The organism is Burkholderia sp. BCC0419 (genome assembly GCF_902830285.1).
GTDB lineage: Bacteria > Pseudomonadota > Gammaproteobacteria > Burkholderiales > Burkholderiaceae > Burkholderia.
Map to the genome: position 1 here is coordinate 172,643 of NZ_CADESR010000006.1, position 57,671 is coordinate 230,313.

Here is a 57,671-nt window from a genome sequence, read left to right on the forward strand (position 1 = left end):
CCACCTGTGGACGTCGCCGCCGCACATCGCGCTGATCGTCGCGATGTCGTTCCTCGTGAATTCGCGCCACATCCTGATGGGCGCGGCGTTCGAGCCGTATATCCGGCGCCTGCCGCGCCGCCGCGCGTTCGTCGCGCTGTTCTTCATGTGCGACGAGAGCTGGGCGATGTCGCTCGCCGACGCGCGCGAGCGCTCGGCCACGCACATCAGCGTGCCCTATTACGCGGGCATCTGCGTGGGGCTCTACCTGACGTGGATCTCGATGACGACGCTCGGCGCGGCGGTCGGCCCGACGATCGGCAACGTCGAACAGTACGGCTTCGACATGGCGTTCACGGCCGTGTTTCTGGTGCTGCTGCGCGGCATGTGGAAAGGGGTGCGCGCGAGCCGCCCGTGGTTCGTGAGCCTCGTCGTCGCGGCGGCCACGCATCTCGCGCTTCCCGGCGCGTGGTATGTCGCGGCCGGCGCCTGCGCGGGGCTGATCGCCGCGCTGCTGTGGGAGCCGCGCGATGCCTGAGCTGCCGGATTTCAGCACGGTCGCGACGATCGTGCTGATGGCGTCGACCACCTACCTGTCGCGCATCCTCGGCTACGTGCTGCTGCGCAATCGCACGCTGAGCCCGCGGATGGCGTCGGTGATGGAGAACGTGCCGGGCTGCGTGCTGATCTCGGTGATCGCGCCGGCCTTCGTGTCGACGCGCCCCGCCGATCTGTTCGCGCTCGCGATCACGCTGCTCGCGGCGACGCGCCTGTCGATCCTGCCGACCGTCATCGTCGGCGTCGTGTCGGCCGGCCTGCTGCGCTACCTGCTCGGTTGAGCGGTTCCGGCCGCCACACCGGCAGGCACATGCCGCGACACGGCAAACGGGCGCACGATGCGCCCGTTTTCACGTCCGCGCGGACCGGCGCTACCGGCGCGACACGACGATCCTCACGCCGGAGTGCTAGCCTTGTGGCTTGCGCCACGCCGCACTTCCCCTCTCATTGCCCTTCACGAGGATCGTCCCGATGCAAGCAACCCGCCCGCTGTTCGACCGTGTCCTGCTCACCAACGACGACGGATTCGACGCTCCCGGCCTTGACATACTCGAACAGGTCGCCACGCAACTCGCGCGCGAAGTGTGGATCGTCGCGCCGGCCGAGGACCAGAGCGGCACGTCGCATTCGCTGAGCCTGCACGAACCGCTGCGCGTGCATCGCAAGGGCGAGCGCCGCTTCGCGGTGCGCGGCACGCCGGGCGACTGCGTCGCGATCGCGGTCAGCCACCTGATGAAGGGCGCGCGGCCCGACGTCGTGCTGTCCGGCGTGAATCGCGGCGCGAACCTCGGCACCGAAACGGTATTTTCCGGCACGGTCGGCGCGGCGATGACGAGCATGCTGGTCGGCGTGCCGGCCATCGCGCTGAGCCAGGCGTTCGTCGATCGCAACGCGGTGCCGTGGAACACGGCGCTCGCGCATGCGCCGGACGTCATCCGCCGGCTCGTCGCCGCCGGCTGGGACAGCGACGCGTGCCTCAACGTGAATTTCCCGCCGCGGCCGGCCGAGGACGTGCGCGGCCTGAAGGTGACGAACCAGGGCGCCGGCACGCTGCAGGGTGTCGAGATCGTGTCGGGACGCGATCCGCGCGAGATCGACTATCACTGGCTGAAGCTCGCGCGCGCACCGCGCGACGACGATGCGGATTCGGAAACGGTCGCATTGGGCGAAGGGTATATCGCGGTCACGCCGCTGAAGTTCGAGCGCACGCACGATCAGGCGCTCGCGCGGCTGCGGTCGAATCTCGGCTGATCGCAAGCACCTTCGAACGGCCGCGGCGGTTGCGCAACATGCGATGCCTGCGCGCCGCCGCATCACCGCATCACGTCAGGTTCAACCCGCCGTCGAGCATCACGATCTCGCCCGTCACGTAATCGGATGCGACGAGCATCGCGACCGTTTGCGCGATATCGTCCGGCGTCGCCGCGCGGCACATCGGCGCGCGCTCGCGCCAGAGCTGCTGCGCTTCCGTCCAGTCGGCGGTCAGCGGCGTATCGACGAGCCCCGGCGCGACCGCATTGACGCGAATCGCCGGCGCAAGCGTACGTGCGAGCAGCCGCGTCGTGTGATTGAGCGCGGCCTTCGCGGCCGCATACGGAATCGACGCGCCCTTCGGCCGCACGCCCGCATGCGAGCTGACGTTCACGACGCACCCGGCTCGCCCGTGCGACGCCGACTCGCGCAGCGCGGCCTCCGCTTCGGCGACCAGCCGGAATGGCGCGATCACGTTGATTTCATGCATCTCGCGCCAGACGTCGGGCGTGGCCGCCGCGAGGTCGTCATGCGGAATCACGCGGCTGGCGCCCGCATTGTTGACGAGCACGTCGAGCCGCCCGTGCACGGCGAGGGCGTCGCGGATCAGCCGCACGCGTTCGGCATCGTCAGCGAGATCGGCTTGCACGTAAGCCGCGCCAAGCTCGCGCGCCATCGCACGCCCGGTGTCGGCCGAGCTGCGCGAATGCAGGATCACCGCGTAACCGTCGGCCGCCAGGCGACGCGCGACGGCCGCCCCGATCCCCGACGTCGAGCCGGTGACGAGCGCGACCGGCCGGTGCAGGCGCGACGCGCGCGGCTCGCCGGCGGCTTCGGTTTCTGGTGCGGTTTCGGCTTCAGGTGCCGTTTCGGTTTCAGATGCCGTTTCGGCAAGCGGGGCAGACATCGGCGGGAGCGGCGCATCCATGGCGTGGAACCCTGTCAGTGGCGTTCCCGCATCATAAGCGCGGCGGGGCACAGGATCGAAGCGCAATCGATCCGGCCCCCGTGCATGCAGCGGCGCCGCCCGGTAGGCCAGGCAGCGCGACGGCTGCTCCCTGCGATGGCTTCGCCCCCCGTTCGCGATAAGCGAACTCATCCTCTGGATTGCTGCCAACGATGCATCAGCCAGAACACCAAGCCCGCCACTGCCCCCAGGCCCAGGAACGCAAGGAACCCCAAAACGACCGACAAGCCGGCCTTGAAAACATCGTCATCCCAGATGGCGGTGTAAATCAAATAAGTGGCAATCCATGTCAACAACCCCGTGATGCTGCCGCACAGGCACGATGAAATCATCGAAACGCGCCAGTATTTCGTGACCAGCAGATATTGCGGAATCGCAAACGCTGCCGTGCCGAAGTATGCGATTGGAACGGAATATGTGAGCGAGCCGGGATCGTCGGCCAAATACGACCACACCAGGCCGGGCACGAGGGCCGAGAGCGCAAAAGCAATAAAAGGTATCTGACGCATCGATGTAGGCAGCCGCCGGCTGCAGCCATTCTATTTATTGAAATCAAGCGCGTTCGACGCATGAATCGCTCATCTCGCGTGGCCACGTTGCGACCCTCGCCGCTTCGCGATGCCCGCGCCGACGACAGGCGTCGTTCAAGTCGCCCGAAACCGGGACGTCATCGCGTGTTTGACGTGCATGCACAATCCCGCGGCAGTCTCGCGCGCGCACATTGAACGAACGGCCTCCTCCTGAGATGACGTGCAATCGGCCGTCTCGGCTGTTTCGGCAGCTCGACGTACCCCTCGAGCTCGCCGGCGATATACAGCCGCTTGCCAACGCGCGGGTATTCGCACACGTCGTGCTCGAGCCGCTGCCCGCCGACGAGCAGCTCCAGCGGCGCCTCGCCGGTGTTCTGCACCGTATGCGCTTCTCCGCCGCGCGGAAAACCCAGAAAATCGCCAGGCCCGATTTCACTGACGTGCTCGCCGATCGTCACCGCGCCGCTACCGGACAGCACGTACACGAATTCTTCTTCGTACAGGTGGCGGTGATATTCGGCCGATTCGTGACCGGGCATCAGCGTGAGCAGGTGAACGCCGAATTGCGTCAGGCCCGTCAGGTCGCTGAGCTGACGCTTGAGACGAACGGCATTGGGATTGAGCGAATGCACCTCGCGCGTCGGTTCCATCTTCGCGATATCGGCGGCCTTCAGCAGTTCCCGGGGAAAGGGAGTCGACATGGGGATCTCGCAAGCGTGAATGCTTCGGTTGGACGCGGTGCCGGCGCGGCCCGCGCGATGGCTATTGTCCGATATTTTCGCGCTTGCAGACGGGTCGCAAGCCCCCGCAGGCCACGCTGCCCTTCATCGAATTCCTTAAAGTTGCGCCCACAACCATTTGGACTGCGTACGACGCGTGACGCTCAACCCACGTGTACGCCGCGCAGCTTCGTCAGCAACGCGACGAGACGATCGATGTGCGCATCCTCGGTGCGCCACGACGACACGCTGATCCGGAACGCCGGCCGCCCCTGCCACACGGTCGCGCCGAACCACACGTCGCCCGACGCCTGCGCGGCTTCGAGGATCGCCGCCGTTTCCTCGTCGGTGCCGGCGCGCACGAGCACCTGGTTCAGCACGACGCGGTTCAGCACGTCGTAGCCGGCCGCACGCAGGCCGTCCGCGACCCGCGCCGCCTGCGCGCAATGCCGCTCGATCATCGTCGCGACGCCGGCGCGACCCAGCGAGCGCAGCGCGGCCCACACGGGAATGCCGCGCGCGCGCCGCGAGAATTCGAGGTTCAGGTTCTTCTGCGCATCCTGCGCGCCGCTCAGGTAGACGGCGTCGCTGTTCATCGCGGTGGCGAGCGCGGCCGCGTCGCGGCAGATCACCATCGCGCCGTCGTACGGCGTGTTGAGCCATTTGTGGCCATCGGTCGTCCAGCTGTCCGCGCCGTCGATGCCGTCCGTCAGCGCGCGCTTCGACGACGCCCGCGCCCACAGGCCGAACGCGCCGTCCACGTGCACCCACGCACCGGCCGCCTTCGCGGGCGGAATCAATGCCGCGAACGGATCGAATTCGCCGGTGTTCACTTCGCCGGCCTGCACACAGAAGATCGTCATGTCGTCGAGCGGCGGCAACTGCGCCGGGTCGATCCGGCCGTGCGTATCGACCGGCGCGACGACGATGCGCTTCATCCCGAAGCCGAGCACGCGCAACGCCTTCTTCACCGTGATGTGCGCGAGCGCGGAGATCACGACTTTCACCTCGGGTGCGCCGATCAGGCCATCCTCGTCGATATCCCAGCCCTTGCGCGCGAGCAGCGCGCGCCGCGCGGCTACCAGCGCGACGAGCGTGCAGGCCGTCGCGCTCGTGCCGAAGCCGACCGCGCTGCCTTCGGGCAGCCCGAGCGCCTCCACGACCCAACGCGCGGCCTGGCGCTCGAGCGTCGCGGCCACCGGCGAATTCGCGTACGACGACGCGCACTGGTCCCATGCGAGCATCAGCCGCTCGGCCGCCGCCGCGGCCGGCAGCGTCGCGCCGATCACGAAGCCGAAGTAGTTCGGCCCGTTCGATGCGACCGTCGCGGGCGTGCCGTGCTCGTCGAGCAGGCGCAGCACGTCGTCGGCCGGGCGGCCCGTATCGGGCAGCGGCTCGTCGAACGCGGCGAGGCCGGCGAGTGCCGCCGCATCGGGAAACGCGCGCCGGTCGTTCGTCGCAGCCAGATACGCGTGCGCGCGCCGGTCGGCGTCGGCCAGCAGTGCAAGTTCGTCCATGTCGGTTGCCTCGGTCAGAGTCAGAGTTGCGAGAGATCGCGGCCGAGCTGTTGCAGCGCGCCGTCGATCCGCTTGTAGTACGTGAACTTGCCGACGCGGGTCGCCTGCACGAGCCCGGCATCCGCGAGGATGCGCATGTGGCGCGTGGTCGTGGCCGGCGCGATGCCGAGCTTCTCGGTGATGTACGTGCAGCACACGCCGAGTTCGTCGACATCGCCATGCGGCTGCGGCGGGAAATGCTTGCGCGGCTGCTTGAGCCAGCGCAGCACGGCGAGACGGCTTTCGTTGGCCAAGGCGCTGATGCGGGTGACGTCGTCCATGGGGGTTCGGCTTCGTTTGACGTTTTGAATATTAGCTAAATGACGAAATGTGGGCAATGGGTTTGAACGGTGGTTTCAGCCTGCGATGCCGCGCGCCGGTACGCACCATCGCGCATTCGATGCGATCGCAGCGGGACCGGCGTCGCAACGTCTCGCAGGCCGCGCGCGGGCAACGTGCTTTTACTACGCCAGCGCCTGCGCCAGCCTGTCGATCAACGCCCGCACGCGCCGCGGCTGCGCGACGCTACCCGGATAGACGATCTGCAGATCCACATCGCCCGGCGAGAACTCACCGAGCACCTCGACGAGCGCGCCCGACGCCAGATCCCGCTCGACGTCGACCAGCGACTTCAGCGCGACGCCGTGCCCCGCGATGCACCACGCGCGCACGAGCGCCCCGTCGTTGGCGACGCGCCGGCCGCGCACCACCACGCGCTTCAATGTGCCATCGATGCTGAACGGCCATTCGGCATACAGCTCCTGGCCGAAGCGCATCACGATGCAGTCGTGCGCGGCGAGTTCGTCCGGATGCCGTGGCGTGCCATGTGCGGCGAGATACGCGGGCGACGCGCATACCACGCGCCGCGCACGGCCGAGCGAGCGGCTGCGCAGCGAACTGTCGGCCAGCGTGCCGCGGCGGATCGCGAAATCCAGCCCCTGCCCGACGAGATCGACATAGCCGTCGCCGAGATGCAGGTCGACCGTGACGCCCGGATGGTCGGCCAGGAACGCGTCGACGACAGGCACGACGCGCTCGCGCCCGAGATCGGCCGGCGCGCTCAGCCGCACCGGCCCCGACAGCGTCTGCACGCCCAGCCGCACACGGCTTTCGAGTTCGTCGGCCTCGGCCAGCAGGCGTCGCGCGCCGTCCACCAGCGTGCGCCCCTCGTCGGTCAGGCTGATCGCACGCGTCGTGCGCGTGAGCAGCGCCGCGCCGTAGTGGCGCTCGAGCGCCGTCAGCCGCTCGGACACCGTGGCCGGCGACAGGCCGACCTCGCGGCCCGCCGCGGCCAGCCCGCCCTTCTCCACGATGCGCAGGAACAGCGCGAGGTTGTCGAGCAGCATTGTTCGCTCCTTCCGAAGGATATTTTCGTCATCTTCTGGATTATCAGGAAAAGTCGCAAACGGTACATTGATCGCCTGACGATCGACGCGCGGCCGCGCCGCGCCCACACGACGAGAGGAAATGCCCATGGAATACCGTACGCTCGGCCGCTCCGGCCTCAAGGTCCCCGTCCTGAGCTTCGGCGCCGGCACCTTCGGCGGCACCGGCCCGCTGTTCAGTGCATGGGGCAATACCGGCGTCGACGAAGCGCGCCGCCTGATCGACATCTGCCTCGAAGCCGGCGTCAACCTGTTCGACACGGCCGACGTGTATTCCGACGGCGCGTCCGAACGCGTGCTCGGCGCCGCGCTCAAGGGGCGCCGCGACCAGGTGCTGATCTCGACCAAGACCGGCCTGCCGACCGGCGACGGCCCGAACGACGCGGGCACGTCGCGCGCACGGCTGGTACGCGCCGTCGACGACGCGCTGCGCCGCCTCGACACCGACTACATCGACCTGCTGCAACTGCACGCGTTCGACGCCGGCACGCCGGTCGAGGAAGTGATGTCGACGCTCGACGAGCTCGTGCGCGCGGGCAAGCTCCGCTACATCGGCGTGTCGAACTTCGCCGGCTGGCAGATCATGAAGTCGCTCGCGGCGGCCGACCGGCACGGCTGGTCACGCTACGTGGCGAACCAGGTGTACTACTCGCTCGTCGGCCGCGACTACGAGTGGGACCTGATGCCGCTCGGCGCCGACCAGGGCCTCGGCGCGCTGGTGTGGAGCCCGCTCGGCTGGGGCCGGCTCACCGGCAAGATCCGGCGCAATGCGCCGCTGCCCGAAGGCAGCCGCCTGCATGAAACGGCCAGCTACGGGCCGCCGGTCGACGACGAGCGCCTATACGACGTGGTCGATGCGCTCGACGCGATCGCGGAAGAAACCGGCAAGACGGTGCCGCAGATCGCGCTGAACTGGCTGCTGCAGCGGCCGACCGTGTCGTCGGTGATCGTCGGCGCGCGCAACGAGGAACAGTTGCGGCAGAACCTCGGCGCGGTCGGCTGGGCGCTGACCGACGCGCAAGTCGCGAAGCTGGACGCGGCGAGCGCGGTGGAAGCGCCGTATCCGTACTTCCCGTATCGCCGGCAGGCGGCGTTCGCGCGGCTCAATCCGCCGATGCGCGGGTGAGCCGCCACGCAACGCATCGGCATCAGGCCGACACGCGCGCCTCGCCGAGCCGCACGACCTTGTCGGTCGGCCCGATGACCGAGCGCCGGTAGCCCTCAGGACACAAAACCAGCCCGTCAGCCATAATTTGTAGCCCTCGGGATACAATTTCCCTATGCCGATTTGTAGCAGAAGGGCTACAATATTAGCCAATTTGGCAATTTCTGACGCCCTGAGGCTACAAATGACAACCTTGGCCGATATTGGAGAGATGCTGAGAGAGGTTCGCCATTCCGCCGGACTTTCACAAAAAGAACTGGCCGAGCACGCCGGTGTCGCACGTACAACGCTTGCACGCATGGAGACGCTCGCGCGAGGCGACATGAGCGTATCTGCACTCGTTCGCCTTCTCGAGGCTGCTGGCTATGACCTGCGCGTGGTGAAGCGCGGACACGGGCGCACGCTGGACGACGTGCTAGCCGAACAGCGCACGATGGGAGACGCGTGATCATGCGGCTTCACGTGTACGTCAAGGGCAAACTCGTTGCTCATCTCTATCGCCAGGCGGACGACTATGCATTGCGCTACACCGCAGACGCCCTCGACGCCGATTTTGCCAGCCTGACCATGCCCGTTCGCGAAGATGCCTGGATTTGGCCGCGCGACCTGCATCCCTTCTTCCGGCAGAATCTACCGGAAGGATTTCTCTTTCAAGTGATTCGCGAAGAGTTCGGCCCTTATCTCGATGGAACCGATCTTTCGCTCCTGGCCATCATCGGCGGCTCCGGAATCGGTCGGATAACCGTCACACCCGAAGGCGGTACGCCAGGCGGCGAACTCGACCCGCTTGACCTGAAAAGCTTGCTGCACGAAGACATCACAACCGCCCGCTTCGCGGAACTTGTTCGGTACTACGCGCGTGCGGCAATTTCCGGCGCCGTGCCCAAATTCCTCGCGCCTGAATCCCCGTCAGTCCAGGCAACGCCAGGCAAGCAAACACTACGCACGAGCCGACACATCATCAAGGGATCCGACGAGCAAACGCCCTATCTCGGTTTCAACGAGCATTACTCGATGCAGGTGCTGGCAAGACTCGGCGTCGCACGAGTAGCGAAGACCACGATGTCGGACGACGGCCGCGTGCTCGTCGTCGACCGGTTCGACATCGACGAACAAGGCAAACCGGCGTTTGGCCTCGAAGACGCTTGTAGCCTGCTTGGCCTGCCTCCGCATGAGAAGTACCGCCCGTCGACCGAACAGGTTCTCAACGCGACAAAGCCCTACATCGGTCCTGCCAATTGGCGAAGAGAGGCAGAGCAGCTCGGCTGGCAACTCATCACCAACTACGTCGTGCGCAACGCGGACTGTCACGCAAAGAACATCGCACTCCTCTACTCAAACATCGACGACGTCATCTACACACCCGCCTATGACATTGTCACCACGGAGGCTTATCCGCGCTTTGCAAACAATCCGCCGGGGCTGAGCATCGACGGTCGAAAAACGTGGGCCCCCGGGAAGACGCTGGAGCGTTTTTTCAACACGCGTCTCGGCATCCCACCGAAGCAATACCGCGAGATGGTCGAAGCACTGTGCGACTCCGCCGTATCGACAGGAAAAGATATCGTCGAAGCAGCAAAAAACGAGACGCGCTGGCATTGGATCGCCAAGCAGATGCTGCACGCATGGAATGAAGGAATGGGATCGCTCCGCAGCGCCAAACCGCAGGTCGCACTCAAAGCGCTCACGCCAGTCATCGAGGCCGCCGGTTTTTCAGACGCCGATCAAGCCGATAACGCGAAAGCGATCATCGGTCGCTCGGAATTGCTGGCAAATCACGACAAGAAACACTGACGTTTGAAAATTTGGACTTGATTGGACAGACGATGTCAGCTCGTGTCCGGCTCAGTTCGGCCATGAGCCGACTACCATCTACGCGATCCGCGCGTCCGCAAGGCGAAGACAAACGGACGCACAGTGCCTCACGCTTGAAGAAATAAATACCCCGAAGCAACTGCGCCCCGACAAGATTCGCTATACCGTCACTCAATCGCCGCGAAAAACGGCCCGTTCGGAGAGAACGATGCGACAGTGACATTGAAGGCTCAAACGGCGAGTGAGCCACCGTCAACGTAGAGTTCGACGCCTGCGATATAGCTGCTTTCGGTCGACGCCAGGAAGAGCACGGCGCGCGCGATCTCATCCGGCCGGCCCAGGCGCCCCATCGGCACGAGTTGCTTCAACATATCTTCGACGCCCGGCCGCGCATCGAGGTAGCTCCGCATCGGGCGTGTCTCGGTCCCGCTCGGGGAGACCACGTTCACGCGGATGCCTCGCTCCTTCAGGTCGGTCGTCCAGCTTCGCGCGAACGACCGCACAGCCGCCTTGCTTGCGTTGTAAAGCGACTGGCCAGGAAAGCCTTTGCTGCCGGCCACCGAGCCATTGAGGACGACAACGCCACCTGACGAAAGTAGCGGCAAAGCCTTCTGCACAGTGAAGAGCATGCCACGCACATTGAGGCCGAAAAGTCGGTCGAAACCCGCCTCGTCGATGGTGCCCAGCGGTCGCGGCTCGACTTCGGCCACGCCTGCATTGGCGAAAACGACGTCGAGTCTGCCGTGGTCGCGCCGGATGCGCTCATAGAGTCGATCAAGGTCGGCGAGGTTACTTGCGTCCCCCTGAACGCCGACGGCACCGTTGCCGATTTCTCGTATCGCCTCGTCTAGTCGACTTTGCCTGCGGCCCGTGATGTAGACCCGGGCTCCTTCGTCCGCGAACAGCCTGGCGCTCGCAAGGCCGATGCCCTCGCTGCCGCCGGTGATCGCCACAACCTTGCCCTCGAATCGCTTTGTCATATGGACCCCTGGGTTAAGTGGAGAATTGCTCCACTTAGTATATGGAGGCATCATCCACTTATCAAGAGAAATCAAGGCAAGGATGAAAAGCAAGCATTCCACGACCGACGAAGCACCGCTGCGTGCCGACGCGGCTCGCAACCGGGAACGCATTCTCGAAGCGGCGGAAGCGCTGTTTCTCGAACGCGGCGCCGAGGCCTCGCTCGACGATATCGCGAAGCGTGCCAACGTGGGTATCGGCACGCTCTATCGTCGCTTCCCGACGCGCGACGCGCTCCTCGCCGCGACGAGCGACGAGCGCCTCCTGTCGCTCGCCGAAGCAAGCCGCGCTCGCGATGACAAGCTGGAACCAAACGCTTCCGTACGCGCCTTCGTCAAGGAGCTCGTGAACCACGCGACCCACTATCGCGGGTTGGCTGCGTTGCTGGGAACGGTCCTGCAGGAAGGTACCGCTGGCTGTCACGCCGGGCGCGAAGAGGGGCGCCGGCTGCTCCAGCGTGCCCAGATGGCAGGGACGGTTCGCAAGGACGTCTCGGTCGACGATCTCGTGTGCGTGGTCACGGCGATCGCTCTCGCCGTCGAGCAAGGCGGCGCAACGAAATCGCGCGTTGCCCATCTGGTGGACCTCTTCCTCGACGGCATAGGCAATACCCAGGCGGCGTGAAGACATCAACTGCTTTTCGCTTCAAACAGGCAGCACGGGCAGCGATTGGATCTGAAGCGGACATTGGCTGGAGGACAGTGAAGGTCCGCTCGGGGTCACTTGCCGCCCTTTGCCTCGAAAAGGGTGAGGCCCCTTGCGCCCTGATCTGACTGTGTCTGTCAGATCGCGTCGTCTCGACTTGTACAACTGACGTCCACCCAATTCAATCCGCGGAACCAGCCCCGGCCGCACTCACCCCAGCGGCCGCGCCTTGATCCACAGAAACAGCGGCACGCGCGCCCACTGCTTCAGTTGATCCGTATCGGCATGATCGGGCGGCGGCTCGCGCAGCGACACGATCGCGAACCCGGCCGCTTCCAGCGCTTCCATATACGCCTGCAGCGGTAGCGACCAGCCCGCGAAATGCATCGACAGCCCATCGCGCGTTTCCACGCCGTCGAAATGCTCGCGCCCGAAATAGCTGCCCGTCAGCACGAACGGCGCATCGGGTTGCGGCCCGGCAAAGCCGCCGCGATCGCGGAACGGATGCACGAGCGAGATGAACAGCGTGCCGTCCGGCTTCAGCACGCGGCGCGCCTCGTTCAACGCGCGCTGCATGTCGTCGAGATCCATCAGCACGTTGTACGCCATCACGAGATCGAAGCTGGCCGCGTCGAACGGCAGCGCCGCCGCGTCCGCCAGTTGATAGCGATGCGCGGAATCGGCGTGGCGCGCGGCGTCGAGCATCGCGGGCACCGCGTCGCTCGCGGTCACGTCGTAACCGAGCGCCTTCAACTCACGGCTCACGCGACCTTCGCCGCAGCCGATCTCCAGCGCGGCGCCCGTGCCGCGACCGATGTAGGCCGCGAGCCCCGCGCGATATTTCCAGAACGCATCGTGGCCCGGCTTGCCGGCCCAGTCGATCCATTGGTCGGCGACCCGCGTCCAGTGTTCGGTGATGGCTTTCGTGTCGGTCATGCGTGCTCCCGCCCGGTATGCGTCGTTGGCTCAGGATGCGCATGGTAAGCCGAAGCGGATCGACGCGATTGCGTGCAAGCAGCATCCGATTTCCCTCGGGAGCAAGTCGATTGATTCGCTCAATCCCACGGATTCAGAATCGCGACACCGGTTTCAACAAAATCGGCAACGTTGCGCGTCACGACCGTCATGCCATGCACGATCGCCGTCGCTGCCATGAGGGCATCCCGCTCGGATCGCCGGTCCGGCACATGGAGCCGTGCGCATCGTTGGGCGACGGCGGTATCGACCGGTAACACGCGCCCAGCGAACTCGGGCAGAACGTGCCCGTCAAGCCATGCCCTGAGAAGCGCCCCCTGTTCCGCGTCTCTGCGCTCGACCTGCAAGACTTCTGTCTCCAGCTCCATGATCGTGATGGCCGAGACAAACAACACCGACGCATCGACGGTCGAACACCAGGCCACCACGTTCCTGTCCGCCTTGCCCGCCCGCACTTTCCGGAGTTCCGAAACCACATGGGTATCGAGAACGAACATCATCAGAAATCGACCTCTTTGATCTTGACGTTTGCGCGCGGCGGGTCGAACTCGATGTCCTCGACACCCGGCATAGCGAGCGAGTCGGCAATGTTGCGCCGCTGCCGGGTGAGGCGCTGGTATTCCTCAAAACTCAGCAGCACATGGGCCGGCCTGCCGCGATCGGTGATGAACACGGGGCCGTCCTTTGTCGCCTTCTTTGCTTTGGTCACGTCCTGATTGAGTTCACGACTCGAAAGCGTGGTGATGGTCACGATGAACTCCTGGAAACCATATATGTAGGTATGTTACTACAATACATGACTCCGTGCCATTCCTCGCCCTGTACGGCGGGTTCCTCGCGATGCCTGTAGCAACGTCCTACAGTTACGAGAAACAACCCGCACCGCCGCGCATCGCCCCGCTCGACGACGCGCACCCGATTCCGAGGAAAGCCCATGCCGAGTATCTTCGCCGCACCCGCCGACGCCCCGCCAAGCCCCGTCGCCGCGGAAACGCGCATGGTGCACGACGTGGCGACGCTGAAGCTGTCCGACTACCGCTCGGCGGACGGCGCGTCGTGGGTCATCTCGACCATCACGCCTGCCGCGGACAGCGGCGAGAACGTCACCGGCACGACGTATTTCGACACCGCGAAAGGCAGGACCGTCCCGGTGCCCGACGCGCGCCGCCGCTATGCGAATCGCGGTACGTGGCAGGTCGTCGCGAGTTCGAGCCCTGCCGTGCCCGCGACGGGCCGCTACGACTGGCTCACGCTCGCGTGGCTGCCGATCAACCGGCGGCCGCTGCCGCAAACGCCCGAGCACCTGTATTCGCCGTTCATTCGCGGCGGCACGATCGTCTATCGGTGGCATCCGGCTGCGGAAGGCGGCGAGCAGTTCGGCAACGTGCGGATGATCTTTCCGGAGTGGGCGCAGCAGGTGGCCGATGCGTTGCGGTCCGTACCGAACGGCGCATCAAGCACGCCGCCTGCGCTCGAACGCCTGAAAACGGACAGCAACCCGATGACCGCCGTGCTCGACTTCGGCGATGCGCTGCGCGAGGAACCGGTGGAACGGATCATTGCACGGCTGCCTGCGCTGCTGCGGGTGAAGGACCGTCATGAACTATCGGCGATCGTATTCCTGTGCCTGTCCGCGGCGCGCGATGAAGACCGGCCACGCTTCGTCGAAACGATCGACGCAACGATCGCGGCAACCGACGACCGCGCCCGCCTGCTGGCGATCGCGTATGGCGCGTTCGCCGCGGGGCGGACGCAACCGGTTCCATTCCGCGACAGGTCGCTGAATGCGCTCATCAACGATGTATTCGGCGCGCTGAAACAGCGGACGGCGGCACTCGGCGTGCCGGTCGGCGAAGGGACGCAGTGGTACGAGTTCTTTACCGCATATCGGCTTGGCGAAGCGGGGCCGGACAACGGCTCGTGACGCTGACGGCACGGCACATCCCCCTTGCCGTACGCCAGCGCGCAACGTAAAAATCCGCCGCTGCATGCAGCAGCAACGGCGTCCAGCGCTTGCTGCTCGTTTCGCTCCCGCCTGTCTCCCTGCGCTCGATAAGACCAGTCCTACGAGAATTCCCTCCTGAATCAGCCGGAACCGAATGATCGGTGCGCGCCTGTTTTTTACTCTTGTATGACGCACTGACGAACAGACAACGATCCGTCGTTCGCACAACGCCTCGCCCGACAGCGGTCCCGCGCGATTCGTTCGCCATCTGCACAGGTGATGTTTCCTCGACGGTGGCGCGGTTTCGCCTCGATGTCCCTATAGTTCGAATCACTCGATATTTCCACAGGAGCGTTCTCATGTTTGCATTCTCGATCCGAAACCTCGCCCGCTACGCCGTCATCGCGTCGGCCGCCACCATGCTGCCGACCGCCGAGGCCGCATCCAGCCTGGCCGCCACGCCGACGATCCGTGCGATGGCCGGCGCGCAACCGATCGACCATCTCGATCCGAAGACGACCGCGCTCGTCGTCATCGATTTCCAGAACGAATACCTGAACGGCAGGATGCCGATCGCCGACGTTCAACAGGCGATGGCCAACGCGAAGCGCTTGATCGACTTCGCGGATCGCAACGGCATGCGCGTCTACCAGGTCCAGCACATCGCGCCGGCCGGCTCGGCGGTGTTCGCACTCGGCGGCAAGACCGTCGAGTTCATTCCGGAGATGAAGCCGCGTGCGAAGGACACCGTCGTGCAAAAGGAAACGGTCAGCGTGTTCGCGAGCACCGATATCGACAAGCGCCTGAAGGCGGACGGCATCAAGACGCTGGTGATCGCGGGCCTGATGACGCATGCGTGTGTCGCCGGCGCCGCACGCGATGCCGCGCCGCTCGGCTACAACGTCGTGGTAGCATCCGACGCCTCTGCGACGCGCGCCATCGCACGCGCGAACGGCCAGTCGATCGACAAGGACACGCTGCACCGCGCTGCGCTCGCCGAGATCGAAGACACGTTCGGCGACGTGAAGACGACGGCCGACATCCTCGCACTGCCGCTACGCTGATCGGTCGCTACATCGCGCCCGCCGAAGCGGGTGCGGCAGCCCCGATCACCGCTTCTTCCGCGCACCGGAGCCCGACATGGATCAACTGCTTGCGATGCGCGTCTATCGAAGTCTCGTCGAAGCGAAAGGATTCTCGACCGCGGCCGATCGGCTCGACACGACCCATTCGACCGTATCGCGCCAGTTGAAACTGCTCGAAGCCAGCCTCGGTGTTCAACTCGTCAACCGCAATACGCGTCACTTCTCGCTGACGCCTGCGGGCGAGCGCTACTACGATGCGTGCGTCGAGATCCTCGAACGCGTCGCCGCGGCGGCGGAAGACGTCACCGACACGCCTGGCCGGCCGTCAGGTGTGTTACGCGTCAGCATGCCGTTGTCGGTCGGCACACTGGAAATGCCTGCGTGGTTGCCCGCGTTCCGCAATGCCTACCCTGACATTCGCCTCGACGTGTCGTGCAGCGACCGCTTCGTCAATCTGATCGGCGAAGGCTTCGACGTCGCGCTACGCATCACCAGCGAACTGCCGGACTCCGATCTCGTCGCGAAAACCCTCGCGATCTCCGACGAAATTCTCGTCGCGTCGCCGGACTATGTCGCGCGTCGAGGCCTGCCGCGCACAGCTGCCGAACTGGCAAAACACGATCTGCTCGCCTACAGCGGCGGCGACCGCACCAACTGGCGCGTCACGCCGCCGAACGGCGCCGTCGTCATGGTCCCGCTCGACAGCCCGCTGCGCATCGACGCAATCACCGCGCTGCATGCGGCGACGATCGGCGGGCTCGGCATCGGCGCATTCACGTACCACACGGTGTGCAACGACATCGCGCACGGGCGGCTCGCCCCGATCCTGCCCGGCCATACGCTGGCGAAGCGCCGCTACTACGTGCTGTATCCGAAATCCCGGCATGTGCCGCCGAAGGTGCGTGCATTCGTCGATTTCGTGTCGACGTTGTATGACGGGCAGACTATTGCGTGACGCTCGTACAACCAATAGATTCGGTGTCGCCACGAAGCGTAGCCTCAATTGCCGCGTCAGGACGGGTATGGACCTCACCGGTTGCGAACCGGCGTCAGGCAATGCGCGAGTGAATGCCCTGTGCTCGCATCTGGCAGCGTTCCTATTCCGTTAAATCAGCCGATATGCACCGGAGTGCGGCCGCGCCCACCGACCGCCACAAGGCATTCACGCGCGCGCGCATGACGATGAAAAAGCGGCCGCTCGCGAGCGGAGCGGCCGTCAAGGAGAGATCCCTATGCGGGATACCGGCGGACACCACACCAGACCGGCCTGCGTATTGTTGATGAACGATCTGCCGCTGACCATCAGACCGGTCTGATTCGCTGCATGGTGGCGTGAACATCGTGCAGTCCTCAGCTACCCGCGCGTGCATCACGATCCGCAACACGCCGTTACGTTCTCGAAGGGAACCCCCATACGCGGCAACCGGTCGAAACGCCGCACGACCGTCGACGGCTTCGTCGCCGCGGCGGACAATCCCGTCTCCTGCCCCGCTCGATCACGTCCATTCTTCCTATCACATGCTGAGCATCGGTCCCTTCTCGATCCGCGTCGTCGCGGTAGCCGTCGCCGCGCTGCTGGCGTGGCTCGTCGCGCGCTTCATCCAGCGCCGTCCGCCCGACGGGCATCACAAGACCGCGTCGAGCCTGATCCTCGACGCGCTGCTGCTCGGGTTGATTGCCGCGCGGGCCGGTTATGTCGCGCAATGGTGGCCGGACTATGCGGCGTCGCCGCGCGCGATCGTCGCGCTCGGCGATGGCGGCTTCGATGCGCGCATCGGTATCGCGGCCGCACTGGTGTTCGCCGGCTGGCGCTTGCGCCGCTTGCCCGCGCTGCGTCGGCCGGTGCTGGCCGGCATCGTCGCGGGCCTCGGTGCGTGGGGCATCGCGCAAGGCACGCTGGCGACGTTGCAGCGCAGCGCGCCGCCGCTTGCCGCGATGCCGCTCCAGGCGCTCGATTCGACGCCCATGTTGCCGGCGGGCTTCGTCGGCAAGCCGGTCGTCGTGCACCTGTGGGCGACGTGGTGCGCGCCGTGCCGCCGCGAGATGCCGATCCTCGAACAGGCGCAGCGCGACCATCCGGGCCTCACGGTGCTGATGCTCAACCAGGGGGAAAACGCGCAAGTCGTGCGCGCGTTCCTCGAACAGCAGGGCCTGCGCTTCGATCACGTGCTGCTCGATCCTTCGCTGCACGCGATGCACGCGTACGGCTCGCGCGGGCTGCCGACCACGTTATTCTTCAACGCGAAAGGCGAACTCGTTGAATCGCACATGGGCGAGCTGACCACCGCGCGGCTGAAGGACACCGTCACGCAACGGTTCGGGCAGTAACGCCCGCCACGCCGGAATCAGACCCGTCCGATAGGACCTGCGATACGCGGTCCGTACACTCGGGCGCATGATTTCGCTGATCCAGTCCTCCTTCGATACGGCGCGCGATGCCGTCACGCATGTCGCGCGCCGCCCTTCGTTCCTGCGCAAGCTCGACATCGCGGTGCTCGCGCTCATCGTCGCGAGCGTGCTCGTCGTGATGGCCGACAGCGTTCAGGAGCTGCACCAGCAATACGGCCACGCGCTCTACGCGGCCGAATGGGCGTTCACGCTGCTGTTTTCCGCCGAGTACCTGCTGCGCCTGTGCACCGCGAAGAAGCCGGTCGCGTATGCGCGCAGCTTCTTCGGCATCGTCGATCTCGTCTCGGTGCTGCCGACCTATCTCGCGTTCTTCTTCCCCGGCCTGCACGCGCTGATCGACGTGCGGCTGCTGCGTCTGCTGCGCGTGTTCCGCATCCTCGGACTATCGATCTATCTCGAGGAAGGGCAGATGCTGATCCGGGCGCTCACGCGCGCGCGGCGCAAGATCTTCGTGTTCATCGGCGGGATGTTCGTGCTCGTCGTGATTCTCGGCACCGTGATCTTTCTCGTCGAAGGGCCGGAGCACGGGATCACGAGCATTCCGGTCGGCGTCTACTGGGCGGCGGTGACGATGAGCACGACCGGCTACGGCGACCTGACGCCCGTCACGCCGCTCGGCCGCTTGATCACGTCGTGCGCGATCCTGCTCGGCTACGGGATCATCGCGTTTCCGACCGGGATCATGGGCGCGGAGCTGGTTACATCGGCGCTGGAGCGCACCCGGGCGAACGCGCGGCCGGCCGATGGCGCCGGGCCGTGCTGCCCGCATTGCGGCGGCGCGCTCCCGGTGCAGGGCGCGCCGGATACCAACGCGCACGGCGGCGTGCCCGCCAAGGGGCGCGACGCGCGATAGCCGCCGCAAGAATAAGCCCCGTCCTATTTAGCTTCCCTCCCCGCTGGCCGACACTGCACGCATCGAGCGGTTCGGCCGCGACCGATCGTCCGGGCCGTAACGGCCTGCGCATCGGTCGCGATCGCCGCGGTTGTCATGAAAGTTCGCATGAAGCCGCGCACGCAACGCCCCGCTCGCATCCCGTCATTTCATTGAGGAATTCATATGATCATTCGCGCTACCCTGGCGACGCTCGTCGCCGCCACGCTGACGACCGCCGCTTCCGCACAGGTGCTTCAGGAGAAAAACCTGCCGTTGAATCTCGCCGCCGACATCGCGCAGCAGACGATCCAGGCCTGCTCGGCCAGCGGCTACAACGTGACGGTCACGGTGGTCGACCGCAGCGGTATCGAGCGCGTCGTGCTGCGCGGCGACAGCGCGGGGCTGCATACGGTGGATGCGTCGAAGCGCAAGGCCTATACCGCGCTGTCGACGAAAACGCCGACCGCCACGCTGGCCACGAACCTGCAGAAGAACCCGGCCGCCGCGCAGATGACCGCCATCGACGGCTTCCTGGTGCTCGGCGGCGGCGTGCCGATCAAGGCCGGCGATGAGGTGATCGGCGCCGTGGGTGTCGGCGGGGCGCCGGGCGGGCATCTCGACGAAGCCTGTGCACTGCAGGGGATTGCGCGGGTGCAGGCGAAGCTGCTGTAATGATTCGGTTCGCCTCCATGCGAAGCGAATCGATCATGACGATGCCGGCCCCTGCCGGCGTCGTGGAATATCAACCATATCGGGCATGGTTCCGCCGAGCGCCGCCAGGCGTCGAGCACCCCGAACACGCACGAACGTCGCGAGAGCCGCCCGGAGCAACGCCGAGTCGTCCGTACCCGGCTCGGCGAATTGCAGTGCCATCCTATAGAGATCGTCATCGATCGTGATCGTGATTCGCATTGTCCGTTCGTCCTCGATGTCCCCCCTCACCCCGCCTGCCCGCCCAGCATCTGCACGAACGCGGCCAATCCCGTCAGCATGATCTGCACGCCCACGCACAGCAGCAGGAACGCGGACACGCGCATCGCGACCTTCGTCCCTTCGCTGCCGAGATAACGCGCGAGCGTCGTCGCGCGGCTGTAGATCTGCCAGATCGCGAACGCGACCAGCGCCGCGACCGCCACCGACACGACACCCGACAACAGGTAATCGCTCGCCGTATGCGCACGATTGGCATGCAGCGCGATGCCGGCCGCGATCGAGCCGGGGCCGATCGTCAGCGGCACCGTCAGCGGAAAGAACGCGCGCGACATCAGCTTCTGCAGATCGTCGCCATGCATGGCGACGTCGCCGCCGGCCGGTACGTCCGGCGCATTCAGCATCGACCAGCCGGCCACCGCCACCGCGAAGCCGCCGCCGATCCGCAGCGCCTCCATCGAGATCCCGAAGAAGTTCAGCACCGGCGCGCCGACGAAGAAGATCACGAGCAGCGTGAAGAACACGTTCGTCGCGAGCTGTTTCGACAGGATCGCGCGCTCGGCCTCGGTCAGCGATTGCGTGCGTTCGAGAAACACGAACGCCATGCCGAACGGGTTGATGATGCCGATCAGGCCCGTGAAGCCGAACAGGATTTCAGGGATCAGGCGGTCGATCTGCATCGCGGTCGTGCGCTCCGGTAACGAACGGGAATAAAAAAGCGGCCAGTCGAGAAGACCGGCCGCGAAAAGGAGATATCTCCATGATCCGGCACGCGTTCACGTGCCAGGCCGCAGAAATCCGATTGTCACGAAAACGAACGGCGCTGAAAATCAGTCGCGTCCGATTCTGCATGCAGGGTGTACGTGGCGTGCGGCGAGAACCGTCGACGCTGCCGGGCGACCTGGCGCGCCGTCACGATTGCGTGCCGTCGGCCACACGATGCAGGCAAAAAAATGCGGCCGGTCGGAAGGAGCGGCCGCTCAAGAGAGGAGAACTTTCCGCGCATCGATTCGGCGCTGCCGCGCGCATGCGCGGCCTGCCGGGAATCGACGCGTCACTGCCCGATCAACCGCGTATGACTCGGCAGCTCGACCGAGAGATCGGTGCCGCCCGCGGCCGACCGCGACGTATCGCGCGTCGCGGCGAGCCATTGCGTGAACTCGGCGGCCGTCATGCCGACGGCCTGGGCCGAACTCGATACCGGCGCGGCCGCCGGCGTATCGGCCACTCGGGCGGCCGGCTGCGCATGCGGCGTCGCACCGCGCGCCGCAGTCGCCGCATGTTGCGCGGCTGGCGCGTTCGATCCAGCCTGACGCGCCGCCGCCTTGCCGCGCGACGTCCCGGCGGATTTCGCTGCCGGCCGCGCCGCTGCCTCCACAACCGGCTTGCGCGCCGACGCTCCACGATCGGCACGCGGCGCCGCGGCTTCCGCGACGACGGCATTCGATGCGACAGCCATCGCAACCGCCACCGGCTCCCCCGCCGACCCGCTACCCGCGACGTGCAACGCACGCGCTTCCGCGGACGCGGTTTCCGCCACCACCGTCGCGGCAGCCTTCATCTGCGCATCCGTGGGCGCCGCACGGTCCGCCCGCACGATCGCGACTTCCGCCGCGTGGCCCGTCGCCCGCGCCACTTCCGTCGCCGCGACGGCGGCCGTCGGCCCAGCCGCAATCGCAGCCGAATAAGCCACGTCATGCTCCGCCGCATGCTGGCGCTCGTCGACCAGATGCGTCGCGAGGATGCACGTCGCGCCGAACAGCGCGCACGCCATCAGCGTGAGCCGCCAGCGGCGGCGCAGCGGGTGCGGGCGCACCCATGCGCGGTTGTCGGAACCGAAGTCGGCCGCGCGAACGACCTTGACGGGCCGTGCGGCCCCGGCGACGTTGCCGCCGTCCGCCGCAGGCGTTGGCACGCGATGCGCGCCGTAGATATCGAATACGTGTTGCCGCGCCCGTCGGCTCGCCACGAACGGCCGGCGTCGCCGGCCGTACGGCGGCGGCACATCCGAGAACGGATGCGCGAGCGGAATCGCGTAATGCCCGGTGATGTCCTGCATGCTCATGATGTCGACGACGCATTGCGCGACATCCGCCGCAGCAATCCGTGCTCCCGTAGTTGAACGAATGGCTCCGAGTATCGCCGCCGCACCGGTTCCGGTAAATCGGACGGCGTCACCTTCAGTCCGATCCGGCGGTCAGCCTGGTCCTACCGCTGCCCGGGCGGTCGAACGGACGGCGCCTCCCCGCGCGAGCCCTGCGTCGAACCCGCGCGCCCTCGCGCCGTCCGCCGACCGTTCAACTGCCGCGATACGTCGACACGTACCACGGCGAACACAGCAGCGGCACGTGATAGTGCTGCGCAGGGTCGGTCACCGTGAAGCGCACCGGCACGACGTCCAGCAACGCATCCGCCTGCATGAAATACTCGCCGAGGTGAAACCGCAGCTCGAAATCGCCGCTGCGCGCGAGGTCGCCGTCGAGCATCGGCGCGTCGTTGCGGCCGTCCGCGTTGCTGGCCGCGCGTGCGACGAGCAGCGGCGGCGTCTCGCCCATGTCGTAGAGCTCGATGCGCACGCCGACCAACGGCTTGCCGCTCGCGATATCGAGCACGTGTGTGCTGATGCCTGTCATGTCGTGTCCTTTCGCGATGGCGTGATCGCGTGCGTGACGTACGTCACGTGCCGCGATACACCGTGTAACTCCACGGCCCGAACTGCACCGGAAGATGCAGCCGTTCGTCGCCGCTTGCGATCCGGAACCGGATCGGCACGACGGTCAGGAACGGCGACTGCACATTGCGTGTGCGGAAGTACTCGCCGACATGCAGCATCAGCGTGTACGTCCCCGCGCGATACGCGTCGCCGGCCAGCAGCGGCGCGCCGGTGCCGCCGCGCGCATCGACGGCGGCGGTGCGCAGCGGCACGTCGTGCGCGCCGTCGACACGCGACAGCTCGACGCGCATACCTTCGGCCGCGACGCCGTGCAGCATGTCGACGATCCGCACCGTCAGGTCGGGCGACGCGTCGCGCCGCACACCGCGCGCATTGCCCGGCGCAGGCTGCGCGTCAGCCGCCCACGCGGGCACGGCGGCCAGCGCGGCCGTCGCCAGCACGAGCCTGCGCCGCCCCGAATCGATCACGTCCTTCATGCGATGCGCCTCCTCGCGCGGGTACATCGACGGCCTGCCCGTTCGCTCATTCATCAGAACCGGCCGCGCAGGCCGATGAACACTTCGTTCGACGACAGCTTCGACTTCAACTGTTCGTCGCGCGCGTTGATGCGGTTCGCGAACGTGTTGAAGCCGGTCTCGACGTTGCCCATGTCGACATAGCGATACCCGAGATCGATCGAGAAGCGCTTGTTGATCGCGTAGCTCACACCCGCGCCGGCCGAGTACGCGAGGTTGGTCTGCGTCTTCGACGCGAAGCGGCGCGTATCGTTGGTCTGCCAGCCGTCGGCCGACACGATCGCGACACCGATGCCCAGCGTGCCGTACACGGAGAAGCCGCGGCCGAGGTCGAAATCCTTGTAGCCGTTCAGCATCAGGCGCTGCGCCGACACGTGGAATTCGTTCGCGTTCGCGTCGAACGGCGCCCAGTAGCTGGTGAAGTTGTTGGTGCGCTTGAACACGTATTCGCCTTCCGCGCGCCAGCCGTTGCCGAACTGGTAGCCGAGGCCGAGCGAGCCGGTGACGTTCGAGCCCGTCTCCGGGCCGCCGACGCGGCTCGCGACGCGCGGGCTCGTCAGCTCCATGTTCACCGCGTTGTCGAACGCGCCGATGACGCGGCCCGTCGCGTAGTAGCCGGCGTCGCTCGCGTCGGCGGCTTTCTTCGTCTCCGGTGCGGCGACGGCATCGGCAAAGGCAGCGCCCGAGAACAGCAGGACGAGCGTGGACGGCAGGGCAAAGCGCTTGATCATGATGAATCGAATCCTTGACGATGAATGACTGGTCGGAGAAGCCGTCATCGTAGGAATCGCGCCGCGATCGTTGAACCCGTTCGGCTACGGGTTGCGCCTCCGTAGCGCTACGGAGGCGAGCCGCCCGCGAGCGCCGCATAGTCGCGCACGAGCTCGACCAGCGACGCGGCCTGCAGCTTGTCGAACACGTTCGCGCGATAGGTCTCGACGGTGCGCGGCGACAGCCCGAGTTCGCGGGCGATCTCCTTGTTGCTCCCGCCGCGCACGATTCCGTCCAGCACCTCGCGTTCGCGCGCGCTGAGCGTCGCGAGGCGGGCCGCGCGGGTCTGGTCGGCGTCGTCCTGGCCGCGCTGCGCGGCCTGCCGGCGCAGCGCCTGCTGCACCGTGTCGATCAGCTCGTCGTCGTCCACCGGCTTGCGCAGGAAATCGAGCGCGCCGCGCTTGAACGCGCGCCGGCATGCGTCGACGTTGCCGTGGCCCGTCATCACGATCACCGGCAGGTCGCGGCGCGCGCGCAACGCGTCGAGCGCATCGAGGCCGCTCATCCCCGGCATCCGGATGTCGAGCAGCACGCAGCCGAGCGCCGCGTCGTCCGCATCGGCGAGAAAGGCCGATGCGTCCGCGTAGCAGCGCGTCGCCACGCCCACCGTGCGCAGCAGCAACGCGAGGCCGTCGCGCACGGCTTCGTCGTCGTCGACGATCGCGACCACCGACGCGTCGCGCGCCGCATGCAGTTGAAGCGAATCGTTCATGCGCCCTCCCCGGCCAGCGGCAGCAGCAACGCGGCCTCGACCCCGCCCGACGGCAGATTGCGCACCGTCAGCGTGCCGTCCTGCCGCTGCGCGAGCGTGTCGCACAGCGGCAGCCCGAGACCGAGCCCGCGCGCGCGCGTCGTGAAGAACGGTTCGAACAGGCGCGGCAGCACGTCGTCCGGCACGCCGGGGCCGTTGTCGGTCACGCTGAAACGGTAATGCCGGCCGACGCGCGCGCCGCTGATGCGGATCTCGCCGCGCGACGCGCCAACCCCGGCGCCGGCCAGCGCGTCGCGCGCGTTCTGGATCAGGTTGTGCAGGATCTGCTCGACCGCGATCGGCTCGGCGAACGGCCGCTCGCGCGCCGCCGCGTTGTGCCAGCCGAGCGCGATGTGCTCGCGCGCGCATTCGTCGCGGTACAGGAACAGCAGCGTGTTCATGATCGCATCGGGATCGAGCGGGCGGCGCTCGCCGCCATGCGCGGTGGTTACCGCTTCGCGCATGCGCTCCAGGATCGCCGCCGCGCGCTTCGCCTGCGCGACGCTCGTCTGCAGCGCGCGGCGCACGCTGTCGCGCTCGGCCGGTTGATCGAGCATGCGTTCGGCCGCACGCGTATGGCTGACGATCGCGGCCAGCGGCTGATTCAGCTCGTGCGCGAGGCCGGCCGCCATTTCGCCGAAGGTGTCGAGCCGGCCGAAGCGGTCGAGGCGCGCACGCGCATCCTCGCGCCGCCGCGCCTCGCGCAGCCGCCACGCGCCGAGCGCACCCGCCGCGAGCAGCGCCGCCACCGCGTTCCACAGCGCGATCGGCAGCCACGGCAAATCGGCGGCCGTCAGCGTGCGCGTGGTGCGCAGCACGAACGCCTGCGGCTGCGCGGGCAGATGTTTCTCGAGATGCATCGTCCACAACGGCGTCGCGTCGCCGCTCACGCGCTGCAGCAGCTCGACGCGGCGGTCGCGTAACTCGAGCGCCGCCGATGAAATCGCCGTCGACCAATCACCCGGCTGCAACATCTGGCCCGGATCGACGCGCACGGCCCAGCCGGTTCCGGCGATGAGCCAGTACGCGGCGGGGCCGTCGAACGCGAGCATGAACGGCTTGCCGGGCCGCTGCTGCGGCAACGCGTCGGGAACCGGCCCGCGGTCGGTCTGCCACCCTGCGCCGGGCCGCCAGTAGGCGAGCCCGTCGAGCTGCGGCATCCGCTCGCGCAGGTTGTCGAGCATGTGCGCGGGCGGCGCGTCCAGCGACGACGCGCCGAGCGTCGCGAGGATCGCCTCGTGCTGCGCGGCCTTCTGCGCGAGCAGGCGGATCGTGATGCTCGAATCCTGGAAGAAGCGGCCGTACGCGTCGGACACGGCGCGCGAGATGACGAACGCGGTGCCGGCGAGGCTCAGTGCGAGCCACGCGGCCAGTGCGGCGATTCGGAAAGACGGTTTCATGTTCGATGGCAAGCCGGAAAGCGCGCCGGTGCGCAACACGAAACGATTGCCGCACCCAGCGCCGGGTTGCCGTCATTGTCGGCAAATCGACACGGCCCGTGGTCCGAATCCGGTTATGCCGGATGTCAGCCCAGTCCCAAACCGCCGCGGCACCGATTGCACGGCGTGAATTTCAGACTGGGCTGATGTTCTTCACACGCCGAACCGACCAGAATCGGCTTGCTTGTTCTCCGTTGCCTCCTGGAGTACAGGCTCCATAGTCGATACTTTTCCCGCCGCCCCCGGCGGGACTTTTTTTGGACGGCGTCACGCCGCTACCTGCCCGGAACCTGTCCGGCCATGATCGCGCTCTCCTCTCCTCATTCGCGCACGCACGGTGCGACCGCATCGTGACCGACGCCCCTTCCACCGCCGTCGCGATCCTGACGATCGACCATCCGAGCCGCGGCACGTTCGACGATCGGCTGCGTCGCGCCGGGTACGGCTACGACCGCCTGCGCATCGACGACATCCTGCGCCGCGCCGGCTACCGGCCGTCGCGCTTCGAGTACCTGCCCGACCTGCTCGCGAGCTGCGACACGCGTGCGTTCGATCTCTTCATCATCCAATGCGAAACGGCCTGCCGGCGCACGACGGACGCGATCCGTGCGCTGCGCGCGCGTTTCGCCGGCACCGTGGCGATCGTATCGATCAGCCAGCGCGACGCGGATCTCGCGCGCTCCGCGTGCTTCATCGCCGGCGCGAACGAGCATCTGCCGTACACCGTGCCGCCGGACACGCTGATCGCCAGCATCGCGACGTGGCTGCGCTGGTCCCATCATCGTGCGATCCATCATCGCCATTGGCGGATCGGCCAGTTCGAATTCGATACGGCCACGCGCAGCGTGAACGTGGCCGGCCGCGAGCACGTGCTGACCGAGAAGCACTTCCAGATCGCGACCGCGTTCTTCCTGAACATGGGCCGCGCGCTCGACCGCGCGCACGTGAGCCAGCTCGTGTGGGGCTCGCTCGTCGCGGCCTCCAGCCGGCGGCTCGACACGCACGTCGCGTACCTGCGCGACCGGCTCGAACTCGACGGGCGGCACGGCGTGCGGATGATGACGATGTACGGATTCGGCTATCGGCTCGTCACGTGCGAGCCGGATGCGGAGCCTGCGGCGGACGAAGCGGTGCAGCAATAGCCGGCCGCGCAGCGGAATCCTGCGGGCCTCGCGCGGTCGCCAGTCGCAGGTCGTTCGGCGCACGACCGTCGCCGGGTCGACTCGCCGGCCCCTCGCAACCCTGACAGCTCCCATTGCGCGCTGATCGGACTCCATTATCATGGGGGCACCCTGGCCGACCGCCCCGCTCCCGATGGACCACCGCGCCGCACCCGATCACTCCCGCTCCGCCGCCGCGCACGCGTCCGCCGCGCCGACCCGCGTCGGCCGTCGCCAGCGCGCGCTGCTGTATGCCGGCGGCGCGGCCGTGACGGTCGCGATCCTGCTCGCGAGCGGCCTGATGCTGTATACGATGGCGCGCGAAGCGATCCAGGCGCGCTATACAACCTTCGCGGTACGCCAGTTCCTCGTCCAGATCGAATTCAAGATGCGCACGACGGGCATGGACACGCTCGTCACGCACGACGAAGCCGTGTGGAACGCGCGCGCGACCGATCCGGCGCGCGTCGCCGCGCTCGCGGCCGGCCGCGGCCGGCTGGTCATCCAGGGCAGCCCGGCCTTCCCGCCGACGCTCGTGCTGGCCGACCTGTCGCCCGCGCACCCGGCCGACAGCTACGCGCACGATCTGGCGATGGCGAGCGACATGAGCTATCGCGTCGGCGCGTACGTCGCGAAGCACGATGCCGATCGCTCGATCGCGGGCTACGTGTATCGCCCCGACCGCAGCTTCGCGGTCGTCATCCCCGAACCGGTGCCCCCCGATCCGCTCACCGCGTCGCCCGCGACCGATGCGGCCACGCTCGTCGCCCAGGTCGCCGCCGGCATCGCGACGCCGCCGCCCGGGCAATACGAATGGCATCCGCCCGTCTACGACCCCGTGCAGCGGCGCGACGTGTTCCGCGTCGCCGGCGCCGTCTACGACCTGCAGGTGCCGCGCGCGGTGTTCCTGTCGACGCTGCCCGTCGACGTGCTGCGCACGCGTCTGTCGACGGGCGACACGTCCGACGCCTCGATCGTCGTCGATGCGCACGGGCGCACGCTGCTGCGCGCCGGCACCGCGGCCGACGACGATGCCACGCGCGCGGCCATCGAACGGCTCGGCGCACGCGCGCGTGATGCGGCCAGCCGCGGCGGGCCGCGCACCGCGTTCGGCGACGGGCTGTTCACGCTGAGCCAGCCGATCGCCGAAACCGACTGGACGCTCGTGCAGGCGTTCACGCTGCGCTCGCTGCTCGCGACGATCGGCCTGCGCGCGGGCTGGTACGTCGCGATCATGTTTGCGGTGATCGCGCTCGTCTGGTGGCTGCTCGTACGATTCGACCGCCGCGTGCTGAAACCCGACGACGCGCGCACGCGGCGCGTGATCGACAGCGAGAACCTGAACCGGACGATCGTCGAAGCAGCGCCGTCCGGCATCGCGCTGCTGTCGCTCGCGGACGGCGCGGTGCTGCTGCAGAACGACACGATGCGCGACTACGACGCGCGCCGCGCGGGCGAACCTTCATTACCGGCGAGACTGCTCGAACGCTTCGACCGCTCGCCTGCCGCCGCCGCGTGGCAGCCCGATCTGCACGTGACGCTGCCCATCGCCGGCGGCGAGACCGTCGACCTGCTCGTCAATCTCGTGCGCACGCGCTTCCACGACATGGACGTCGTGCTGTGCAACTTCTCCGACATCACGTCGCAGAAGAACGTCGAGCGCCGGCTCGACGAAGCGGCGCGCGCCGCCGACGCCGCGAACAACGCGAAATCCGCGTTCCTCGCCACGATGAGCCACGAGATCCGCACGCCGCTGAACGCGATCCTCGGCAATCTCGAACTGATCGGCCGCGAGCCGCTCGCCACGACACAGCGCGAGCGGCTGCAGACGGTCGAAGGCGCGTCGTCGGTGCTGCTCGACCTGATCAACGACATCCTCGACCTGTCGAAGATCGAGGCCGGCCAGATGACGATCGAGGCGATTCCGTTCGATCTCGCCGAGACGATCCGGCAGACCGGCGCGATGTTCGAGCCGCTCGCGGCAGCGAAGGGCTTGCAGTTCGACGTGTTCGTCGACGATGCGCTGGCGTCGCGCTATCTCGGCGATCCGACGCGCATCCGGCAGATCGCCGCGAACCTGCTCGGCAACGCGATCAAGTTCACCAACCACGGCGAAGTCACGCTCGAGATCTATCTGCGCGACGACACGAACCCCGCTTCGCCGATCGCGATCGGCGTCAGCGATACGGGCATCGGGATGACCGACACGCAGCGCGCGGCGCTGTTCCGCCCGTTCACGCAGGCCGACACGTCGATCACGCGGCGTTACGGCGGCACGGGCCTCGGGCTCGCGCTGACGAAGCAGCTGGCGCAGATGATGCACGGCGCGGTCGACGTGAAGAGCGAGCCGGGCAAGGGCAGCACCTTCGTCGTCACGCTGCCGCTGCCGGCAGCCACCGACGCGCAGGTGGCCGAACACGCCGCCGCGCAGGCCGACGATGCCGCGCTGCTGCCGGCCGTCACCGCGCGCGTGCTGGTGGTCGACGATCATCCGGTGAACCGCACGTTGCTGCAGGGGCAGCTCGTCACGCTCGGCTATGCGGCGGATGCGGCCGAGGAAGGGGCGGCGGCGCTGCGGCGCTGCACGGACACGCGCTACGACCTCGTGATGACCGACCTGAACATGCCGGGCATGGACGGCTACACGCTCGCGCGCGTGCTGCGTGCGCAGTATCCGGCGCTGCCGGTGGTCGCCGTCACCGCGCATGCGAGCGCGGCCGAGCATGCGCGCTGTGCGGAAGCGGGGATCGTCGCGGTGCTGGTGAAGCCGGTGCTGCTCGACACGATCGACCGGACCGTGCGGCGGTATGCACATGCCGTCGCCGGGCGGGCGCCGGCGCGGCGCGCTCTCGTCGATCTCGCGGAAGGGCCGCTGCCGCCGGACGTGCATGCGCTGCTCGAAGCGAGCCTGACGAAAGCGCTTGCCGCGATTCGCGATGCGCTCGCACGCGACGACATCGGCGTGCTGCGACATGAACTGCATGCGTTGCGCGGCGCGTTCGCGACGATCCACGAGCACGCGGTGGCCGACGCGATCGGCGACCTGCAAGCCATCGTGCACGGCGCCGACCTGACGGCGTTCGATGCGCGGCTGGCGGAGGCAGAAGGCCTCGCACGCGACGCGCTGCAACGGCGCACGACGCAGGCCCCGCCGGCCTGAATACGGCTCGGCCGGCGCTCGCCGGCCTGTCTCTGCCCCCCTTCTCCCATGGTCTTGCGGCGTTCGCCCGCAAGGCCGCTTCACGCGTGTAGGACTGGGCCTACACAGCCGCTATCTCGAATCAGCCAGGGACGACTGATTAGGACGAGGCTGATCCCTACCATCGGTTTGTGACCTGACAAACTGAAAGGAGTAGGGCAATGAACAAGACTTATCGCAACGTATGGAACGCTGCAACCCAGACCTGGACGGCGGCGGCCGAAACGGCGACGAGGAAGCGCAAGGGCTCGTGCCGTGTATCGGTCGCTGTCTGCGTACTCGCAGGCGCAATGATCGGCAGCGTCTCTGCCAGCGCGATCGCCGACGATCAGATCAGCTCCGACGCGACGCCCACCTGCGAGGCAGGCTATGTCGCAGACGGCGCAACGTGCGTTGCCACGCGCACTTCCGGGCCGGCCGAAGCGAAAAGCATGAGCACGACCAGCAGCGGCATCGGCATCATGCTTGGCACGAACGCGTATCAAGCCGGCCCCGGCGCAACGGCGGACGGCCCGCAATCCGTCGCAATCGGCAATAACACGGCGACGGCCGCCACCGCCGGTGCTTCAACTGCACTTGGCGCCAACTCCACAGCGTCGGCGAGTTACGGCGTCGCGATTGGCGGCGCCACGCAAGCCGGTCGAGGTGCGATCGTAACGAGCGGAGCAACAGGTTCGATCGCGATCGGCACGATCTCCAGTGCCAGTGCCCGAAACTCCGTCGCCTTGGGAATGGGGTCCGTGGCCGATCGCGAGAACACTGTGTCCGTGGGCGCCGGTGTACCCAATATCGACGGGAACACATTTACCCGCCAGATCGTGAACGTGGCCGCCGGCACGCAAGACACTGACGCCGTGAACGTCGGCCAGATGAACGCCGGCCTGTCGACCACGAACGCATCGATTGCAGCCACGAATTCGGCATTGTCGACGACCAATGCGTCGCTTTCGACGACGAATGCCACCCTTTCGACGACCAACACCACGCTTGCCGCGACCAACACGGCCCTGTCGACGACGAACTCGCACGTCGCGTCGCTCCAAAGCGGCCTGTCGACCGCGAACACGAATATCGCGACGCACACCAGCGAGATCACGACGCTCAACGACAAGCTGAACGAACTGTCGAGCGGTACCGTCGGCCTCGTCCAGCAGGCGAACGCGGGCGACGACCTCACGGTCGGCGCGAACACCGACGGCGGCGCGGTCAACTTCGCCGGCACGGCCGGCTCGCGCAAGCTGTCGGGCATCGCAGACGGCACCGCGGACACGGACGCCGTCAACGTCGGCCAGATGAATACCGGCCTGTCGACCACGAACGCCGCGATCGCCGCGACGAACGCCGAACTGTCGACCACCAACACGACGCTCGCCACGACCAACACGGCGCTGTCGACGACGAACTCGCAAGTCGCATCGCTTCAAAGCGGCCTGTCGACCGCGAACACGAATATCGCGACGCACACCACCGAGATCTCGACGATCAACGGCAAGCTGGGCGAACTGTCGAGCGGCACGCTCGGCCTCGTCCAGCAGGCGGCCGCGGGCGCAGACCTCACGGTCGGCGCGAACACCGACGGCGGCGCGGTCAACTTCACCGGCACGGCCGGCGCTCGCAAGCTGACGGGCGTCGCGGCGGGCGACATTTCTGCTGCCAGTGCCGACGCCGTCAACGGCGCGCAACTGCACGGCGTGTCGAACAGCGTCGCGTCGGCAATCGGCGGCGGCGCATCCGTGAACCCGGACGGCTCGATCTCCGCGCCGAGCTTCACCGTCGGCGACGGCAGCGGCGGCACGAAGGTCGTCAACTCGGTCGGCGATGTCGTGACCAATCTCGACGGCCGTGTGACGAGCAACGAAGGCGACATCAAGAAGCTCGCCGACGACCTCGGCAGCGGCACGCTCGGCCTCGTCCAGCAGGCCGGCGCAGGCGCAGACATCACCGTCGGCGCGAACACCGACGGCAACGCCGTGAACTTCGCCGGCACGGCCGGCGCTCGCAAGCTCACGGGCGTCGCGGCGGGTGACGTGTCGGCATCCAGCACCGAAGCCGTCAACGGCGCGCAACTGCACGGCGTGTCGGACAGCGTCGCGTCGGCGATCGGCGGCGGCGCGATCGTGAACCCGGACGGTTCGATCTCCGCACCGTCCTTCACCGTCGGCGACGGCAGCGGCGGCACGAAGGTCGTCAACTCGGTCGGCGACGTCGTGACCAACCTCGACGGCCGTACGACGACCAACGAAGGCGACATCAAGAAGCTGGCCGACGACATCGGCAGCGGCACGCTCGGCCTCGTCCAGCAGGCGAACCCGGGCGACGACATCACGGTCGGCGCAAACACCGACGGCAACGCCGTGAACTTCAGCAGCAAGACCGGCGCACGCAAGCTCACGGGCATCGCTGCGGGCGACGTGTCGGCCGCGAGCAACGAAGCCGTCAACGGTTCGCAACTGCACGGCGTGTCGAACAGCGTCGCGGCGGCCATCGGCGGCGGTGCATCGGTGAACCCGGACGGTTCGATCTCCGCGCCGAGCTTCACCGTCGGCGACGGCAGCGGCGGCACGAAGATCGTCAACTCGGTCGGCGACGTCGTGACCAACCTCGACGGTCGCGTGACGAACAACGAAGGCAACATCAAGGACCTGAGCGAGCAACTCGGCAGCGGCACGGTCGGTCTCGTCCAGCAAGCCGCCAAGGGTGACGACATCACCGTCGGCGCGAACACCGACGGCCGCGCGGTCGACTTCACCGGCACGGCCGGCGCACGCAAGCTCACGGGCATCGCTGCGGGCGACGTATCGGCCGCGAGCAACGAAGCCGTGAACGGTTCGCAACTGCACGGCGTGTCCAACAGCGTTGCATCGGCGATCGGCGGCGGCGCATCGGTGAACCCGGACGGTTCGATCTCCGCACCGAGCTTCACGGTCGGCGACGGCAGCGGCGGCACGAAGATCGTCAACTCGGTCGGCGACGTCGTGACCAATATCGACGGCCGCGTGACGAACAACGAAGGCGACATCAAGAAGCTCGCCGACGATCTCGGCAGCGGTACGGTCGGCCTCGTCCAGCAGGCCAATCCGACCGACGACATCACGGTCGGCGCGAACACCGGCGGCAACGCCGTGAACTTCAGCAGCAAGACCGGCGCGCGCACGCTCACGGGCGTCGCCGCAGGCGACGTGTCGGCAACCAGCACCGAAGCCGTCAACGGTTCGCAGCTGCATGGCGTGTCGGACAGCGTCGCATCGGCCATCGGCGGCGGCGCAACGGTGAACCCGGACGGGTCGATCTCCGCGCCGAGCTTCACGGTCGGCGACGGTAGCGGCGGCACCCGGATCGTCAACTCGGTCGGCGACGTCGTGACCAACCTCGACGGGCGCGTGACGAGCAACGAAGGCGGGATCAAGAAGCTCTCCGAGCAGCTCGAAAGCGGCGAACTCGGCCTCGTTCAGCAGAACCCGTCGACCGGCATGATCACGGTCGGCGCAACGACCGGCGGCACGTCGGTGAACTTCGCCGGCACGGGTGGCGCACGCGTGTTGTCCGGCGTCGCAAACGGCGTGGGCGACGACGATGTCGTGACGGTATCGCAGCTCCGCGCGACCGGCCTGATCGACTACACCGGCAAGGAAGTCGGCGCGGTCACCTACGACTCGGGCCTCAATTTCGACACCGTGACGTTCGCCGGCACCTTCGGCACGAAGCTGCAACGCGTGGCGGCCGGCGAGATCAGCGCGACGAGCATGGACGCCGTCAACGGCAGCCAGCTGTTCGACCTGCAGGAGCAGTTCGCGAAGCAGTACGGCGACCTGAGCGGCCAGCTCGGCGACCTGTCGAGCCGCTTCGGCGATCTGTCCGACCGCCTCGGCGATCTCGAAGCCAACCCGGGCACGGGCGGCCCGGGAACGGGCGACGGCTCGACGGTCGTCGGCGAAGGCGCGGTCGCGTCGGGCGAGAACAGCTCTGCAATCGGCCAGGGCTCGCTGGCATCGGGCGAGAACGCGTCGGCGGTCGGCCAGGGCGCGGTCGCATCGGGCAACAACGGCTCGGCGATCGGTCAAGGCTCGGTGGCTTCGGGCGAGAACGGCTCGGCACTCGGCCAGGGCGCATCGGCCACCGGCAGCGGCTCGGTCGCGATCGGTCAAGGCTCGGTCGCAACGGAAGCCAACACGGTGTCGTTCGGCAACGGCACGGAAGAAGGCAACCGCCGGCTCGTCAACATCGCGGACGGCATCAACGCATCCGACGCGGCGACGAAGGGTCAGCTCGATCGTGCGATGGAATCGGTCGACGCACGCTTCAACGACACGAACCGCGCGATCAACGACGTCGCGAAGAACGCGTACGCCGGTATCGCGGCCGCGATGGCGATGCCGAACATGACGCCGTCGCAGCCGGGCAAGACGGTGGTGGCAGTCGGCGCCGCGAACTTCAAGAGCGGCTCGGCGATCGCTGCCGGCGCCACCTACCGGTCGCGCAACGGCAACTGGCTCGTGAACGGCGCGACGTCGATCACGTCGGTCGGTGATGTGGGTGTACGCGCCCAGGTCGGCTACGAGTTCTGACCGGACGGCCCCGCGCAAGCGGAGCGTCGACCCGAAGCGGAAGGGAGCGATCCCTTCCGCTTTTCGGCCGACGGCCAGTGGCGATTCATCGGAGTCGCCACCGGCCGTCGGCGCGACGGGATCGCGTCCGGCCAGCTGTTTCGCCGCGACCGATCGCACCCCGTGCCGGCCCCACCCCGCATCAACGACGCCGAGCGCGTGCCGCCAGGCACGACGCAACGCGTAAGAAACCATGAACAGAACCTTTCCCATCCGCATCGTGATCGCCGACGACCATCCGGCGGTCGTCATCGGCGCCCGCTACGAACTGTCCGCGACGAACACCATCTCGGTCGTCGCGACCGCGCACAACTCGACGGAACTGATGGAAGCGCTCGCGAAATATCCGTGCGACGTGCTCGTATCGGACTACGCGATGCCGGGCAGCGATTACGGCGACGGCCTCGCGCTGTTCACGACGATCTTCAAGCGCCACCCCGGCCTGAAGATCGTCGTGATGACGATGATGGAGAACACGGTGGCGCTGCGCGCGCTGATCGATCTCGGCATCGCCTGCATCGTCAGCAAGTCGGACTTGCCGAACCACCTGACGATGGCGATCCACGCGGCCTATACGAGCGGACGCTATCTGTCGCCTTCGATGGACCGGATCCTGCGCCATGCGGGGAGCCTGAGCGGCAAGGCGCCCGCGTTGTCCGTGCGCGAGGTGGAAGTGATCCGGCTGTTTGCGTCCGGATTGTCGGTGAACGAGATTGCCGAAAAACTGAGCCGCAGCAAGAAGACGATCAGCACGCAAAAGAGTTCGGCGATGCAGAAGCTCGGCATCGAGCGCGACGTCGATCTCGTCCGTTATGCGATTTCGTGCGGGCTGGTGACCGACTACGGTTATGCGCCGGCGCATGCGGCCGGCGAGGCGAAATGAAACGCCGAAGACATGAATCGATGAATTGAACCGGCCGGCGCCCGCGAGGCGCCGGCGCGAGGTAGCTCACACGCCCCGCTCCCCCATCCGCCATCCGGTTCGCCGCATGGCGGCGGCTGCGCACGCCCGTACGCAGCCGGCGTCGTCAAACCGGCGCAGCCCCGCCTTCTTCCTCTTCCCCGCCCCGCCCTTCGCTGCCCGATGCGGCGACGATCCCGTGCTCGATCGCATAGCGCAGCAGGTCGATGTCCTTCTCGATCCCGAGCTTTTCCATCGCGCGCGCCTTCTGCGTGCTGATGGTCTTCTTGCTGCGGCTCAGTTTGTCGGCGATTTCGTTGACGGTCAGGCCCGACGCGTAGTGCCGCACGACCTCGAGCTCGCGCTCGCTCAAATCGCGCTTCTGGTCGGCCGCCCGCGCGCTCGAATGCGACGTGAGGGTGCGCACGACCTTCTCGACCGACGGCGAGTAATAGGTGCCGCCGGTGGCGGCCGCGTGAATCGCGGGGATCAGGTGATCGACCGTGTCGGACTTGCTGACGATGCAGGTAATGCCGAGGCGTGTCAGCGACCCGACCACGGCCGGGTTGTCGAGCATGGTCAGGACGACCAGCTTGACCGCCGGATAGTGCCGCTGCAGGTAGGAGAACAGCGTGATGCCGTCGCCGTGCGCGCTGCCCGGCATCGCATAGTCGGACACCGCGACATCGCACGCGCCGGCATCGAGCAGCTTGATCAGCTCGGTCGAATTGACGGCCTTGCCGGTCAACTGGATCGTCGGCACCGACGACAGGCCGTGCTCGACACCGGCGAGCATCGCCGGATGATCGTCGGCCAGTACCACACGTATCTGATAGCTTCCCATAGTCGTCCAGATTTGCGCGGCAATCGTCGCGGCCGGATCGCCGCGCGGCTGGCGGCTAACGGCGCGCATCGCGGCGTCGTGGATCGTAATTGGGCGCTATCTTCGCATGAAACCGGGGGCATCAGCCATCGCCCCGGCCGGTGGCGGCCTCCGGATGGTGCGGCGCGATAAAAAAACCGCCGGCTCGTGACGAGCGGGCGGTTTCGGGTGCATGGCGGGACGGGCGCAGCTTTCATCGGCTCAGGGCCGATCGCCGCCCCGCGCGCATCGGTGGAACAGCGTTCGTTACGCGTTACTGCGCATCGATCCGGACCTCGACACGGCGGTTCTGCGCGCGGCCTTCCGCCGTCGCGTTGGACGCGACCGGCTCGGCCGCACCCTGGCCCTGCGACACGAACGACTGCGCTTTCAGGCCGTTGGCGCTCAGGTAGTTCATCGCGTTGCGCGCGCGCGAAGCCGACAGCGCGAGGTTGTGCGTCGCGCTGCCCGTCGAATCGGTGAAGCCGGTGACGGTCACGCGGCGGAATTCGACGCCGCGGTTGATCTCGATGAAACGGTCGAGATTGTCGCGCGCCTGCGGCGTGAGCACCGCGCTGTCGAGCGCGAAGTTCGCGTCGCCCTGCAGCAGCACCTGGCGCTGCGGGATCTGGGCCGGCCGCGGTTGCGGCTGCGGTTGTGCGACCGGCTGCGGGGCCTGAACGACCGGCTGCGGCTTGCCGCACAGGAAGGTGATCTCGCGCGGATCCTTCTTCGGCGCACGGCTGTACACGCGGTCGATCATTTCGAGCGGCGTGAAGCCTTGCCCCTGGCAGAACTCCTCCGCCGCACGGGCGCACGCGTTCGCGCTGCCCAGCAGCCCGTCGCAGCTCACGCGGAACACGTTGTCCGGCTTGCCGGGAATCGACACCGCGTGGATGTCGTAGGTGAGGCCCGATTGCGTCGTACACGCACCGAGCGCCATCGCGATCGCGCCGATCGACGCGGCGCGCAACAACAAGGTTTTCATGGTCATGATGAAACGTCCGCCTGGAGGCGGACGCGTAAAAAGTTGAATGAGGAAGGTCAGGGCGGGCGGGGCAAACTGCCCCGCCCTGCGTGTTACCACTGATACGAAGCGCCCACGCCGACCGTATTGCCGCCGCTCGACATACCCACGCCGGCCTTCATCTTCAGGTTCTGCGTGATGCGGGCTTCGCCGCCGAACGCCACGGCCTGATAGCCCTTGTAGGTCGCGCCGCCGATACCGAACGAGATCGTCTTGCCCGGATCGACGCCCGGAATCATCGTCAGCGCGGTGGCCGCGGCGATACCCGAGTACGCGTTACGCGACAGGTCGTTGACCTGGCCCTGCATGCCGCCCATGGCCCGGTCGAGCTGCCCCTTCGTCGCGACGTCGGTCGCGTTCACACCATCCGACACGTTCGAGATCGTGCGGGTCCGGTCGATCGAGCCGACCGACACCGTGTCGTCGCTGTACGCCGTCGAGCCGGCGCCCAGCGCAACCGAGTTCGAACCCGACGCGTTCGCGCCCGAGCCGATCGCGACCGACTGATTGCCCGATGCGTTCGAGCCGCTGCCGATCGCCGTGGCGCCTTCGGCCGCGCTCTTCGCGCCGGAGCCGATCGCGACACCGTTGCTCTGCGACGCGCCCGCGTTCGAACCGATCACCGTGGCGTTGTTCGCGCCCGTGCCGATCGTCGCACCCGAGCCGGCGGCCGTGTTGCCCGTGCCGCTGCCCGCGTTGGCCGGCGTCGTGCTGCCGGTGCCAACATCGGTGCCGGCGAAGTACTCGTTACCCGAGCCACCGTCGCCCGGACCACCGCTGCCCGGGGGCTGCTGCTCGAGCGCGCCGACACGGCCGTCGAGACCGCCGATACGGTCGCTCAGCTCGCTCAACTGGCCGAAGTTCACCGCGTCGTACTGGCTCGCGCCGTCCGCCACGTTCGTCAGTCGCACCGGCGCCGCGCCCGTGCCGCCCAGCGTCACCGAACCGTAGTTCGGCGTGCCGTCGCCGTTCAGGTCGTAACGCACCGCGAGCGAATCGGTCGCACCGTACGCGGCTGCGGCCTGCACTGCTTCGGCCACGGTCTTGTACTTGCTGCCGTTCACCTCGATCGACGTATCCGCGAGCTTGCCGTCGGTATCGACCGTCGTGCCGCCGCCGATCACGTCCGCCACGCTTTGCGCGGTGCCGTGCAGTTGCGAGCCGTTGATCGCGTCGACGCTCGTCGCGTTCACCGCACCCGCTGCCACGCCGGTCAGCACGCGGTTGCCCGCCGTGCCCGCGAAGTTCACGGTCGTGCCGTCCGTATCCTTCGCGACCGTGATGTCGCGCGTCGTATCGTCCTGCTGGACCAGGCCGATCGAGCCGTGGACGAGGCTGTTCGAGATGTTCTCGATCGCATCGCCGACGTTGTCGAACGTCTTGTCGCTGACCTTGTACGACGGGTTCGTCACGTTGCCGTCCGCGTCGACAGCCGCACCGCCGCCGAGCGACTTCGCGACGCTCTGCGACACGCCGTGCAGTTGCGAACCGTTGATCGCGTCCGTGCTGGTGGCCGATACCGCGCCTGCCTTCACGTTCGTGATTGTCGTGCCGTTCGCGCCGGCGAGCGTGACCTTGTCGAAGTTCGCCGAACCGTCGGCGTTCTTGCCATACGTCACCGCAAGCGAAGCCAGACCCGCACCCGGGTTGGTCGGATCGACCGGCGCCACCAGGCCTGCGTCCTGCAGCTGACCCAGGTTGATCGCGTCGTGACGATCCGTACCGTCCGCGACGTTCTTCAGTGCGACCGGAGCCGTTGCGCCCGCGCCGCCCAGCGTCACCGAACCGCGGTTCGGCGTGCCGTCGGCATTGCGGTCGTACGTCACCGCCGCGATCGACTGGCCCGTCACCGGATCGACCAGACCGGAGTCGCCCAGTTGTTTGCTGATCACGGTGATGTTTTCCGTGTTCGTCGTCGTGCGGCCATCGAGGTTCGACAGTGCGTCACCCACGTTGTTGTACGCGACCGACTTCGATGCATCCGCCGGATCGGCCAGCGAGTACGTCGGGTTCGTCACCTTGCCGTCCGCGCCGACCGTCGAGCCGCCGCCCAGCGAATCGGCGACGCTCTGCGCCGTGCCGTGCAGCTGCGCACCGTTGATCGCGTCCGTGCTGGTGGCCGTGACCGCGCCCGCCTTCACGTTCGTCAGCGTCGTGCCGTCCGTGCCCTTCAGCGTGACGACATCCTGCGTCGCGCTGTCGTATGCCACCGCGAGCGACGTCAGCCCCTTGCCCGGGTTCGTCGGATCGACCGGCGCCACCAGGCCCGCGTCCTGCAACTGGCCGAGGTTGATCGCGTCGTTGCGATCCGTGCCGTCGGCGACGTTCTTCAGTGCGACCGGCGTCGTTGCGCCCGCGCCGCCCAGCGTCACCGAACCGCGGTTCGGCGTGCCGTCGGCATTACGGTCGTACGTCACCGCCGCGATCGACTGGCCCGTCACCGGATCGACCAGACCCGAGTCGCCCAGTTGCTTGCTGATCACGGTGATGTTTTCCGTGTTCGTCGACGTACGGCCGTCGAGGTTCGACAGCGCATCACCCACGTTGCTGTATTCCTTCGACTTCGACGCATCCGTCGGGTCGGCCAGCGAGTACGTCGGGTTCGTCACCTTGCCGTCCGCGCCCACCGTCGAGCCACCACCCAGCGAATCGGCGACGCTCTGCGCCATGCCGTGCAGCTGCGCACCGTTGATCGCGTCCGTGCTGGTGGCCGTCACCGCGCCTGCCTTCACGTTCGTCAGCGTCGTGCCATCCGCGCCCTTCAGCGTGATCTGGTCGAAGTTGGCCGAACCGTCGGCGGCCTTGTCGTACGTGACCGCCGTCGAGGTCAGGCCCGCACCCGGGTTGGTCGGATCGACCGGCGCAACCAGGCCCGCATCCTGCAACTGGCCGAGGTTGATCGCATCGTGACGGTCCGTACCGTCGGCGACGTTCTTCAGCGCCACCGGAGCCGTTGCGCCCGCGCCGCCCAGCGTCACCGAACCCATGTTCGGCGTGCCGTCCGCGTTGCGGTCGTACGTCACCGCGGCAATCGCCTTGCCGTCATCGCCGATGAGACCCGAGCCCTTCAGCTGGCTCACGTTCACCGCGTCCATGTCGGCCACACCGGCCTTCACGTTCGCCAGCGTCGTGCCGTTCGTGCCGGCCAGCGTCACCGTGTCGCGTGCCGCGCCGTCGTACGTCACCGCCATCGACGTCAGGTTGCCCGCGCCATCGTCACCCACCAGGCCGGCGTTCTTCAACTGACCGAGGTTCAATGCGTCACCGTTGTCGGTCGCATCGGCGACGTTCTTCAGCTGCGTCGGACCCGTGCCGTTGCCCAGCGTCACCGAACCGTAGTTCGGCGTGCCGTCCGCGAGGCGGTCGTACGTCACCGCGGCAATCGCCTTGCCGTCGTCGCCGATCAGACCCGAGCCCTTCAGCTGGCTCACGTTCACCGCGTCCATGTCGGCCACGCCCGCCTTCAGGTTCGACAACGTCGTGCCGTCCACGCCGGCCAGCGTCACCTTGTCGCGTGCCGCGCCGTCGTACGTCACCGCCATCGACGTCAGGTTACCCGCGCCGTCGTCGCCGACCAGGCCCGCGTTCTTCAGCTGGCCGAGGTTCAGCGCGTCGCCGTCGTCCTTCGCATCCGCGACGTTCTTCAGCGCCACCGGCGTCGTTGCACCCGCGCCGCCCAGCGTCACGGCGTCCTTCGCCGCGCTGTCGTACGTCACAGCCGAGATCGCCTTGCCGTCGTCGCCGATCAGGCCCGAGTCCTTCAACTGGCTCACGTTCACCGCGTCCATGTCGGCCACACCCGCCTTCACGTTCGACAGCGTCGTGCCATCCGCGCCCTTCAGCGTGACGACATCCTTCGCCACGTCGTCGTACGCGACGGCCAGCGACGTCAGGCCCGCACCCGGGTTGGTCGGATCGACCGGCGCAACCAGGCCCGCGTCCTGCAACTGGCCGAGGTTGATCGCATCGTGACGGTCCGCACCGTCAGCAACGTTCTTCAGCGCCACCGGAGCCGTCGCGCCCGCGCCGCCCAGCGTCACCGAACCGAGGTTCGGCGTGCCGTCAGCATTGCGGTCGTACGTCACCGCCGCTATCGACTGACCCGTCACCGGATCGACCAGACCCGAGTCGCCCAGTTGCTTGCTGATCACGGTGATGTTTTCCGTGTTCGTCACAGTACGGCCGTCGAGGTTCGACAGCGCGTCACCCACGTTGCTGTAGTCCTTCGACTTCGACGCATCCGTCGGGTCGGCCAGCGAGTACGTCGGGTTCGTCACCTTGCCGTCCGCGCCCACCGTCGAGCCGCCGCCCAGCGAATCGGCGACGCTCTGCGCCGTGCCGTGCAGCTGCGCACCGTTGATCGCGTCCATGCTGGTGGCCGTCACCGCGCCCGCCTTCACGTTCGTCAGCGTCGTGCCGTCCACGCCGGCCAGCGTCACCGTGTCACGTACCGCGCCGTCGTACGTCACCGCCATCGACGTCAGGTTGCCCGCGCCGTCGTCACCCACCAGGCCGGCGTTCTTCAACTGGCCGAGGTTCAGCGCGTCGCCGTCGTCCTTCGCGTCCGCGACGTTCTTCAGCGCGACCGGCGTCGTTGCGCCCGCGCCGCCCAGCGTCACCGTGTCCTTCGCCGCGCTGTCGTATGCCACGGCCAACGGATTGCCGGCGCTGTTCTTGTCGAGCGCACCGAGGGCGTCGCCCACGCTGTGGTAGTCCTGGCCGCCGACCGAGTACGTCGGGTCGGTGAGCGAACCATCCGCGCCGACGCCCGCGCCGCCGCCGATCTTGTCCGCGACGCTCTTCGACACCGTGAACAGCTGCGAGCCGTTGACCGCATCGTTGCTCGTTGCGTTCACCGCACCGGCTGCGACGTTGTGGATCGCGACCGGCACGCCGGCGTTGCCCAGCGTCACGCTGTTCTTCGTCGCGTTGTCGTACACCACGGCCAGCGATTCGCCCGTCGTCGGGTCGATCACGCCGCCCTTCTCCAGCGAATCCTTCAGGTCGCCGAGGTTCTGGTTCGTCGTGAACAATTGCGAGCCGTTCACCGCGTCCTTGCTGTCTGCCGCGAGCACGCCGTCCGCCACGTTGTGCAGCGCCACCGGCGTGGTCGCACCCGCGCCACCCAGCGTCACGCTGTCCTTCGCCGCGCCGTCGTACGTCACTGCCATCGACGTCAGGTTGCCCGCGCCGTCGTCGCCGACCAGCCCTGCATCCTTCAACTGGCCGAGGTTCAGCGCGTCGCCGTCGTCCGTCGCGTCGGCGACGTTCTTGAGTTGCGTCGGACCCGTGCCGTTGCCCAGCGTCACCGAGCCATAGTTCGGCGTGCCGTCCGCGTTACGGTCGTACGTCACCGCCGCGATCGGCTTGCCCGTCGACGGATCGATCAGGCCCGCGTCCTTCAGCTGCGAAACGTTCACCGCGTCCATGTCCGCCACACCGGCCTTCACGTTCGACAGCGTCGTGCCGTCGACACCCGCCAGCGTGACCTTGTCGCGTGCCGTGCCGTCGTACGTCACCGCCATCGACGTCAGGTTGCCCGAGCCGTCGTCACCAACCAGGCCCGCGTTCTTCAACTGGCCCAGGTTCAGCGCATCGCCGTCGTCCTTCGCGTCCGCGACGTTCTTCAGCGCCACCGGCGTCGTTGCGCCCGCGCCGCCCAGCGTGACCGTGTCCTTCGCCGCGCCGTCATACACCACCGCCAGCGATTCGCCCGTGGTCGGGTCGATCACGCCGCCCTTCTCCAGCGAATCCTTCAGGTCGCCGAGGTTCTGGTTCGTCGTGAACAGTTGCGAACCGTTCACCGCGTCCTTGCTCGTCGCCGACAGAACGCCGTCCGCCACGTTGTGCAGCGCCACTGGCGTGGTCGCGCCCGCACCACCCAGCGTCACGCTGTCCTTCGCCGCATCGTCGTACGTCACGGCCAGCGACGTCAGGTTGCCCGAACCGTTGTCGCCGACCAGGCCTGCATCCTTCAACTGACCGAGGTTCAGTGCGTCATGATCGTCCTTCGCGTCAGCGACGTTCTTCAGCGCGACAGGCGCGGTCGCCCCCGTGCCGCCCAGCGTCACGGCGCCCTTCGTTGCATCGTCGTACGTCACCGCATTCGGATCGCCGATGCCACTTGCCGCGAGCGCATCCAGTGCGTCGCCGACATTGTGGTAATCGTTGCCGCCCACGCTATAGGTCGGATTCGTGATGCTGCCGTTCGCACCAACCGCCGCGCCGCCACCGAGCGCATTCGTCACGCCCGTCAGCTGGCTCACGTTCACCGCATCGGTCGCTTGCGTGCCAGCCGCGACGTTGACGATCTGGCGTTCCGCGCCTGCGCGGCCGATCGACAGTGCATTCGCGCGATTCGCGAGCGCGTTCTCGCCGAGCGCGATACCGCCCGCCGCCGTAGCCGTCGTACCCGCGCCGAGCGCGATCGCGCCCTGGATGCTGCGAGCGACGTTCGCACCGGTACCGACCGCGATCGCATTCGTCGATCCCGCCCGCACGTTCGCACCGCTACCGAGCGCGACCGAACCCGTGCCGATCGCCTGCGCACCGTTGTTGCCGATCGCAACCGCGTAGTCCGCGTTCGCCTCGGTATTCGCGCCCATCGCGACGGCTTGCGTGCCGTTCGTCTGCACGTTCGAACCCATCGCGACCGAATACGCCTGGCCAGCGCCCGTTTGCGCAAAGCTGCCGATCGCAACCGAATTGTCGGAACCCGCGACGTTTTGCAGACCGACCGCGACTGCGTTGGCACCGCTCGCGGCCGTCGACGAACCGATCGCCGCCGCCGTTGCCGTAGCGGGATCCGCGCCGTTCAGCGAGGCCAGGTTGTCGCCGCGCACACCCTCGACCGCGACCAGCGGATCGGTGACGTCCATCGGCTGAATCGCATGCGTATTCATCTCGTTGATCGCGGCCTTCGTCTTCTCGTCGAGCGCCGACGAGAAGCTGTCGATGGCCTGCTGCGTCTTCGAACTGACGGACGTCGACAGATCGTTCAGCGCCGCGTACAGCTGGCCGCCGTTGACCGCATCCGTGCTCTGGAATGCAACGTCGCCGTCCGCCACGTTGACGATTCGGCGCTCGTTACCCACGCTGCCGACCGACACGACGTTGTTCTGGTTCGCGACCGAGTTGTAGCCGATCGCGACCGAACCGGCGCCGGACACGCGTGCGCCGCTGCCGAGCGCGAGCGAGTTCGCGCCTGCGCCCTGTGCGCCAGCGCCGATGGCGACCGCCAGCGCGCCGGTTGCCAGCGCGGGCGTGCCCGCGACCGGGTCGGCGTTGACCTTGACGAAGCGCAGATCGGCGCCGACGATTCGATCTTCCAGATCCGACAGACCGGTGTTCAGCTGCTTGACGTTGACTGCGTCCGCGTCGTCGACACCCGTCGCGACGTTCTTGATCTGCGTCGGGCCTGCGCCGTTGCCAAGCGTTACCGTGCCGTAGTTCGCCGTGCCGTCCGTGTTACGGTCGTACGTCACCGCGGCGATCGACTTGCCGTCGTCTCCGATCAGGCCCGAGCCCTTCAGTTGCGAGACGTTCACGGCGTCCATGTCGGCCACGCCGGCCTTCACGTTCGACAGCGTCGTACCGTCCGTGCCCTTCAGCGTAACGGTGTCCTTCGCGTTGCTGTCGTAAACCACGGCCAGCGACTCGCCCGTGACCGGATCGATCACGCCGCCCTTCGCCAGCGAATCTTCGAGGTCGCCTACGCGGGTGTTCGTTGCGAACAACTGCGAGCCGTTCACAGCATCCTTGCTGTCGGCTGCAAGCACGCCATCCGCTACGTTATGGATAGCAACCGGTGCGGTTGCGCCCGCACCGCCCAGCGTCACGCTGTCCTTCGCTGCACCGTCATACGTCACCGCGAGCGACGTGAGATTGCCCGAACCGTCGTCGCCGACCAGACCTGTGTCCTTCAGCTGACCGAGGTTCAGTGCGTCGTGATCGTCCGTCGCATCCGCGACGTTCTTGAGTTGCGTCGGACCGGCGCCGTTGCCCAGCGTTACCGTGCCGTAGTTCGGCGTGCCGTCTGCGTTGCGGTCGTACGTGACCGCGGCAATTGCCTTGCCGTCGTCGCCGATCAGGCCCGAGCCCTTCAGTTGCGAGACGTTCACCGCGTCCATATCGGCCACGCCAGCCTTCACGTTCGACAGCGTCGTGCCATCGACACCCGCCAGCGTGACCTTGTCGCGTGCCGTGCCGTCATACGTCACCGCCATCGACGTCAGGTTGCCTGCGCCGTCGTCGCCGACCAGGCCCGCGTCCTTCAGCTGACCGAGGTTAAGGGCGTCGTGATCGTCCGTCGCATCCGCGACGTTCTTGACTTGCGTCGGACCTGCACCGTTGCCCAGCGTCACCGAACCGTAGTTCGGCGTGCCATCTGCATTGCGGTCGTACGTGACCGCGGCGATCGACTTGCCGTCGTCGCCGATCAGACCCGAGCCCTTCAGTTGCGAGACGTTTACGGCGTCCATGTCGGCGACACCCGCCTTCACGTTCGACAGCGTCGTGCCGTCCACGCCGGCCAGCGTGACCTTGTCACGTGCTGCGCCGTCGTACGTCACCGCCATCGACGTCAGGTTGCCCGAGCCGTCATCGCCCACCAGACCTGTGTCCTTCAACTGACCGAGGTTCAGTGCATCGTGATCATCCGTCGCATCCGCGACGTTCTTCAGTTGCGTCGGGCCTGCGCCGTTGCCGAGCGTTACCGTGCCGTAGTTCGGCGTGCCGTCCGCGTTGCGGTCGTACGTGACCGCGGCAATTGCCTTGCCGTCGTCGCCGATCAGGCCCGAGCCCTTCAGTTGCGAGACGTTCACCGCGTCCATATCGGCCACGCCAGCCTTCACGTTCGACAGCGTCGTGCCGCCCGTGCCCGCCAGCGTCACGGTGTCCTTTGCGTTGCTGTCGTACACCACGGCCAGCGACTCGCCGGTTACCGGATCGATTACACCGCCCTTCGCCAGCGAATCTTCGAGGTCGCCCACGCGCGTGTTCGTCGCGAACAGTTGCGAGCCATTCACAGCATCCTTGCTGTCGGCTGCAAGCACGCCATCCGCTACGTTATGGATAGCAACCGGCGTAGTCGCGCCTGCGCCGCCCAGCGTCACGCTGTCCTTCGTCGCGCCGTCGTACGTCACCGCGAGCGACGTCAGGTTGCCAGCGCCGTCGTCGCCGACCAGACCCGTGTCCTTCAGCTGACCGAGATTCAACGCATCGTGATCGTCCTTCGCGTCGGCGACGTTCTTCAGCGCGACAGGCGCCGCCGCACCCGTGCCGCCCAGCGTCACGGTGCTCTTGGTCGCATCGTCGTAGATAACCGCATTGGGATTGCCGATACCGCTCGACGCAAGCGCATCGAGCGCGTCGCCGACGTTGTGATAATCGGTTCCGCCAACGTTGTAGGTCGGGTTCGTAATGCCACCGTCCGCCCCCACCGCTGCGCCGCCGCCGAGCGCCTTCGTCACACCCGTCAGCTGGCTCACGTTGACCGCGTCGGTCGCGCCCGTACCGGCGGCCAGGTTCACGATGCGCCGCTGTACCGCCGTCGAGCCGACGGATACGGTATCTTCAGCGTCGGCAATGCTGCCGGTCCCCAAGGCGACGGAATTTCGACCGCTCGCGAGCGTGCCCGCACCCAACGCCATACTCGAATATCCGGCAGCCGAGCTGTTCGCCCCGAATGCCGTACCAGCTCCTCCGCCCATCGCACTGGCATTTCCGCCGACGACCGTCGCACCCGACCCGGAATGGCGAGCATTCGTGCCGATCATGATCGAGTCGGTCCCACCAGCCGCCGCGCCATTACCGATCGCGATCGAGTTGGAACCGACCGACCCAGCTGGCGTAGCAGAGGCACCCGGTCCGATCGCAATCGAATTCGCCGAGGTGACAACCGAGCCTGCTGCCGTGCTGTTGACCTTGAAGTACGTGTTGTCGACCTTCGTCGAAAGCGCCGTATTCATCTGCCCGAGGTTCACGGCGTCCGTGTTTGCCGTACCCGCTGCCAAATTCGTGATCTGTCGTTGCAGCGAAGCTGAGCCTACCGAGACTGAATTGTTCCGATCGGCAACCGAATTCGCGCCGAGCGCGACGGCATTCGCACCGGTAGCCTGCGTACCACGACCAAGCGCGGTCGATGTTGCGCCCGTTGCGCTTGCCCGCTCGCCCAGCGCGACGCTCGACGCCGACGCGGCGTTCGCCAATACGCCGATCGCTGCGGCGTTGGTTGTGGCATTCGCGCCGTAGCCAATGGCGGTGCCAAAAGTGCCGCTGGTGCTCGTGCTTCGGCCCAGCGCGACGGCGTTCGCACCCACTGCACTGGCCCCCGTGCCGAATGCGGCGGCCCCGTCCCCACTCGCTACCGTATTGCCACCGAACGCCGCAGCCGCAACACCGGCCGCATTCGCGTTCGCGCCGACTGCGGTCGCGCTGTTGCCTGCCCGCGCAGCAGTCGCCGCCGCAGACGCTCCTGTACTGATCGCCACATACGGATTGCTTGCCGTCGCTGCGTTCGCAATCGCCGAATTCAACTGATTGAGGTTGACCGCATCGGTGCCGGCGGTACCCGCGGCCAGCCCCGTGATGCGGTGGTTCGTCATGTTGACGTTGTTGTTGAAATCGGCCGGGCCGCTGACGTGAACGCCGTTCTGGCCGTACAGGACCAGATGGCCGTCGGTGCTGCCCATGACGGACGCCGTAGGCGTCGAGCCGGCGGCACCGTTCGTATTGGCATTGTTGCCCAGGACAAAAGACGGCGCATGCCCCTGATACGTAGGCAGGCCGGTATTGATAGGCCCACAGTTCGCACTTACCGTGTTACTCAGCGCACCAAAGGTTTGCCCGTATCTCACTCCGTTCGCCGCGGTTGTGGTCGAGCACAAATTGAGGCCCCCACCGGTCGCCTGTGCCATCGCATCGACAGACACGGTCCCGCCACCCACCCCGGCCATCACCGCGACCGCCGCCGTCACCGACGAACGCATCGCCGTATTCGATTTCGATTTCGTGCGCATCCGCGCCGTTTCGGGCGCCGCCGCCCATGTGCCCGTCGTCGCGTTCCAGACGGTCCGATAAGACTTGTTCACGTTGATAGCCCCTGTAGAAGAGAAGTGGGAAGGACGAACCTCGTCCACAGATGCCAATGTATTGATCGCCTGTCATTTCGATAATCAGACGGCTGGACGCGATAGCAATTATTTTGTAGGCCTGGTCCTAACATAACGTTGCTTGACAATCAGCCGTGTCAAACACGGCCCGACGCACCATTCTCTTGATCGATTCCGTTTGACACATCCGCGTCCCGGGCCTTATATACGCAGCGCGCCGCCGATTGCACGAGTAGGACTGGTCCTACCCATCGCGCGCGAGTGTTTCGGACTGCCCTACATACAGGCCCGTCCGCTATCCCGATAATTTTCCCGTTCCCCGAGCCGGCATCGCATGGCGTTGCCATCAGCATGGCTCGCGGATATCGTCCGCGTCCCGGCCTCGCGGCGGCGCTTGCCGCACGCGCCGCGCGCGTCTCCCGATTTGCGCATTGATTCACCGGTGTTCGTCACATGCCCATCCGTCATCTCTTCGCGTCCCACACGGACGCCAGCGCGCCGTTCGCGTCGATCGACGACGACGCGCGCGACCTGAGCCTGCTGAACCGGTATCAGCGCTTCACGCTGTACGGTGGCGCGGTCGTGCTGTCGCTCGTGATCCTGATCGCGGCCGGCATCCTGCTCGTCGGCTCGGTGCGCGACTACATCGCCGAGCGCCGCGACCTGTTCGCGACGCACAAGGCGCTCGTGCAGCTCGAAATGGACGCAAAGCAGGCGTCGATGCGCCGCGCGGTGATCAACGCCGAACTGCTGTGGAACGGTCATCCGCCGCATGCGCGCGCGGCGTCCGACGCGCTGCGGCGCGACGGCCATGTTCTGCTCGCGCCGATGCGCGGCGTGAGCGAGATCTTCCTGGCCGCGTCGCCCGCCGCGCTGGCCAGCGACGAAACCGATCGCTACGTGCAACTGATGGAGCGACAGACGATTTCCGTCGCGGCCGCCGAGCGTCAGACCGGCCGCGCGGTGCGCGGCTACGCGTACAGCCCCGACCGCAACGTGATCGCGATCACGCCGCCGCCGTCGATGCCGTATCACGACGTGCTCGCGCACATCGGCGTGTCCGACACGCACGCGCTGATCCAGCACCTCGCGTTCGACGCCGCCGACTGGTCCGATCCGGCCATCGCGCGCTACTGGCGCCTGTCGCGCCGCATCGCGTGGCAGGCGCCGGCGATCGATCCGCTGACCGGCAAGATGGTCTTCCGTCTCGTCGAACCCGCTTTCGACGGGCAACGGCATTTCATGACCTTCGTCAGCGATTTCGACGTCGACGTGATCGCCGACCGGATGAAGCACGCGCCCGACGATGCCGTCGCGATGCTGATCGACGAAAACGGCCGCGTGCTGCTGCATGTCGATCGCACCGACAACGCCGAGGATGGCGCCGCGCTGATGAAGCACGCGCTGGCCGAAGGCACCTGGCGGCGCGGCCTCGTGCAATTCGACGAAAGCTACCGGCATGGCGTGTTCACGATCAGCGACCGGATCTCGGACACCGGCTACGCGATCGTCTATGCGTATTCGTGGCACACGATCGCCTATGCACTCTGGTCGACGATGCTGCGCGAATTCGGCACGACCGCGACCATCCTGATCGTGCTGTGGACGCTCGTGATCGCGTTCGACCTGCGGGTGTTCGCGCCGCTGTTCCGCCGCTCGCGCCGCGTGTTCGAAAGCGAGCGGATGAGCCGCACGATCGTCGCAACCGCGCCGTTCGGCATTGGCCTCGTCGCGCCCGACACGCATCAGGTGCTGCTGCGCAACCGGATGCTCGAGCTGTACGATCGCGAGGCCGGCGATCCGCCGCTGCACGAGCGGCTGCTGGCCCGCTACCGCGAGCACGCGCACGCTGCGCCGGTCCAGCTCGACGTCGAACTGCCGGTGACGCTCGCCGACGGCCGCGCGCGCGACCTGCTCGTCAACTTCGTACGCGTGCGCTACAAGGGCAAGGACGCGCTGCTGTGCAGCTTCTCCGACATCACGACGCGCGCCGATGCCGAACGCGCGCTCGACAGCGCGAACCGCGCGAAGTCGACGTTCCTCGCGACGATCAGCCACGAGATCCGCACGCCGCTGAACGCGATGCTCGGCAATCTCGAACTGCTCGACAAGGCGCCCGACCCGAGCCGGCAGAAGCCGCGCCTGCATGCGGTCACGTCGGCCGCGCGGATGCTGCTCGACATGCTGAACAACGTGCTCGACATGACGAAGATCGAGGCCGACCGGATGACGCTCGAAGCGACAGGGTTCCGGATCGACGAGCTGATGCGCGACGCGGCGGACCTGTTCGAGCCGGTGGCCGGCGCGAAGGGCATCGCGCTGCGCATCGACATCGATCCGGCGGTCACGCATACGTATCTCGGCGACCCGATGCGCGTGCGGCAGATCGTCGTCAACCTGGTCAGCAACGCGATCAAGTTCACCGATCGCGGCGCGGTGGCGTTGTCGGTGTCGGCGCCGCCGGGCGACGCGACGCCGGTGACGATCCGCGTCAGCGATTCGGGCATCGGCATGACGGCCGATCAGCTGGCGCACGTGTTCGAGCCGTTCGCGCAGGCCGACGAATCGATCGCGCGCCGCTTCGGCGGCACGGGCATCGGCCTCGCACTGAGCTACAAGCTCGCGGAATCGATGGGCGGCCGCATCGAGGCGAACAGCGTGCCGGGCGTCGGCTCGACCTTCGTCGTCACGTTGCCGCTGCCGCTCGACCGCCAGCCGGGCGCGGCCCAGGCGCTGCCGGGCGAGGATGCGCCGAACGTACGCGTGCTGTTCGTCGACGACAACCCGGTCAACCGTTCGCTCGTGCACGATCAGCTGGACGTACTCGGCTATCAGGCCGATATCGCATCGAACGTCGCGGACGCGCTCGATCTGGTGGATCGCCACGACTACGCGGTGGTGCTGACCGATCTGAACATGCCCGGCCTCGACGGGTACGCGTTCGCGCGCGTGCTGCGCGAGCGCGGGCGCGTGCAGCCGATCCTGGCGGTGACCGCGCATGCGGAACCCGACGTGTTGCGTCTGGCTTGGGAAGCGGGCATCGACGAGATCGTCACGAAGCCGACGTCGCTGAAATCGCTCGACCAGGCGATCACGAAATACACGGGGACGTGGCGGCGGCCGGTGTATCCGCCCGCACCGACGCGGGCGCCCGGCCCTTTGCCGAAAGACCTGCACACGGTGCTCGCCGATGCGACGCAGCGTTCGAGCGCGACCATCGCGCGCGCATTGCAGGACGGCGACCTGAAGGTCGCCCGTTCGGAGATTCACAGCATGCGCGGTGCGTTTGCGATGATCGGCGAGCGGGAGATTTCGGGGCTCTGTGCGTCGATGGAAGCGCTGGCGCTGGCGGGCGATGCGGCGGCGTTCGCGCGGGAGTTCGAGCGCTATCGAGAGGCTGCGAACGAGATCCTCGTACGGCGTGCGGCAGGCTGATCGAAGGCGTCGGTTGAAACGCTTTCTGACATATCAGGAATGAATCGACGATGCAGTCCGCCGACGCGATCGCGCTGGATTCGTTGTGCAGCAAGCATTCGAAGCATTGGCCAGATGGCCAATGCCGATAAATTCGTACATGACTGGTGCCTGACGCCGGATGTTCTCGGCTACAGTGGTTGCACGTTTTCGCGACGATTCTCAGGCCGCTTCGACACGCAGCGCGCGTGATGAAGCAATGCTGGAAATCCGCTGCGTAAACGAGCGCGGCCCGCAGGTGATAACAGCACCCACGGGCCGCTGACCACAACCAACTCAACCCAACGGAGTTGACCATGGCTGGCGCGAATCATAACGCACCGATGTATTTCCACGATTGTTTTGTCTCCCCTCGATCGTCCCTTCAATCCCGCCGTATCGTTCCGCACCTCCGGCTCGCCGACATGGCGCCGCCTGTCGTGTATCTGTGGATGAAATTGTCCGGCCGATGGATCGAGGCGGCGGGCTTCGATCCCGAGCAGCGCCTGCATATCGAGGTGTCGCACAAGCGGCTGGTGATCACGCCGATCGACGACGCGGATTGCGATCATCGCGGGAAAGGCGAATGCCCCGATGTCGGTCCTGCGGCAGCACAACAGCCGCAGCTGGTTTCGGTGACGGCGGGAGCAGCGTAATGAACTACGACGATCCGAATCAATACACCGACGACGTACCGGACGATTTCGACTACTACGATGTCGGTGAACTGGCGGCCAAGTCCGCCCTCGTGCTGAAGCTCAACGCGCTGATCGCATCGCGCGGCCTGAACGAGGAAGAGACCGCTGCGCTCGCCGAGATGGCGCGACCGGCAGTCACGCCCGAGCAGCGCGAGCGGCTCCGGAACGTTTCGCTGGATCAACTGATGCTGACGCTGGCGTCGTTCGGCCAGCATGTGGAGATCGTGGTGAAGCCGGCGGGGGAATCGGGGCCGGCGGGGATTACGGTTTCGATCTGACGGCCCGCAGAGCGGGCTGAAAGAAGTGTGTGGCGGCCGGAAGCGCCTCGGCGCTCGCATGAGGCAGCGTTAGGAGTAGGTGCTATCAAACACATAGCATGACGACGGCCGGGCCCAACGGCCGCCGCCGAAGCGGTTCCGGCGCCACACTCGTTCAATTTAACGTGAACGATCGTTACAACCAATCGGACCAGGCTGATTCTGTCACCCGTCGAAACATCGCCTGACCAACCGATGTGCGAGCAGGAGATCATTGATGAATCGCAAAGCACACCCTCGTGGCACCGACAATGTGCTTGCCGACCTGCATTTCGACGATGCCGAGGGACTGACCGCCAAAGCCGCGCTCGCGCTCAAACTCAACGACCTGATCGACAAGCGGGGCCTGAGTCAAATCGAAACGGCAGCAATCACGGGTATGACGCAGCCGAAGGTGTCGCAGATCCGCCGCTATAAGCTCCAGAACATTTCGCTCATGCGTTTGATGGAGGCGCTGGTGTCACTGGACCAGCATGTGGAAATCGTCGTTCAGCCTGCACGGCGCACGCGTTTGGCGGGCATCACGGTAGTCGGCTAAGGAAGCATGCGATGTGATGCGCGCAACGCTCACATCACGCATCGCTTCGCCCGTCGAACCGGATTCAACGCTAACCGTAGCGCGCCTAAGCGCCGATTACCCAAACGAGATAATGAGCTTCTTTCCGCATGCTGCAGCGTATTTGCGCAGCGTCGAAAACGACGGCGAATGCTTCTCACTCGATAGCGAGGCTTCAAGCCTGGATACGGCGGATGTTGTGGTCCCCATGCGCTCCGCGACTTGCGCTTGCGTCAAGCCCGCTTCTTTACGCGCATCGAGCAATGCGCGAAGCGCGGTAAATTCCTCTTCCAGCGCGTCGTACTCTGCCTTGATGACCGGGTCAGAGAGCAGACGAGCGGTGTCTTCGGCAGTGTGCCGAACAGGTACATACCGATCCTCGTTTGCACGTGCGGGGCGAGCCTTAGCCATTGCTTTGTACCTCCTTCATTCGCCGACGGGCGATACGCAATTCGTCTTCCGGCGTTTCCTGCGTCTTCTTGACGAAGGAATGCAGGATGACGAGTTCGCATCCAACCTGTATGCAATAAAACACGCGCCCGATACCTTCCCGACCTCGCGGGCGCAATTCAAACAATCCTGCCCCCATCGCGCGCGAATGTGGCATCCGTAGATCCGCACCGTGTTCCTCCATGGTTTCGATCAAACGGAGGTAGCCCGCGAGAATGCCCTTGGGCAACGCAAACACGTCACGCTTCACACGCTCGTCGTAGTACAGGATCGTCCAGTTCTTCATCGTCATATTAGCAAATATGCTAACACCCATCAAGCCAGTAGAGTGCCCCCGGCCAACGAGCTACGCGCGCGTGGCCGCCCCGCGTGTACTGTGACTTTTAAGACAACGCAACATGCCTGCCGCCGGCTCCAGGCCTTGATCGGAACCTTCTTGTCCGACTAGGTGAGCAAGGTGTTCGGCCTCTATCCTTCAAGTCGTCCTCTACACGCTTCCGTCAGACTTTAGGGCGACGCCTTCACGATTCGCTAGCTAGCCGAACGATCTACCCTCCCATGCTGCACACGCTCGGCACAAAACAAAAAAGCCGCTGCCGTCACAAACGGCAGCGGCCAACCCGACGAATCACCCGATCCGCCGTCTTCCTGATACACCCGCTTACTGCTGAATCGTCGCCTGCTGCGCCAGCTTGTCCACCAGCGCCGTCATCGCACGCTGCTGCGCCTGCGCTTCGAGCTGCTGACGCAACACCGTCTTCGCCGCCTCGAACGTCGGCACGACCGTCGGGCGCTTCTCGTCGAGTTTCACGATTGCAAACGCGTTGCCGATCCGGATCGGGCCCGCGACGGCGCCCGGTTGCAGCGACGTAATCGTCTGCGCGAGCGACACGGGCAAGCCGCCCGTCTTCCCGTCGGCCACCGGCGTGCGCAACTCGACCCACTGTGCAACACCCCCATTCGGCGTCGTGTTGTACTTCTTCGCCACGGCGTCGAACGCAGCGCCCTGCTTCAGCTCCGCGACCAGCGCGTTCACTTCGGCCGGATCCGCCACCGCGATCACTTCCGCACGATATTGAAACTGCCCGCCATTCGCGACGATGTCGTCGTAACGCGCCTTCACCTGCGCATCGGTCACCGCTTGCGGATGCACGTTGTCGCGCAGGTAGAGATCCGTCGCCGCGACCGTACGGGCGCGCATCACGACGCGATTCACTTCGGGACGGCTGCCGTAGTTGGCTTTTTCCGCCGCCTGCTCGACCAGATGCCGGGCGATCAGCTCCTGTTTGGCCTGCGCGCGCAGCGCGGGCGTGACGGCCTGCCCGGATGCTTCGATCATGCCGTCCACATCGCTGCGCGCGATGGGCGTGTCGTTGACGACCGCTTCGACGCCCGTAGGCAGCGGCGTTTCGGTTTTCGTGCCTGCGGCGCGTGCGACGGGAGCACCGCAGGCGCACGCGAGTGCGATCAGCGTGGAAACAATGGAAATGTGATGCTTCTTCATGACGATTCCTTCATCGAGGGAGGGGGATGCCGCACGCGATGGCGGCCGGGAGGAGATGCGGCAGCTTCGCCGCGGGCAACCGATCGCGTCGGCGCCTGACAGGCCGCGCGCGAGCGATCGCGCCACGGCCAGACCTGAAACGCGAACCGGTCGGGCCGGCCGCGCATGACTTTGCAGCGTCGTCGCCGGTCACGCTGCGACGATCGACGGACAGAAAGACAGAGATGAATGCCCTGCGCTCGCATGAGGCAGCGTTCTCCCAACCTGCGACCCAAATGGTGCAGATGCGACCGAGCCCACCGGTCGCCGCAAGGCATTCACGTGTGTCCGTCCGGCTTTGCGGGTACCGAAGGCATCGTTCGCTTCGGCCGCGCGCGGAGAAAAATACGCTGCCCGGTGACCGGGCAGCGCGTCCAACGAAGCGGAGCTTCGGATACGAGGTATCGGGCGCATACCATGCAGCCGCCCGACCTTCGCATTGTCGAAGCGCATATGGCGTCCGCACAATCAGCCTGGTCCTATTCCGCACGACATCACCGTTGAATCGTCGACGTGTCGCGCGCGTTCATCGTCACGGCGAGCGGTGCAGTTGCGGCCGCGCGCGCAACCCGCCCGAACACCGTGCCTTTCACCAGAAAATCTGCCGCACTCATCAATCAGTACTCCCTGTCTGAACTGGCCGAACGACGTCGGCCGGAATACTGCGTATTAAAAAGATCGTCGGACGCGATCTCTATCGGACAGGTCTTATTGGCGCACCGTGAACGCAAAAATAGGACTGGGACTACAAACGTGACGGCAGGTGAAGTCGGCGTGTCGGCGTGTTTCGTACGAAATCATCAATTCGGACTGGTCTTATTCAGTTGCCGGATGGCGATCCATAAAGTGGCAATCAAGACGGCGCCGCGCCGCTTGTGCGAGGAAGCGCGAGCGGTCGGCTGCCCCGGCACAAACCACGCAACCGCCCGCCGCGTCGACACGCGTGCGGGTTTCCGGAGAGCCCATCCCATGCAGACCACCCCGGCCCATGACACGCCTGCTTTCGACGACACCGCTTTGCAGGAACACGGCATCGACAACACGATGCTCACCACGAGCACCGATGCATCGTCGCTCGATGCGAACGACGACGCCGTCGCCACCACCACGCAAGCGCTGATCGATCGCGGCGAAGTCGGGCGCGCGGCCGCACTGGCCGCCGCGCATTGGGAACGGCGTCCCGACTCGCCCGCAGCCGCGTTCAATTGCGGCTACGCGATGCAGATGGCAGGACGCCACGCGGACGCCATCGCACCGTATCGCCGCACGCTCGCACTCGCGCCGTCCTGGCCGTCGCTCAAGAACAACCTCGCGCTGGCGATCCGCCTCACCGGCGGCGATCCCGAAGTGGAATTCGCGTTGATCGAAGGCGCACTCGACGACAACCCCAACGACCGGCGCGCGTGGACCAACGCCGTGGTCACGCGGATCGATCGCTTCGATCTCGACGGCGCGTTGCGTGCCGCCGCACGGGCGACCGCGCTCGCACCGGACAATGCGCTGGCGCTGAACAATGCGTCCCTCGCACTGAAAGAAGCGCAACGCCGGGACGAAGCCGAGCAATACGCGACGCTCGCGGTCGAACGCGCGCCGCACAGCGCGACGTACCGCCACAACCTGTCGCTGCTTCAACTCGCGCGCGGCGATTTCGCATCGGGGTGGGTCAACTACGAATCGCGCTGGGAAGGAGCGGCCGAATTGCGCGGCCACCTGCCGGCTTTTCCGGGCCCGCGCTGGCGCGGCGAATCGCTGAAGGGCAAGACGCTGCTCGTATGGGGTGAACAAGGCCTCGGCGACGCGCTGCAATTCTGTCGCTACGTGCCGCTGCTCGC

The 57,671-nt window shown here is 66.7% G+C and carries 45 protein-coding genes and 1 pseudogene (2 of these 46 running past the window's edge); 22 read left to right on the top strand and 24 right to left on the bottom strand.

Features of this window, described 5'->3' with window-relative positions; all coding sequences use genetic code 11:
- The 3 genes from HWW87_RS26185 to surE form a co-directional block, all read left to right on the top strand.
- Positions 1 to 517 carry the 3' portion of an AzlC family ABC transporter permease gene (locus HWW87_RS26185; protein WP_175822730.1) on the top strand. Its footprint begins 218 nt before the window's first position, so only the last 517 of its 735 coding nucleotides appear in the window; its start codon lies beyond the left edge, outside the window; it ends in the stop codon at positions 515 to 517.
- A 1-nt stretch (position 518) separates the two neighbouring features.
- A complete protein-coding gene (locus HWW87_RS26190) occupies positions 519 to 818 on the top strand; it encodes an AzlD family protein (protein WP_175822847.1) in 300 nt (99 codons plus the stop codon).
- Between the two features lie 190 nt (positions 819 to 1,008).
- A complete protein-coding gene (gene surE / locus HWW87_RS26195) occupies positions 1,009 to 1,788 on the top strand; it encodes a 5'/3'-nucleotidase SurE (protein ID WP_175822731.1) in 780 nt (259 codons plus the stop codon).
- A gap of 70 nt (positions 1,789 to 1,858) precedes the next feature.
- Here the strand turns inward: surE and HWW87_RS26200 are convergent, their stop codons facing one another.
- The 6 genes and pseudogenes from HWW87_RS26200 to HWW87_RS26225 form a co-directional block, all read right to left on the bottom strand.
- Positions 1,859 to 2,716, bottom strand: a complete 858-nt coding sequence (locus tag HWW87_RS26200; protein ID WP_175822732.1) for an SDR family oxidoreductase — start codon at positions 2,714 to 2,716, stop codon at positions 1,859 to 1,861.
- A gap of 167 nt (positions 2,717 to 2,883) precedes the next feature.
- Positions 2,884 to 3,264 carry a hypothetical protein gene (locus HWW87_RS26205; RefSeq protein WP_175822733.1) on the bottom strand — a complete coding sequence of 127 codons (381 nt, stop codon included), beginning with the start codon at positions 3,262 to 3,264 and terminating at the stop codon, positions 2,884 to 2,886.
- Between the two features lie 257 nt (positions 3,265 to 3,521).
- Positions 3,522 to 3,986 (bottom strand): annotated as a pseudogene (locus HWW87_RS26210) (cupin domain-containing protein); the annotation flags it as partial.
- A 182-nt stretch (positions 3,987 to 4,168) separates the two neighbouring features.
- On the bottom strand, positions 4,169 to 5,521 hold the full coding sequence (locus HWW87_RS26215) for a pyridoxal-dependent decarboxylase (RefSeq protein ID WP_175822734.1): 1,353 nt from the start codon (positions 5,519 to 5,521) through the stop codon (positions 4,169 to 4,171).
- Positions 5,522 to 5,541: 20 nt separating this feature from the next.
- Positions 5,542 to 5,841 (bottom strand): metalloregulator ArsR/SmtB family transcription factor, encoded by a 300-nt coding sequence (locus HWW87_RS26220; protein ID WP_175822735.1) that lies wholly within the window; start codon positions 5,839 to 5,841, stop codon positions 5,542 to 5,544.
- Between the two features lie 183 nt (positions 5,842 to 6,024).
- Positions 6,025 to 6,906, bottom strand: coding sequence for a LysR family transcriptional regulator (locus tag HWW87_RS26225; RefSeq protein WP_175822736.1), 882 nt, complete (start codon positions 6,904 to 6,906; stop codon positions 6,025 to 6,027).
- Between the two features lie 127 nt (positions 6,907 to 7,033).
- Here HWW87_RS26225 and HWW87_RS26230 point away from each other — a divergent pair, with 127 nt between their 5' ends.
- The 3 genes from HWW87_RS26230 to HWW87_RS26240 all read left to right on the top strand — a co-directional run bounded on the left by HWW87_RS26230 (position 7,034) and on the right by HWW87_RS26240 (position 9,904).
- Positions 7,034 to 8,071, top strand: coding sequence for an aldo/keto reductase (locus HWW87_RS26230; protein ID WP_175822737.1), 1,038 nt, complete (start codon positions 7,034 to 7,036; stop codon positions 8,069 to 8,071).
- A gap of 223 nt (positions 8,072 to 8,294) precedes the next feature.
- Positions 8,295 to 8,558, top strand: a complete 264-nt coding sequence (locus HWW87_RS26235) for a helix-turn-helix transcriptional regulator (protein ID WP_175822738.1) — start codon at positions 8,295 to 8,297, stop codon at positions 8,556 to 8,558.
- Between the two features lie 2 nt (positions 8,559 to 8,560).
- Positions 8,561 to 9,904 carry a type II toxin-antitoxin system HipA family toxin gene (locus HWW87_RS26240; RefSeq protein ID WP_175822739.1) on the top strand — a complete coding sequence of 448 codons (1,344 nt, stop codon included), beginning with the start codon at positions 8,561 to 8,563 and terminating at the stop codon, positions 9,902 to 9,904.
- 251 nt (positions 9,905 to 10,155) lie between these two features.
- Here HWW87_RS26240 and HWW87_RS26245 read toward each other — a convergent pair whose 3' ends face one another.
- Positions 10,156 to 10,905 carry an SDR family oxidoreductase gene (locus tag HWW87_RS26245; protein ID WP_175822740.1) on the bottom strand — a complete coding sequence of 250 codons (750 nt, stop codon included), beginning with the start codon at positions 10,903 to 10,905 and terminating at the stop codon, positions 10,156 to 10,158.
- A gap of 82 nt (positions 10,906 to 10,987) precedes the next feature.
- Here HWW87_RS26245 and HWW87_RS26250 point away from each other — a divergent pair, with 82 nt between their 5' ends.
- Positions 10,988 to 11,569: a TetR/AcrR family transcriptional regulator gene (locus tag HWW87_RS26250; protein WP_175822741.1), complete on the top strand. Its 582-nt coding sequence runs from the start codon at positions 10,988 to 10,990 to the stop codon at positions 11,567 to 11,569.
- A 231-nt stretch (positions 11,570 to 11,800) separates the two neighbouring features.
- Here HWW87_RS26250 and HWW87_RS26255 read toward each other — a convergent pair whose 3' ends face one another.
- The 3 genes from HWW87_RS26255 to HWW87_RS26265 all read right to left on the bottom strand — a co-directional run bounded on the left by HWW87_RS26255 (position 11,801) and on the right by HWW87_RS26265 (position 13,316).
- Positions 11,801 to 12,526, bottom strand: coding sequence for a class I SAM-dependent methyltransferase (locus tag HWW87_RS26255; protein ID WP_175822742.1), 726 nt, complete (start codon positions 12,524 to 12,526; stop codon positions 11,801 to 11,803).
- 119 nt (positions 12,527 to 12,645) lie between these two features.
- Positions 12,646 to 13,065 (bottom strand): type II toxin-antitoxin system VapC family toxin, encoded by a 420-nt coding sequence (locus HWW87_RS26260; RefSeq protein ID WP_175822743.1) that lies wholly within the window; start codon positions 13,063 to 13,065, stop codon positions 12,646 to 12,648.
- Positions 13,065 to 13,316, bottom strand: a complete 252-nt coding sequence (locus tag HWW87_RS26265) for a type II toxin-antitoxin system Phd/YefM family antitoxin (RefSeq protein ID WP_175822744.1) — start codon at positions 13,314 to 13,316, stop codon at positions 13,065 to 13,067. Before HWW87_RS26265 ends, HWW87_RS26260 begins: the two co-directional genes overlap by 1 nt.
- A 183-nt stretch (positions 13,317 to 13,499) precedes the next feature.
- Between HWW87_RS26265 and HWW87_RS26270 the strand changes: the two genes are divergently transcribed.
- From HWW87_RS26270 to HWW87_RS26295, 6 genes are all read left to right on the top strand, one after another.
- On the top strand, positions 13,500 to 14,489 hold the full coding sequence (locus tag HWW87_RS26270; protein WP_175822745.1) for a hypothetical protein: 990 nt from the start codon (positions 13,500 to 13,502) through the stop codon (positions 14,487 to 14,489).
- Positions 14,490 to 14,929: 440 nt separating this feature from the next.
- A complete protein-coding gene (locus tag HWW87_RS26275) occupies positions 14,930 to 15,574 on the top strand; it encodes an isochorismatase family protein (protein WP_175822848.1) in 645 nt (214 codons plus the stop codon).
- A 76-nt stretch (positions 15,575 to 15,650) separates the two neighbouring features.
- Positions 15,651 to 16,550 carry a LysR family transcriptional regulator gene (locus HWW87_RS26280; protein WP_175822746.1) on the top strand — a complete coding sequence of 300 codons (900 nt, stop codon included), beginning with the start codon at positions 15,651 to 15,653 and terminating at the stop codon, positions 16,548 to 16,550.
- 563 nt (positions 16,551 to 17,113) lie between these two features.
- On the top strand, positions 17,114 to 17,923 hold the full coding sequence (locus HWW87_RS26285) for a TlpA disulfide reductase family protein (RefSeq protein ID WP_175822747.1): 810 nt from the start codon (positions 17,114 to 17,116) through the stop codon (positions 17,921 to 17,923).
- 67 nt (positions 17,924 to 17,990) lie between these two features.
- The gene (locus HWW87_RS26290) at positions 17,991 to 18,857 is read left to right on the top strand and encodes an ion transporter (RefSeq protein ID WP_175822748.1); all 867 of its coding nucleotides are present in this window, start codon (positions 17,991 to 17,993) and stop codon (positions 18,855 to 18,857) included.
- Between the two features lie 204 nt (positions 18,858 to 19,061).
- Positions 19,062 to 19,550, top strand: coding sequence for a heme-binding protein (locus HWW87_RS26295; protein ID WP_175822749.1), 489 nt, complete (start codon positions 19,062 to 19,064; stop codon positions 19,548 to 19,550).
- A gap of 33 nt (positions 19,551 to 19,583) precedes the next feature.
- On the opposite strand, the gene HWW87_RS26300 is transcribed toward HWW87_RS26295, so the two are convergent.
- The 8 genes from HWW87_RS26300 to HWW87_RS26335 all read right to left on the bottom strand — a co-directional run bounded on the left by HWW87_RS26300 (position 19,584) and on the right by HWW87_RS26335 (position 25,919).
- On the bottom strand, positions 19,584 to 19,790 hold the full coding sequence (locus tag HWW87_RS26300) for a type II toxin-antitoxin system VapB family antitoxin (protein ID WP_175822750.1): 207 nt from the start codon (positions 19,788 to 19,790) through the stop codon (positions 19,584 to 19,586).
- A 26-nt stretch (positions 19,791 to 19,816) separates the two neighbouring features.
- The gene (locus tag HWW87_RS26305; RefSeq protein WP_175822751.1) at positions 19,817 to 20,488 is read right to left on the bottom strand and encodes an NAAT family transporter; all 672 of its coding nucleotides are present in this window, start codon (positions 20,486 to 20,488) and stop codon (positions 19,817 to 19,819) included.
- Between the two features lie 374 nt (positions 20,489 to 20,862).
- Positions 20,863 to 21,867, bottom strand: coding sequence for a serine protease (locus tag HWW87_RS26310; RefSeq protein WP_244107340.1), 1,005 nt, complete (start codon positions 21,865 to 21,867; stop codon positions 20,863 to 20,865).
- 238 nt (positions 21,868 to 22,105) lie between these two features.
- Positions 22,106 to 22,441, bottom strand: coding sequence for a hydroxyisourate hydrolase (uraH, locus tag HWW87_RS26315; RefSeq protein WP_175822753.1), 336 nt, complete (start codon positions 22,439 to 22,441; stop codon positions 22,106 to 22,108).
- A 43-nt stretch (positions 22,442 to 22,484) separates the two neighbouring features.
- The gene (locus HWW87_RS26320; RefSeq protein ID WP_175822754.1) at positions 22,485 to 22,958 is read right to left on the bottom strand and encodes a hydroxyisourate hydrolase; all 474 of its coding nucleotides are present in this window, start codon (positions 22,956 to 22,958) and stop codon (positions 22,485 to 22,487) included.
- Positions 22,959 to 23,011: 53 nt separating this feature from the next.
- Positions 23,012 to 23,728, bottom strand: coding sequence for an outer membrane beta-barrel protein (locus tag HWW87_RS26325; RefSeq protein WP_175822755.1), 717 nt, complete (start codon positions 23,726 to 23,728; stop codon positions 23,012 to 23,014).
- Positions 23,729 to 23,835: 107 nt separating this feature from the next.
- Entirely contained in the window at positions 23,836 to 24,480 is a 645-nt protein-coding gene (locus tag HWW87_RS26330; protein WP_175822756.1) for a response regulator, read from the bottom strand.
- Positions 24,477 to 25,919 carry an ATP-binding protein gene (locus HWW87_RS26335; RefSeq protein ID WP_175822757.1) on the bottom strand — a complete coding sequence of 481 codons (1,443 nt, stop codon included), beginning with the start codon at positions 25,917 to 25,919 and terminating at the stop codon, positions 24,477 to 24,479. The genes HWW87_RS26330 and HWW87_RS26335 overlap by 4 nt, the downstream gene beginning before the upstream one ends.
- Positions 25,920 to 26,308: 389 nt before the next feature.
- On the opposite strand from HWW87_RS26335, the gene HWW87_RS26340 reads away from it, so the two are divergent.
- The 4 genes from HWW87_RS26340 (at position 26,309) to HWW87_RS26355 (ending at position 35,804) form a co-directional block, all read left to right on the top strand.
- Positions 26,309 to 27,100 carry a winged helix-turn-helix domain-containing protein gene (locus HWW87_RS26340; protein ID WP_244107341.1) on the top strand — a complete coding sequence of 264 codons (792 nt, stop codon included), beginning with the start codon at positions 26,309 to 26,311 and terminating at the stop codon, positions 27,098 to 27,100.
- 139 nt (positions 27,101 to 27,239) lie between these two features.
- Positions 27,240 to 30,278 (top strand): hybrid sensor histidine kinase/response regulator, encoded by a 3,039-nt coding sequence (locus HWW87_RS26345; protein WP_244107342.1) that lies wholly within the window; start codon positions 27,240 to 27,242, stop codon positions 30,276 to 30,278.
- 200 nt (positions 30,279 to 30,478) lie between these two features.
- Entirely contained in the window at positions 30,479 to 34,882 is a 4,404-nt protein-coding gene (locus HWW87_RS26350) for a YadA-like family protein (RefSeq protein WP_175822759.1), read from the top strand.
- Between the two features lie 232 nt (positions 34,883 to 35,114).
- Entirely contained in the window at positions 35,115 to 35,804 is a 690-nt protein-coding gene (locus HWW87_RS26355; protein ID WP_175822760.1) for a response regulator transcription factor, read from the top strand.
- A 145-nt stretch (positions 35,805 to 35,949) separates the two neighbouring features.
- Here HWW87_RS26355 and HWW87_RS26360 read toward each other — a convergent pair whose 3' ends face one another.
- From HWW87_RS26360 to HWW87_RS26370, 3 genes are all read right to left on the bottom strand, one after another.
- The gene (locus tag HWW87_RS26360) at positions 35,950 to 36,666 is read right to left on the bottom strand and encodes a response regulator transcription factor (RefSeq protein WP_175822850.1); all 717 of its coding nucleotides are present in this window, start codon (positions 36,664 to 36,666) and stop codon (positions 35,950 to 35,952) included.
- 292 nt (positions 36,667 to 36,958) lie between these two features.
- The gene (locus HWW87_RS26365) at positions 36,959 to 37,678 is read right to left on the bottom strand and encodes an OmpA family protein (RefSeq protein WP_175822761.1); all 720 of its coding nucleotides are present in this window, start codon (positions 37,676 to 37,678) and stop codon (positions 36,959 to 36,961) included.
- An 86-nt stretch (positions 37,679 to 37,764) separates the two neighbouring features.
- On the bottom strand, positions 37,765 to 48,849 hold the full coding sequence (locus HWW87_RS26370) for a YadA-like family protein (RefSeq protein WP_347879302.1): 11,085 nt from the start codon (positions 48,847 to 48,849) through the stop codon (positions 37,765 to 37,767).
- A 426-nt stretch (positions 48,850 to 49,275) separates the two neighbouring features.
- On the opposite strand from HWW87_RS26370, the gene HWW87_RS26375 reads away from it, so the two are divergent.
- The 4 genes from HWW87_RS26375 to HWW87_RS26390 all read left to right on the top strand — a co-directional run bounded on the left by HWW87_RS26375 (position 49,276) and on the right by HWW87_RS26390 (position 53,828).
- Positions 49,276 to 52,257 carry an ATP-binding protein gene (locus HWW87_RS26375; RefSeq protein ID WP_175822763.1) on the top strand — a complete coding sequence of 994 codons (2,982 nt, stop codon included), beginning with the start codon at positions 49,276 to 49,278 and terminating at the stop codon, positions 52,255 to 52,257.
- Between the two features lie 335 nt (positions 52,258 to 52,592).
- A complete protein-coding gene (locus HWW87_RS26380; protein ID WP_175822764.1) occupies positions 52,593 to 52,931 on the top strand; it encodes a SymE family type I addiction module toxin in 339 nt (112 codons plus the stop codon).
- Complete coding sequence (locus tag HWW87_RS26385; protein ID WP_175822765.1) at positions 52,931 to 53,251, top strand: XRE family transcriptional regulator; 321 nt, start codon at positions 52,931 to 52,933, stop codon at positions 53,249 to 53,251. Before HWW87_RS26380 ends, HWW87_RS26385 begins: the two co-directional genes overlap by 1 nt.
- A gap of 256 nt (positions 53,252 to 53,507) precedes the next feature.
- Positions 53,508 to 53,828 carry a helix-turn-helix transcriptional regulator gene (locus tag HWW87_RS26390; protein WP_175822766.1) on the top strand — a complete coding sequence of 107 codons (321 nt, stop codon included), beginning with the start codon at positions 53,508 to 53,510 and terminating at the stop codon, positions 53,826 to 53,828.
- Positions 53,829 to 53,924: 96 nt separating this feature from the next.
- Here HWW87_RS26390 and HWW87_RS26395 read toward each other — a convergent pair whose 3' ends face one another.
- From HWW87_RS26395 to HWW87_RS26405, 3 genes are all read right to left on the bottom strand, one after another.
- Positions 53,925 to 54,257 (bottom strand): helix-turn-helix domain-containing protein, encoded by a 333-nt coding sequence (locus tag HWW87_RS26395; RefSeq protein WP_175822767.1) that lies wholly within the window; start codon positions 54,255 to 54,257, stop codon positions 53,925 to 53,927.
- Positions 54,250 to 54,582 (bottom strand): type II toxin-antitoxin system RelE/ParE family toxin, encoded by a 333-nt coding sequence (locus HWW87_RS26400; protein ID WP_175822851.1) that lies wholly within the window; start codon positions 54,580 to 54,582, stop codon positions 54,250 to 54,252. The genes HWW87_RS26395 and HWW87_RS26400 overlap by 8 nt, the downstream gene beginning before the upstream one ends.
- A 375-nt stretch (positions 54,583 to 54,957) precedes the next feature.
- Positions 54,958 to 55,800: a peptidyl-prolyl cis-trans isomerase gene (locus tag HWW87_RS26405; protein WP_175822768.1), complete on the bottom strand. Its 843-nt coding sequence runs from the start codon at positions 55,798 to 55,800 to the stop codon at positions 54,958 to 54,960.
- A gap of 1,008 nt (positions 55,801 to 56,808) precedes the next feature.
- On the opposite strand from HWW87_RS26405, the gene HWW87_RS26410 reads away from it, so the two are divergent.
- Positions 56,809 to 57,671, top strand: the 5' portion of a protein-coding gene (locus tag HWW87_RS26410; RefSeq protein WP_175822852.1) for a hypothetical protein. It continues 736 nt past the right edge of the window; the window shows 863 of its 1,599 coding nt (coding positions 1-863); the start codon lies at positions 56,809 to 56,811; the stop codon falls past the right edge of the window.

Excerpts from the sequence above, each read along its gene's own strand:
- surE (WP_175822731.1), top strand. The coding sequence starts at position 1,009 with ATGCAAGCAACCCGCCCGCTGTTCGACCGTGTCCTGCTCACCAACGAC.
- HWW87_RS26200 (WP_175822732.1), bottom strand. The coding sequence starts at position 2,716 with ATGGATGCGCCGCTCCCGCCGATGTCTGCCCCGCTTGCCGAAACGGCA.
- HWW87_RS26205 (WP_175822733.1), bottom strand. The coding sequence starts at position 3,264 with ATGCGTCAGATACCTTTTATTGCTTTTGCGCTCTCGGCCCTCGTGCCC.
- HWW87_RS26215 (WP_175822734.1), bottom strand. The coding sequence starts at position 5,521 with ATGGACGAACTTGCACTGCTGGCCGACGCCGACCGGCGCGCGCACGCG.
- HWW87_RS26220 (WP_175822735.1), bottom strand. The coding sequence starts at position 5,841 with ATGGACGACGTCACCCGCATCAGCGCCTTGGCCAACGAAAGCCGTCTC.
- HWW87_RS26225 (WP_175822736.1), bottom strand. The coding sequence starts at position 6,906 with ATGCTGCTCGACAACCTCGCGCTGTTCCTGCGCATCGTGGAGAAGGGC.
- HWW87_RS26230 (WP_175822737.1), top strand. The coding sequence starts at position 7,034 with ATGGAATACCGTACGCTCGGCCGCTCCGGCCTCAAGGTCCCCGTCCTG.
- HWW87_RS26235 (WP_175822738.1), top strand. The coding sequence starts at position 8,295 with ATGACAACCTTGGCCGATATTGGAGAGATGCTGAGAGAGGTTCGCCAT.
- HWW87_RS26240 (WP_175822739.1), top strand. The coding sequence starts at position 8,561 with ATGCGGCTTCACGTGTACGTCAAGGGCAAACTCGTTGCTCATCTCTAT.
- HWW87_RS26245 (WP_175822740.1), bottom strand. The coding sequence starts at position 10,905 with ATGACAAAGCGATTCGAGGGCAAGGTTGTGGCGATCACCGGCGGCAGC.
- HWW87_RS26250 (WP_175822741.1), top strand. The coding sequence starts at position 10,988 with ATGAAAAGCAAGCATTCCACGACCGACGAAGCACCGCTGCGTGCCGAC.
- HWW87_RS26255 (WP_175822742.1), bottom strand. The coding sequence starts at position 12,526 with ATGACCGACACGAAAGCCATCACCGAACACTGGACGCGGGTCGCCGAC.
- HWW87_RS26260 (WP_175822743.1), bottom strand. The coding sequence starts at position 13,065 with ATGATGTTCGTTCTCGATACCCATGTGGTTTCGGAACTCCGGAAAGTG.
- HWW87_RS26270 (WP_175822745.1), top strand. The coding sequence starts at position 13,500 with ATGCCGAGTATCTTCGCCGCACCCGCCGACGCCCCGCCAAGCCCCGTC.
- HWW87_RS26275 (WP_175822848.1), top strand. The coding sequence starts at position 14,930 with ATGCTGCCGACCGCCGAGGCCGCATCCAGCCTGGCCGCCACGCCGACG.
- HWW87_RS26280 (WP_175822746.1), top strand. The coding sequence starts at position 15,651 with ATGGATCAACTGCTTGCGATGCGCGTCTATCGAAGTCTCGTCGAAGCG.
- HWW87_RS26285 (WP_175822747.1), top strand. The coding sequence starts at position 17,114 with ATGCTGAGCATCGGTCCCTTCTCGATCCGCGTCGTCGCGGTAGCCGTC.
- HWW87_RS26290 (WP_175822748.1), top strand. The coding sequence starts at position 17,991 with ATGATTTCGCTGATCCAGTCCTCCTTCGATACGGCGCGCGATGCCGTC.
- HWW87_RS26295 (WP_175822749.1), top strand. The coding sequence starts at position 19,062 with ATGATCATTCGCGCTACCCTGGCGACGCTCGTCGCCGCCACGCTGACG.
- HWW87_RS26300 (WP_175822750.1), bottom strand. The coding sequence starts at position 19,790 with ATGCGAATCACGATCACGATCGATGACGATCTCTATAGGATGGCACTG.
- HWW87_RS26305 (WP_175822751.1), bottom strand. The coding sequence starts at position 20,488 with ATGCAGATCGACCGCCTGATCCCTGAAATCCTGTTCGGCTTCACGGGC.
- HWW87_RS26310 (WP_244107340.1), bottom strand. The coding sequence starts at position 21,867 with ATGCAGGACATCACCGGGCATTACGCGATTCCGCTCGCGCATCCGTTC.
- uraH (WP_175822753.1), bottom strand. The coding sequence starts at position 22,441 with ATGACAGGCATCAGCACACACGTGCTCGATATCGCGAGCGGCAAGCCG.
- HWW87_RS26320 (WP_175822754.1), bottom strand. The coding sequence starts at position 22,958 with ATGAAGGACGTGATCGATTCGGGGCGGCGCAGGCTCGTGCTGGCGACG.
- HWW87_RS26325 (WP_175822755.1), bottom strand. The coding sequence starts at position 23,728 with ATGATCAAGCGCTTTGCCCTGCCGTCCACGCTCGTCCTGCTGTTCTCG.
- HWW87_RS26330 (WP_175822756.1), bottom strand. The coding sequence starts at position 24,480 with ATGAACGATTCGCTTCAACTGCATGCGGCGCGCGACGCGTCGGTGGTC.
- HWW87_RS26335 (WP_175822757.1), bottom strand. The coding sequence starts at position 25,919 with ATGAAACCGTCTTTCCGAATCGCCGCACTGGCCGCGTGGCTCGCACTG.
- HWW87_RS26345 (WP_244107342.1), top strand. The coding sequence starts at position 27,240 with ATGGGGGCACCCTGGCCGACCGCCCCGCTCCCGATGGACCACCGCGCC.
- HWW87_RS26350 (WP_175822759.1), top strand. The coding sequence starts at position 30,479 with ATGAACAAGACTTATCGCAACGTATGGAACGCTGCAACCCAGACCTGG.
- HWW87_RS26355 (WP_175822760.1), top strand. The coding sequence starts at position 35,115 with ATGAACAGAACCTTTCCCATCCGCATCGTGATCGCCGACGACCATCCG.
- HWW87_RS26360 (WP_175822850.1), bottom strand. The coding sequence starts at position 36,666 with ATGGGAAGCTATCAGATACGTGTGGTACTGGCCGACGATCATCCGGCG.
- HWW87_RS26365 (WP_175822761.1), bottom strand. The coding sequence starts at position 37,678 with ATGACCATGAAAACCTTGTTGTTGCGCGCCGCGTCGATCGGCGCGATC.
- HWW87_RS26375 (WP_175822763.1), top strand. The coding sequence starts at position 49,276 with ATGCCCATCCGTCATCTCTTCGCGTCCCACACGGACGCCAGCGCGCCG.
- HWW87_RS26380 (WP_175822764.1), top strand. The coding sequence starts at position 52,593 with ATGGCTGGCGCGAATCATAACGCACCGATGTATTTCCACGATTGTTTT.
- HWW87_RS26385 (WP_175822765.1), top strand. The coding sequence starts at position 52,931 with ATGAACTACGACGATCCGAATCAATACACCGACGACGTACCGGACGAT.
- HWW87_RS26390 (WP_175822766.1), top strand. The coding sequence starts at position 53,508 with ATGAATCGCAAAGCACACCCTCGTGGCACCGACAATGTGCTTGCCGAC.
- HWW87_RS26395 (WP_175822767.1), bottom strand. The coding sequence starts at position 54,257 with ATGGCTAAGGCTCGCCCCGCACGTGCAAACGAGGATCGGTATGTACCT.
- HWW87_RS26400 (WP_175822851.1), bottom strand. The coding sequence starts at position 54,582 with ATGAAGAACTGGACGATCCTGTACTACGACGAGCGTGTGAAGCGTGAC.
- HWW87_RS26405 (WP_175822768.1), bottom strand. The coding sequence starts at position 55,800 with ATGAAGAAGCATCACATTTCCATTGTTTCCACGCTGATCGCACTCGCG.